General features: G+C 72.8%; 45 protein-coding genes, 1 tRNA gene and 2 pseudogenes (1 of these 48 running past the window's edge). 14 read left to right on the plus strand and 34 right to left on the minus strand.

Features of this window, described 5'->3' with window-relative positions:
• Positions 1–422: 422 nt before the first annotated feature.
• Both ACFXHB_RS23630 and ACFXHB_RS23635 read right to left on the minus strand, forming a co-directional pair.
• Positions 423–1,547 (minus strand): hypothetical protein, encoded by a 1,125-nt coding sequence (locus ACFXHB_RS23630; RefSeq protein ID WP_380576585.1) that lies wholly within the window; start codon positions 1,545–1,547, stop codon positions 423–425.
• The gene (locus ACFXHB_RS23635; protein ID WP_380576642.1) at positions 1,544–2,344 is read right to left on the minus strand and encodes an RNA polymerase sigma factor; all 801 of its coding nucleotides are present in this window, start codon (positions 2,342–2,344) and stop codon (positions 1,544–1,546) included. The genes ACFXHB_RS23630 and ACFXHB_RS23635 overlap by 4 nt, the downstream gene beginning before the upstream one ends.
• A 528-nt stretch (positions 2,345–2,872) precedes the next feature.
• Between ACFXHB_RS23635 and ACFXHB_RS23640 the strand changes: the two genes are divergently transcribed.
• The 3 genes from ACFXHB_RS23640 to ACFXHB_RS23650 all read left to right on the plus strand — a co-directional run bounded on the left by ACFXHB_RS23640 (position 2,873) and on the right by ACFXHB_RS23650 (position 5,498).
• A complete protein-coding gene (locus tag ACFXHB_RS23640) occupies positions 2,873–3,631 on the plus strand; it encodes a hypothetical protein (RefSeq protein ID WP_380576586.1) in 759 nt (252 codons plus the stop codon).
• A gap of 160 nt (positions 3,632–3,791) precedes the next feature.
• Positions 3,792–4,544, plus strand: a complete 753-nt coding sequence (locus ACFXHB_RS23645) for a VC0807 family protein (RefSeq protein WP_380576587.1) — start codon at positions 3,792–3,794, stop codon at positions 4,542–4,544.
• 192 nt (positions 4,545–4,736) lie between these two features.
• Positions 4,737–5,498 (plus strand): tyrosine-protein phosphatase, encoded by a 762-nt coding sequence (locus ACFXHB_RS23650; RefSeq protein WP_380576588.1) that lies wholly within the window; start codon positions 4,737–4,739, stop codon positions 5,496–5,498.
• A 125-nt stretch (positions 5,499–5,623) separates the two neighbouring features.
• On the opposite strand, the gene ACFXHB_RS23655 is transcribed toward ACFXHB_RS23650, so the two are convergent.
• Positions 5,624–6,196, minus strand: a complete 573-nt coding sequence (locus ACFXHB_RS23655) for a GNAT family N-acetyltransferase (RefSeq protein WP_380576589.1) — start codon at positions 6,194–6,196, stop codon at positions 5,624–5,626.
• A 44-nt stretch (positions 6,197–6,240) separates the two neighbouring features.
• Here ACFXHB_RS23655 and ACFXHB_RS23660 point away from each other — a divergent pair, with 44 nt between their 5' ends.
• The 3 genes from ACFXHB_RS23660 to ACFXHB_RS23670 all read left to right on the plus strand — a co-directional run bounded on the left by ACFXHB_RS23660 (position 6,241) and on the right by ACFXHB_RS23670 (position 8,328).
• The gene (locus tag ACFXHB_RS23660) at positions 6,241–6,687 is read left to right on the plus strand and encodes a GNAT family N-acetyltransferase (RefSeq protein ID WP_380576590.1); all 447 of its coding nucleotides are present in this window, start codon (positions 6,241–6,243) and stop codon (positions 6,685–6,687) included.
• A gap of 97 nt (positions 6,688–6,784) precedes the next feature.
• On the plus strand, positions 6,785–7,492 hold the full coding sequence (locus ACFXHB_RS23665) for a class I SAM-dependent DNA methyltransferase (protein ID WP_380576591.1): 708 nt from the start codon (positions 6,785–6,787) through the stop codon (positions 7,490–7,492).
• Positions 7,493–7,578: 86 nt separating this feature from the next.
• Positions 7,579–8,328 carry a Clp protease N-terminal domain-containing protein gene (locus ACFXHB_RS23670; protein ID WP_380576592.1) on the plus strand — a complete coding sequence of 250 codons (750 nt, stop codon included), beginning with the start codon at positions 7,579–7,581 and terminating at the stop codon, positions 8,326–8,328.
• Between the two features lie 130 nt (positions 8,329–8,458).
• Here ACFXHB_RS23670 and ACFXHB_RS23675 read toward each other — a convergent pair whose 3' ends face one another.
• A complete protein-coding gene (locus ACFXHB_RS23675; protein ID WP_380576593.1) occupies positions 8,459–8,950 on the minus strand; it encodes an NUDIX domain-containing protein in 492 nt (163 codons plus the stop codon).
• A 145-nt stretch (positions 8,951–9,095) separates the two neighbouring features.
• The gene (locus ACFXHB_RS23680) at positions 9,096–9,533 is read right to left on the minus strand and encodes an SRPBCC domain-containing protein (protein WP_380576594.1); all 438 of its coding nucleotides are present in this window, start codon (positions 9,531–9,533) and stop codon (positions 9,096–9,098) included.
• Between the two features lie 174 nt (positions 9,534–9,707).
• On the opposite strand from ACFXHB_RS23680, the gene ACFXHB_RS23685 reads away from it, so the two are divergent.
• Positions 9,708–10,085 carry an STAS domain-containing protein gene (locus ACFXHB_RS23685; RefSeq protein ID WP_380576595.1) on the plus strand — a complete coding sequence of 126 codons (378 nt, stop codon included), beginning with the start codon at positions 9,708–9,710 and terminating at the stop codon, positions 10,083–10,085.
• Here the strand turns inward: ACFXHB_RS23685 and ACFXHB_RS23690 are convergent.
• The 5 genes from ACFXHB_RS23690 to ACFXHB_RS23710 all read right to left on the minus strand — a co-directional run bounded on the left by ACFXHB_RS23690 (position 9,996) and on the right by ACFXHB_RS23710 (position 14,177).
• The gene (locus ACFXHB_RS23690) at positions 9,996–10,970 is read right to left on the minus strand and encodes a sigma-70 family RNA polymerase sigma factor (protein ID WP_380576596.1); all 975 of its coding nucleotides are present in this window, start codon (positions 10,968–10,970) and stop codon (positions 9,996–9,998) included. The genes ACFXHB_RS23685 and ACFXHB_RS23690 overlap by 90 nt on opposite strands.
• 67 nt (positions 10,971–11,037) lie before the next feature.
• Complete coding sequence (locus ACFXHB_RS23695) at positions 11,038–12,273, minus strand: serine hydrolase domain-containing protein (protein WP_380576597.1); 1,236 nt, start codon at positions 12,271–12,273, stop codon at positions 11,038–11,040.
• Between the two features lie 204 nt (positions 12,274–12,477).
• Entirely contained in the window at positions 12,478–12,750 is a 273-nt protein-coding gene (locus tag ACFXHB_RS23700; protein ID WP_380576598.1) for a hypothetical protein, read from the minus strand.
• Positions 12,751–12,919: 169 nt separating this feature from the next.
• Positions 12,920–13,186 (minus strand): UBP-type zinc finger domain-containing protein, encoded by a 267-nt coding sequence (locus ACFXHB_RS23705; protein WP_380576599.1) that lies wholly within the window; start codon positions 13,184–13,186, stop codon positions 12,920–12,922.
• A gap of 148 nt (positions 13,187–13,334) precedes the next feature.
• The gene (locus ACFXHB_RS23710; protein ID WP_380576600.1) at positions 13,335–14,177 is read right to left on the minus strand and encodes a helix-turn-helix transcriptional regulator; all 843 of its coding nucleotides are present in this window, start codon (positions 14,175–14,177) and stop codon (positions 13,335–13,337) included.
• Positions 14,178–14,361: 184 nt separating this feature from the next.
• Between ACFXHB_RS23710 and ACFXHB_RS23715 the strand changes: the two genes are divergently transcribed.
• Complete coding sequence (locus ACFXHB_RS23715; RefSeq protein ID WP_380576601.1) at positions 14,362–15,123, plus strand: SDR family oxidoreductase; 762 nt, start codon at positions 14,362–14,364, stop codon at positions 15,121–15,123.
• A gap of 55 nt (positions 15,124–15,178) precedes the next feature.
• Positions 15,179–17,869, plus strand: coding sequence for a lysylphosphatidylglycerol synthase domain-containing protein (locus ACFXHB_RS23720; RefSeq protein WP_380576602.1), 2,691 nt, complete (start codon positions 15,179–15,181; stop codon positions 17,867–17,869).
• Between the two features lie 79 nt (positions 17,870–17,948).
• Here the strand turns inward: ACFXHB_RS23720 and ACFXHB_RS23725 are convergent, their stop codons facing one another.
• Positions 17,949–18,152, minus strand: a complete 204-nt coding sequence (locus tag ACFXHB_RS23725) for a hypothetical protein (RefSeq protein ID WP_380576603.1) — start codon at positions 18,150–18,152, stop codon at positions 17,949–17,951.
• Positions 18,153–18,422: 270 nt separating this feature from the next.
• Here ACFXHB_RS23725 and ACFXHB_RS23730 point away from each other — a divergent pair, with 270 nt between their 5' ends.
• Positions 18,423–19,064 carry a class I SAM-dependent methyltransferase gene (locus ACFXHB_RS23730; RefSeq protein WP_380576604.1) on the plus strand — a complete coding sequence of 214 codons (642 nt, stop codon included), beginning with the start codon at positions 18,423–18,425 and terminating at the stop codon, positions 19,062–19,064.
• Entirely contained in the window at positions 19,061–19,636 is a 576-nt protein-coding gene (locus ACFXHB_RS23735) for a TrmH family RNA methyltransferase (protein ID WP_380576605.1), read from the plus strand. Before ACFXHB_RS23730 ends, ACFXHB_RS23735 begins: the two co-directional genes overlap by 4 nt.
• Before the next feature lie 42 nt (positions 19,637–19,678).
• On the opposite strand, the gene ACFXHB_RS23740 is transcribed toward ACFXHB_RS23735, so the two are convergent.
• The 6 genes from ACFXHB_RS23740 to ACFXHB_RS23765 form a co-directional block, all read right to left on the minus strand.
• Complete coding sequence (locus ACFXHB_RS23740) at positions 19,679–20,737, minus strand: MDR family NADP-dependent oxidoreductase (RefSeq protein WP_380576606.1); 1,059 nt, start codon at positions 20,735–20,737, stop codon at positions 19,679–19,681.
• Complete coding sequence (locus tag ACFXHB_RS23745) at positions 20,734–22,443, minus strand: phytoene desaturase family protein (protein ID WP_380576607.1); 1,710 nt, start codon at positions 22,441–22,443, stop codon at positions 20,734–20,736. Before ACFXHB_RS23745 ends, ACFXHB_RS23740 begins: the two co-directional genes overlap by 4 nt.
• A 119-nt stretch (positions 22,444–22,562) precedes the next feature.
• Positions 22,563–23,753, minus strand: a complete 1,191-nt coding sequence (locus ACFXHB_RS23750; RefSeq protein WP_380576608.1) for a cytochrome P450 — start codon at positions 23,751–23,753, stop codon at positions 22,563–22,565.
• Between the two features lie 100 nt (positions 23,754–23,853).
• Positions 23,854–33,456 carry an amino acid adenylation domain-containing protein gene (locus ACFXHB_RS23755; RefSeq protein WP_380576609.1) on the minus strand — a complete coding sequence of 3,201 codons (9,603 nt, stop codon included), beginning with the start codon at positions 33,454–33,456 and terminating at the stop codon, positions 23,854–23,856.
• A gap of 294 nt (positions 33,457–33,750) precedes the next feature.
• Positions 33,751–34,665, minus strand: coding sequence for a sterol desaturase family protein (locus ACFXHB_RS23760; protein WP_380576610.1), 915 nt, complete (start codon positions 34,663–34,665; stop codon positions 33,751–33,753).
• A gap of 239 nt (positions 34,666–34,904) precedes the next feature.
• On the minus strand, positions 34,905–35,696 hold the full coding sequence (locus ACFXHB_RS23765; protein ID WP_380576611.1) for a thioesterase II family protein: 792 nt from the start codon (positions 35,694–35,696) through the stop codon (positions 34,905–34,907).
• Positions 35,697–35,821: 125 nt separating this feature from the next.
• On the opposite strand from ACFXHB_RS23765, the pseudogene ACFXHB_RS23770 reads away from it, so the two are divergent.
• The 3 genes and pseudogenes from ACFXHB_RS23770 to ACFXHB_RS23780 all read left to right on the plus strand — a co-directional run.
• Positions 35,822–36,073 (plus strand): annotated as a pseudogene (locus tag ACFXHB_RS23770) (transcriptional regulator); the annotation flags it as partial.
• Positions 36,070–36,621 (plus strand): flavoprotein, encoded by a 552-nt coding sequence (locus tag ACFXHB_RS23775; RefSeq protein ID WP_380576612.1) that lies wholly within the window; start codon positions 36,070–36,072, stop codon positions 36,619–36,621. The pseudogene ACFXHB_RS23770 and the gene ACFXHB_RS23775, both read left to right, overlap by 4 nt.
• Before the next feature lie 3 nt (positions 36,622–36,624).
• A complete protein-coding gene (locus ACFXHB_RS23780) occupies positions 36,625–37,035 on the plus strand; it encodes an NUDIX hydrolase (RefSeq protein WP_380576613.1) in 411 nt (136 codons plus the stop codon).
• A 704-nt stretch (positions 37,036–37,739) separates the two neighbouring features.
• On the opposite strand, the gene ACFXHB_RS23785 is transcribed toward ACFXHB_RS23780, so the two are convergent.
• From ACFXHB_RS23785 to topA, 17 genes and pseudogenes are all read right to left on the minus strand, one after another.
• Positions 37,740–38,375: a hypothetical protein gene (locus tag ACFXHB_RS23785; protein ID WP_380576614.1), complete on the minus strand. Its 636-nt coding sequence runs from the start codon at positions 38,373–38,375 to the stop codon at positions 37,740–37,742.
• A complete protein-coding gene (locus ACFXHB_RS23790; protein ID WP_380576615.1) occupies positions 38,372–39,355 on the minus strand; it encodes a hypothetical protein in 984 nt (327 codons plus the stop codon). Before ACFXHB_RS23790 ends, ACFXHB_RS23785 begins: the two co-directional genes overlap by 4 nt.
• 20 nt (positions 39,356–39,375) lie before the next feature.
• Positions 39,376–40,479, minus strand: a complete 1,104-nt coding sequence (locus tag ACFXHB_RS23795; RefSeq protein ID WP_380576616.1) for a nucleoid-associated protein — start codon at positions 40,477–40,479, stop codon at positions 39,376–39,378.
• A 301-nt stretch (positions 40,480–40,780) separates the two neighbouring features.
• Positions 40,781–41,371 carry a Wadjet anti-phage system protein JetD domain-containing protein gene (locus tag ACFXHB_RS23800; RefSeq protein ID WP_380576643.1) on the minus strand — a complete coding sequence of 197 codons (591 nt, stop codon included), beginning with the start codon at positions 41,369–41,371 and terminating at the stop codon, positions 40,781–40,783.
• Positions 41,372–41,440: 69 nt separating this feature from the next.
• A pseudogene (locus ACFXHB_RS23805) lies at positions 41,441–41,845 on the minus strand (DUF3322 domain-containing protein); the annotation flags it as partial.
• Positions 41,803–42,204, minus strand: a complete 402-nt coding sequence (locus ACFXHB_RS23810) for an ATP-binding protein (RefSeq protein WP_380576644.1) — start codon at positions 42,202–42,204, stop codon at positions 41,803–41,805. The gene ACFXHB_RS23810 and the pseudogene ACFXHB_RS23805, both read right to left, overlap by 43 nt.
• Positions 42,205–42,284: 80 nt before the next feature.
• On the minus strand, positions 42,285–42,869 hold the full coding sequence (locus tag ACFXHB_RS23815; RefSeq protein ID WP_380576617.1) for a DUF4194 domain-containing protein: 585 nt from the start codon (positions 42,867–42,869) through the stop codon (positions 42,285–42,287).
• On the minus strand, positions 42,866–43,480 hold the full coding sequence (locus ACFXHB_RS23820; RefSeq protein WP_380576645.1) for a DUF3375 family protein: 615 nt from the start codon (positions 43,478–43,480) through the stop codon (positions 42,866–42,868). The genes ACFXHB_RS23815 and ACFXHB_RS23820 overlap by 4 nt, the downstream gene beginning before the upstream one ends.
• Positions 43,411–44,334, minus strand: coding sequence for a DUF3375 domain-containing protein (locus ACFXHB_RS23825; protein ID WP_380576618.1), 924 nt, complete (start codon positions 44,332–44,334; stop codon positions 43,411–43,413). Before ACFXHB_RS23825 ends, ACFXHB_RS23820 begins: the two co-directional genes overlap by 70 nt.
• 359 nt (positions 44,335–44,693) lie before the next feature.
• Entirely contained in the window at positions 44,694–45,626 is a 933-nt protein-coding gene (locus tag ACFXHB_RS23830) for a GIY-YIG nuclease family protein (RefSeq protein ID WP_380576619.1), read from the minus strand.
• A 479-nt stretch (positions 45,627–46,105) separates the two neighbouring features.
• A tRNA-Thr gene (locus tag ACFXHB_RS23835) sits at positions 46,106–46,179 on the minus strand.
• Positions 46,180–46,259: 80 nt separating this feature from the next.
• Entirely contained in the window at positions 46,260–46,916 is a 657-nt protein-coding gene (leuE, locus tag ACFXHB_RS23840; RefSeq protein ID WP_380576620.1) for a leucine efflux protein LeuE, read from the minus strand.
• 126 nt (positions 46,917–47,042) lie between these two features.
• Positions 47,043–48,731 carry an alpha/beta hydrolase gene (locus ACFXHB_RS23845; RefSeq protein ID WP_380576621.1) on the minus strand — a complete coding sequence of 563 codons (1,689 nt, stop codon included), beginning with the start codon at positions 48,729–48,731 and terminating at the stop codon, positions 47,043–47,045.
• Between the two features lie 77 nt (positions 48,732–48,808).
• The gene (locus ACFXHB_RS23850) at positions 48,809–49,948 is read right to left on the minus strand and encodes a hypothetical protein (protein WP_380576622.1); all 1,140 of its coding nucleotides are present in this window, start codon (positions 49,946–49,948) and stop codon (positions 48,809–48,811) included.
• Positions 49,949–50,156: 208 nt separating this feature from the next.
• On the minus strand, positions 50,157–51,368 hold the full coding sequence (locus ACFXHB_RS23855) for a DNA polymerase III subunit delta' (protein WP_380576646.1): 1,212 nt from the start codon (positions 51,366–51,368) through the stop codon (positions 50,157–50,159).
• 281 nt (positions 51,369–51,649) lie between these two features.
• On the minus strand, positions 51,650–55,117 hold the full coding sequence (gene tmk / locus ACFXHB_RS23860) for a dTMP kinase (RefSeq protein ID WP_380576623.1): 3,468 nt from the start codon (positions 55,115–55,117) through the stop codon (positions 51,650–51,652).
• 202 nt (positions 55,118–55,319) lie between these two features.
• Positions 55,320–57,671, minus strand: partial view of a type I DNA topoisomerase gene (gene topA / locus ACFXHB_RS23865; RefSeq protein WP_380576624.1) — the 3' portion only. 507 nt of this gene lie beyond the right edge of the window; the window shows 2,352 of its 2,859 coding nt (coding positions 508–2,859); the start codon falls outside the window, past its right edge; its stop codon occupies positions 55,320–55,322.

Here is a 57,671-nt window from a genome sequence, read left to right on the forward strand (position 1 = left end):
ACGCCAACTGACCACCAGGCACCCCGCCGCCCCCCGCCCCCCCCCGGGCGGGGCCGCGGGTCGGGGCGGCCCCCCCGTCGGGGTGGGGGGCGGGCGACCGGGCCGGGGGTCCCCCGCCCCCCGGCTCGTGGTCGTGCCGGGTGCCGGTCACGATCGGTCCAGGTGGTGCGGGGTGCGGCCCGCCCGATGCGGGGCGGGCGGGCCGACGGGTTCGGCCCTGGCCGGTCCGGCGGCGCGTCCGGGGTGCGCCGTACGGTCCGGCCGGGGCCGGCCGGGCGGGCGGGCGGCACGGGGGGCCGATCGTCCACCCGGGGTCTGCGGGGTGGTGCGGGTGGAGCTGTCCTGCGGTGGAGCGGGTGGTTCGGTCCGGATGAGCGGTGAGCCCGGGGGGTTTCGCTCACCGCTCATCCGGAGTTCCGGGGTTACCTCCTGGGAGAGGCGTCGGCGGGCTGTCCGGAGCGGTCGGGCTTCGGCACGACGCCGGGGAGCGTCGGCAGGGCGGTCGGCAGCGAGGGGGCCCCGGTCCGGCCGGTGCCGGTCCTCCCGTCGTCCTTCCTGCCGTCGTCCTTCTTCCCACCGTCGGTGCCGCCACCATCAGTGCCGCCGCCGTCGGTGCCACCGGCATCGGTGCCACCGGGGCGGGACGGCGGGGTGGCGCCCTGCGGTTCGTCCTTGTGCCGCAGGACGTCGCCGCAGTACGCCTCCACCTTCTCCGGGCCGCCCGCCGCCGTGACCAGCGCGCCGAACTGCGGGTCCGCGACCAGCAGGCGCGGGCGCTCGCCCTTGCCCTTCCGGTCGGTGTAGCCCTGGCAGAGGGCGATCAGGAGGGCTCTGGCCTGCAGCCCCCTGGTCTCCGCCGGGGCGAAGGGCGAGGGCCGGGCCCCCGGTGACGGCGGCACCGCCGCCGGGGTGGACGGCGCGGCGGAGGACGGCCCGCCGGAGGAGACGCCGGTGGACGGCCCGGCCGTGGCGGGCCCCGAGCCGGGCCGGCGCGCGGACGGGGTGCCGTCCGGCGTGCCCTCCGGCGCGGCGGAGGCGGCCGCCGGGGCGGAGGAGACGGTGGCGGGCGCCAGCAGCGGACGCCTCGGCTCCTCGGCACCACCGCCGAGCGGCGAGGGCAGATTGCCCGTGCCGGCGGCGACCGCCACCCCGCCGAGCGCGGTGGCGCCGAGCACGACGGCGACGGCCTTCGTACTGAAGGCCCTGGCCAGCGCGGCGGTTGCCATCGATCGTCTCCGGACGGGTGCGGGTACGGCGGGTACGGCGGGTTCAGCGGGGGCGGGCGCGAGACGGGCCTCCCGGAACGCGGCCAGGGCCGCCTCCTCCCCGGCCAGTTCGCCCGCCGTCGCCGGAGCGGCGGCAGCGGCCAGCACCCGGGCCACCTGCCCTTCCGGCCCGTTCTCGGGCAGGAGGGGCCGGACCGGCCCGGTGCGGGCGTCCGCTCCGGTGAGCGAGGCGTCCCGTCCGGCCGACGGTCCGCCCACGGCACCGCCGAGCAGGTGCTCGGCCGTGTCCTGGTCGATCCGGCGGGATCGGTTGGTGCTCATCTCATGTCCTTCAGCGTCGCGGCCCGGCGTTCTGTCACACCCTGCGGAGGAATTTCTTTTCCGGCCGGCCCGGCGGCTCTCGACCGGGTCGGCTGGGCCGGGATGCCCACCCCCGCCGGGAAGGACTGCTCCAGCAGCTTGGCGAGCCGGCGCAGCCCCCGGTGCGCGGCCATCCGGACGCTGCCCGACTTCTTGCCGAGCACCCGGGCGGCGCTCTCCGCGTCCAGCCCCATCACCACCCGCAGCAGGACGGCCTCGGCCTGGTCCGGCGGCAGCCGGGAGATCAGCGCCAGCGCGTCCGCCGTGCCGACGGCGGTCAGCGCCGAGCCCGCCGTGTCGTCCCCGGCGGCCAGCTCGGCCAGGTACTCGAACGGCAGGTCGGCGACCGGGCGGCGGCGCCGGGCCCGCAGGTGGTCCAGCGCGCGGTTGCGGGCGATGGTGGCGGCCCAGCCCCGGAAGCCGTCGCCGTCGCCGGAGAAGCCGCCCAGATCGCGGGCGATCTGCAGCCAGGCCTCGGAGGCGATGTCCTCGGCGTCCTGGACGTCCTCGGGCCGGCCGCCGACCAGCACCCGGAGGTAGCGGAGCAGACCCGGCTGGACGCTCCGGAACAGCAGCCGGAACGCCTCCTCGTCACCGCCCTGCGCCGCCCGCACGGCCTCCGACAGGTCGACGGGGGCGGGGGCCGCGACCCGGGACGGGGGTGGCGGCGAACCGGACGTCCGTGCCGCCGGACCGGATCGGCCGACGGGGTTGTCGGTGCCCGCTCCGGGGCGCTCTGCGTTCTGCACCCGCCACATCATGCGCCATGTGCGCCGCCCGCCCGACCCTCCGGGGTCCCCGGTGCGCGCTCCCGGGCTCCCGCACTCCCCCGCTCGCCGGCCACCGGCCGCGCCCTCCCGTTCCGCGGCGCGCCCCGGCGGGGGCGGCCGGGCAGCCGGGCCCGGTCGGGGCCCCGTAGGGCCGGTCCCGACCAAGGGCGCGGGGCGCCGGGCCCAAGGTCCCGCGGGCCGCTGCCCTTCGCCCGCGGCCCGGCCGGGCCCCGCCTGCGACCGTGGAAGAAGGGCACCGCGCTCCCGGACCGACCCCGCCGGTACCGCCCGCCCCCCATGGCCCGGCCGGGTCCGTGCCGGCCGGGCCCCACCCCGCCCACGGCTCCGTCCGGCACCGCCCGCGCCCACCCCGGCGCGCCGTGCCCCGCCGTGCCCGTCGGCGGACCGCCCCGCCGGAGGACCGTCGGCCGCCGCTGCCGCGCCCGGACCGGCCACCACGACCCGCGGGGCGCCACCCGCGCCCCGGTCACGACCCCGACGAGGGATGAGAACGCGATGACGACTGCCCACGAGCTCTACGCGAAGGGCCTGCGCGACCACCTCGCGCCCGCGCTGCGCGCCCTGGGCCTGCTCGGGTGGCGCCGGACGTTCAGCCTCCCCGACGGGACCCACTGGGCCCTGCTCGGCCTGGTCGAACAGGGCGGACCGGCCGGGCGCGGCGGCCGGCGCGGGGACGTCGTCCGGTCCGAGCCGGACGGGACCGCCACTGCCGGCCCGGTCCGCTACACCTTCGACCTCTCCCTCGTCCGCAAGGCGGACTGGGCGCTCGCCGCCTTCCCCGGCCCGCGCCCCGACCCGCGCGCCGTCTACGGCATCGAGATCTGGCGGGCCCGGATCGGCGAGGTGCTGCCCGTCGGCGAGGACGTCTGGTGGGAGGTGCTGCCCGGCCCGCGCTGGCGGGTCACCCTGGACGACTCGGTCGCCGCCGTCCGCCACTACGGCCTGCCCGAGCTGCTGCGCCGGGTCGACCGGGACCGCGCCGGCACCGGCGAGACCTATCTCGGCCCCGACGCGCTGGAACAGGTCAACGCCGTCCTGCTGGCCGCCTCGGTGGCCCGGATCCAGCGCGCCGAGCTGGTCGACAAGGAGCTCGTCCTGACCGGCGCCTGGACCAGGGCGGACGCCGTCGCGCGGACCGTCCTCCGGGGCGTCGCGCACGGGTTCCTCTCCGCCGGGGACGAGCGCTTCGGCGCGGTGCGCTGCCTGGACACCCTCGGCCGCGCGCTGTGGACCGTCGACCCGTCCACCGACTGAACCCGCGGGTCAGCGGCGCTGTCACGGTGCGCACCGTGACAGCTGTCATGCGGTTCCGGCAACGGACGACACTGCTCTGACGGAGGGTCGGCTCGGAACACTGGAGGCACGACGCGGGCACCGGCCCGAAGGTCGACCTCCACTCCGGGGAGCACCCGCCATGAGCCAGTCCCTCACCGCCGCCTCCACCACCACCACCGCTGCGGGGAACGCCAGCACGGTCGACGCCGCCGCCGAGGCCGCCGGCACCAAGGTCCCGAACCCGCTGGCCGCCACGCTCCGCCCGCTCGCCCTGGACGTCGCCGCCCCGCTGGCCGGCTACTACCTGCTGCACTCCGTCTTCGGGATGAGCGAGTTCGCCGCCCTCGCCTGGAGCGGCGTCATCCCGGCCGGCCGGACGGTCGTCGGGCTGGTCCGCGAACGGAAGCTCAACCTGTGGGCCTCGATGATGCTCGGCGTGAACCTGGTCGGCCTGGCGCTCACCACCGTGACCGGCGACGCCCGGCTGATGCTCGCCAAGGACGGCGCCCTCAGCGGCAGCATCGCGCTGGCGATCCTGGTCTCCGCGGTGCTCGGCCGGCCGATGATGTCCCCGATGCTGATGCCCTTCCTGACCAAGGGCGACCGGGCCCGCTCCGCCGCCTGGCAGCGGCTGGCGGACGGCCGGGCGGCCCGCTCGCGCTCCTTCCGCCGCTACGAGCGGCTGTTCTCGGGCATCTGGGGCACCGCCCTGCTGGCCGAGTGCGTCGCCCGGGTGGTCGGCGCCTTCACCCTGCCGGTGTCGACCATGGCCTGGCTGTCCACCGTGTTCCTGATCGGCGCGATCGGCGCCGGCTCGGTGCTCGGCCACTTCGCCGCCGACCCGATGGAGAAGCTGGTCCGCACCGAGGCCGCCGAGCCGACCGACCGCTGAAGCCGCCCCGCACCCTCACCGGCACCACCGGTACCACCGGCACCACCGGCACTACTGGCACCACTGGCCGGAACCGCACCACCCGACTCCCTGCTGACAACCGGTCGCACAGCCGGCGGAACCATCCGCCCGGCCCCGGAGTCCTCATATAACGAGGGGGTAACGGGCCCCCGGCGAGAAACGGGGAGCCTGATGAACCGGACGCACGCGCTGAGCACCACCGAGGACCGCACCCTGGTCTGGGACGGCTGCCTCAACGTCCGTGACCTCGGAGGCCTGCGCACCGGCGACGGCACCCGCACCGCCCACCGCGCCGTCGTCCGCGCCGACAACCTCGACCGCCTCACCGCCGAGGGCTGGGACACCCTCCTCGACCACGGCATACGCACCGTCGTCGACCTGCGCGACATCGACGAGTACCGCCCGCTCCTCCCGCTCCCCGAGGAGGTCGAGCTGATCCGCGTCCCGCTCGACGAACTCGCCGGACCCGCCTGGTGGGAGACGTACGGAGAGCTGGACGGCACCCCGCTCGCGCTCCGCCCCTACCTCGACCACTGCCCGCGCGCCGCCGCCGAACTGGTCGCCACCGTGGCGGGCGCCCGGCCCGGCGGACTGGTCGTGCACTGCGGCGCCGGCCGCGACCGCACCGGCCTCGCCGCCCTGCTGCTGCTCGCCCTCGCGGGCGTCGAGCCGTCCGAGATCGTCGCCGACTACCTGCTCAGCACGGCCAACGTCCGCCCGCTGTACGGCATGCTCGGCCTGCCGGACCAGTACCGCCGGATCGACGCGGTGCTCGCCGAGGCCGGCACCACCGCCGAGGCCGCCCTGTACGCCACCCTGGACGGCTTCGACCCGGCCGGGTACCTGCTCGCCGCCGGGGTCGACCCGGCGGACCTCGCCGCCGTCCGCGCCCGGCTGCTGGGGCCCCGACCGGCCGACGCCACCCGGGACTGACCGCCCGCCGGGTCCGCGCCGGCCGCGACCGGACCCGCCGACCACCCCGGCCCGCCGATCACCGGACCGGCCGACCACCCCGGCCCGCCGATCAGCAGGACCGGCGGATCAGCGGAGCCGGCCGACTACCAGAGCCGGTCGATCTCGCCGGGGTGCAGGGCGATCCGGCTGCCCGGGAAGTCCGCGCGGTACCGACGGCCGTGCTCGGTGAAGAACCCGGCCATCGTCACCTTGTCGAACCCGTCCTGGTCACTGGGGAACGGCAGTTCAGGCGTCCCGCCGACCAGCACCGCACCCGGCAGCAGCTCCCAGCCGGCACTCTCGTAGAAGTGCCGGAGCACGCGGTCGCAGGTGAAGAGGCCGAGGTCCGCGCCGCCCTCCGCGACGACGGCGCGGGCCGCCGTCACCAGCCGCCGCCCGTACCCGCGGCCGCGCTGCACCCGGTCGGTCACCACGGCGCTCAGCCCGCACGCCGCGTACGTCCGCCCCGCGTGGTCCAGCCGCTTGGAGAGCACGTCGAGCGCCGCGACCACCCGGCCGCCGTCCAGCAGCAGCATCGACACCGGGCGCAGCGCCGGGTCGTGCACCGGCGCGGTGGACGGCGCCGGTGGACCGGGCCAGGCCTGCTCCTGCAACTCGGCTACCTGGAGCTTGAGTTCGCCCGGCACCGCGGTCTCCGGCAACGTGACTATCCGCATGTCCCTCCCGGGGCCGCCTCCGCCGGGTCTGACAGACTCCGGGCGTGATCCTCCGAACCGCGACCCGCCAGGACCTGCCCGCCGTCATCGCGCTGCTCACCGACGAGGACGGGGTGACCGACCCCGCCACCGTCCAGGTCGACGAAGCCTACGCCCGCGCCTTCGCCGCCGTGGACACGGACGCACGCAACGAGTTGCTGGTGCTCGACGAGGGCGACGGCACCGTGCTCGGCTGCCTGCAGCTCACCTACATCCCCGGTCTCGGCCGGCACGGTGAGGAGCGCGCGCTGATCGAGGCGGTCCGGGTGCGCGCGGACCGCCGGGGGGCCGGTCTGGGGCGGGAGTTGCTCACCCTGGCCGTCGGGCGGGCCCGCGGGCGCGGCTGCGCCCTGGTCCAACTCACCAGCGACAAGCGCCGCACCGACGCGCACCGGTTCTACGCCTCGCTCGGCTTCGCACGCAGCCACGACGGGTTCAAGCTGCCGCTCTGAGACCGCCGGCCCCAGCCGCCACACCCCGACGGGGCGCGACCCCGCGCGGCACGGTAAATCGTTCGCGACCGCCCGACCCGGCGGAGATACTCGCGCCATGGTGCACTTCTCCGACTTCGACACGCGCAACTATCCGACCGTGGACGTGCGTACGGGCTACGCACAGTGGGTGGAGACCTACGAGACGACGGTCGAGGACGCCATGGACCTCGCCGTGCTGGACCGCCTGACGGCACCCGCCTGGGCGGAGGTGACCCGGGCGGCCGACCTCGGCTGCGGCACCGGCCGCACGGGCGCCTGGCTGCGCGGGAAGGCCGCCGACGGGCTGGTCCTGGACGGCGTGGACCTCACCCCCGAGATGCTGGCGGTGGCCGAGGGCAAGGCCGTCCACGACAGCCTCACCCAGGCCGACGTGGCCGCCACCGGACTGCCGGGCGGCGGCTACGACCTGGTGATCTCCTCGCTGATCGACGAGCACCTGGCGGACCTCGGCCCGCTCTACCGGGAGGCCTTCCGGCTGGCCCGGCCGGGCGGGCGCTGCGTCCTGGTCGGCCTGCACCCGTACTTCATCATGGCGGCCGGCATGCCGACCCACTTCACCAGTGCGGCCGGCGAGGACATCGCCATCACCACTCACATCCACCTGGTCTCCGACCACCTGAGCGCCGGGCTGGCGGCCGGCTGGCGACTGGTCGAGATGGCCGAGGCGGTCGTGGACGACGCCTGGATCGCCCTGAAGCCCAAGTGGGAGAAGTACCGCGGCCACCCGGTCTCGGCCGCGTACGTCTGGGAGAGGACCACCTGAGCGCCCGCGCGGGCTCCGGGATCACAACTCGCACCATCGTCAACCAATGATTGACGACCCGAGGGTCGACAACCTACGGTTGACGCATGGAGAATCCCGTCGTTCCCAAGACCACTCCCATGCGCCTCGACGACCTGATCGACGCGATCAAGAAGGTCCACACCGACGCGCTCGACCAGCTCTCCGACGCGGTCATCGCCGCCGACGCCCTCGGGGAGCTGGCCGACCACCTCATCGGCCACTTCGTCGACCAGGCCCGGCGGTCCGGCGCGTCCTGGACCGACATCGGCCGCAGCATGGGCGTCAGCAAGCAGGCCGCCCAGAAGCGCTTCGTCCCCAAGGACCCGGGCGCGCCCACGGACCTCGACCCGAGCCAGGGCTTCAGCCGCTTCACCGACCGGGCCCGGCACGTCGTGATGGCCTCCCAGGAGGAGGCCCGCACGGCCGGCAACGCCGAGATCGGCACCGTGCACCTGCTGCTCGGCCTGCTCGTCGAACCGGAGGGCCTGGGCGTCAAGGCGCTCGCCGCCCAGGGCATCGCCCCGCAGGCCGTCCGGGACGCCTCGGCCGCCGCCCTGCCGGCCGCCGTCGCGGAGGTGCCCGGCCTGATCCCCTACGACACCGAGGGCAAGAAGGTACTGGAGCTGACCTTCCGGGAGGCGCTCAAGCTGGGCCACAACTACGTCGGCACCGAGCACATCCTGCTGGCGCTGCTGGAACAGGCGAACGGCACCGGCCCGCTGGCCGACCTCGGCGTGGACAAGACCGAGGTCGAGACCTTCACCTCGGAGGCCGTGGCGGCCTTCATCGCCGCGAGTGCCGCCTCGCCGGAGTGAGCCCGCCCGGTCGTGGGGGGGGGGGGCGGGGGGGGGCGCCCCCCGCGCACAGCCCACCCGCCCGGCGAGGGAGCCCGCGCGCCCCCCCCCCCGCGCCCCCCCGCCCCGCCCCCCCCCCCCCCCCCACCGCTCAGAAACCCGACACGTGGGTGGAGACGAACCGCACCCGCCCGTCGGCGGCCGCCTCCAGCGCCGCCCGGAGCCGCAACGAACGGGCCGGGCCCAGGAGTTCGAGCGCCTCCTGGTCGGTCGCCCAACGGTGGTCGTCCAGCTCGCCGGCCGGGAGGACCACGGGGGTGTCGTCCGGGACGGTGCCGAAGTCGAACAGGAAGTGCTCGGCCGGGTGGTCGAGTTCACCGGAGGGGTGGGTCCAGGAGACGGCGAGCAGCTCGCCGGCCCGGCGCACCAGCCCGGTCTCCTCGGTCAGCTCCCGCTCGGCGCACTCGACCGGGCCCTCACCGAGATCGATCGTGCCGCCCGGGAACTGCCAGTGCTCCCGGTACCCGGCCTTCACGATCAGGATCCGGCCGGACGCGTCCCGCAGCACACAGCCGGCGGCGGCGTAGACCCGCGGCAGCGACGCCAGCCAGTCCTCTCGTGACTTCAACGGCTCAGCCGGCACAGCGGGCCTCCTACGGCTCGGGGATCTCCGCACCCACTCTGCCACCACCCCCGGTCCCGGGCACCGGACCCCGCCCGGTCCGGGCCCGCCCGACCGGTGGAGCGGGCGGGGTCCGGAGCGGGCGGGGTCCGGAGCGGGCGGGCGGTCAGGCCTGCGCCGACAGGTGCTCGACCAGGCGGTCGAAGCTGGAGTTGAGGCCCGCCTCCGCCTCCGGACCGCAGTACATCGCCGGCACGTCGGTCTGGTGCAGGACGGCCCTGGTCCGGCCGTCGCCGAGGTCCGTCAGGGTCAGGGTGGAGCGCAGCCCGACGCTGTCCTCCTTGAAGGCCAGCAGCTCGCCCGGCCGGATGTCGGTGATCTCGCCCGACACCGGGTAGCGGTCCCCGGTGGCCTCGATGACCATCGTGCTGTCGTAGCGCCCGCCGACCTTCGGCTCGATGGTCACGGTGTCCAGCGGGACGTGGGTGCCGACCGGGCCCCAGAAGCGGACGAACTGCTCGGGCTCGGTGTACGCCCGGAAGACCACCGCCGGGGCGGCGGGCAGCTCGCGGGTGATGGTCAGCTCGCCGAGGTTCTCGGTCATGGGGGTGTCCTCCGTGCTCGCGGTGCGGTGTGTTGCCTTTACAGAGGGGTAGACCGGGGCCGGCCGTGAAACTCATCGCTCCACCGGGAAGTTTTTCGAGAATCTTTTCGGGGCACCCGCGGCGAACTTCGCCGCAGGCCGATGAGCCGGGGCCGCCGAACCGGTCTGCCCTGTATGAACACCGACCTGAACCCCGACCCGCACACCGGGCTGAACACCGGGCTGAACACCCCGCCGGGCACCCCGCCGGACGCGCCTCGGGGGCCGGCCACCGGCCCGGCGCTGACCTGCGACCTCCGTGCCCTCACCAACCCCGACCTGGCCGTCGTCGACGCCCTCGCCCGGCTACGGCTCGCCGCCGGCCGCCACGGCGTACGGGTGGTACTGAAGAACGCGAGCAGCCCCCTGCGGGAGCTGCTCGCGTTCACCGGCCTGGCCGGCGTGCTGCCGGTCGAAGGGGCGCTACCCGTCCAGCCGGGGCGGGAGGCCGAACAGCGGGAAGAGGGTGTCGGTGTCCAGGAAGTTGGTGAGACCGGTGATCCGGCCCGCTGACACCTCCAGCACGATCAGCGCCCACGGCTCGTGCCCACCCGCCGGGCTCGGCCGGTACTGCCCGAACGCCGGGCTGCCGTTGGCCTCGACGGGGACGAGCCGCGAGCCCCGGCAGCCGTGGCCCGGGCCGAGCATCCATTCCCGGATGTCGGCGTGCCCGGTCAGCCACAGCGCGAACGGCGGCATGTTGAGCGTGACGTCCTCGTGCAGCAACGCGGCCAGCCCGTCCATGTCGTACGCCTCGAAGGCGGTGACGTAGCGGGCCAGCAGCGCGCGGTGGTCCTCGTCCAGCGCGGGCGCCGGGCGGGTGGCCGAGGCGTCCGCCGCGAGCACCGCCCGGGCCCGCTGGAGCGCGCTGTTGACGGAGGCGACGGTGACCCCGAGCAGCTCGGCGACCTCGGCCGCCTTCCAGCCCAGCACCTCCCGCAGGACGAGCACGGCCCGCTGCCGGGGCGCGAGCCGCTGCAGCATCGCCACGAAGGCCAGCCGCACGGAATCGCGCTGGGCGGCCACCTCGGCCGGGTCCCCCGTCTCGGGCAGGATCCGGCCGTCCGGCGCCGGCCCGATCCACGTCACCTCGGGCAACTGCGCGTCGGTGGCGGTGGCCACCGTGGACGGCCCGGCCAGGTCCATCGGGCGGGCCCGGCCGTTGCGGCCGTTCAGCGCGTCCAGGCAGACGTTGGTGGCGATCCGGTACAGCCAGGAGCGCAGCGCGGCCCGGCCCTCGAAGCCCTGGTGGCCGCGCCAGGCGCGGACCATCGTCTCCTGCACCGCGTCCTCGGCCTCGAAGACCGAGCCGAGCATCCGGTAGCAGTAGCCGGTCAGTTCCGTCCGGTGCCGCTCCAACTGCAGCTCGACCGGCTCGTCCGTCATCAGGTCGGCCATCGCGCGCCCCCGTGTCCTCGGATCACCAATGATCACCAGGAACGTACCGCAGGGCACTGACAACCGGTCACCCGCTCGTGGGGTACGCCTGGCCCGAACCGAAGGAGGTGGTCACGATCTGCCACACCTTCGGGAACTCGGCGCCGGAGATGCCGGTCGGGTTGAGCGAGTAGACCACCTTGCGGCCGAGATCCTTGGTGGCGAAGAAACCGTTGGTGAACCCGGGCCGGGAGCCGGTCTTGCCCCAGACCTGGGTGCCGTTGGGCAGGGTGGCGCTCATCAGGCCCTTGCTGAAGCAGGCGCGGCCGGCGGTCGGGCCGATCTCGCAGTTCTTGTTGCGGACGTTGGGGACGTCCGGCACGTCGAACAGCTCGGCCTGCTGGGCGGGCGGCAGCAGCCGGCCGCGCAGCAGCGCCGTCATGAAGCGGTCCAGGTCGGCGGCGGTGGAGATCATGCCGCCCTCCGCCCACGGCCAGGGGCTCTGCTCGGTCACGTCCACCCGCCGCCGGACGCCGTCCGGGCCGGTGACGTCCAGCGCGGCCGGCGCGTGCGGGCCGGGCAGGGCGAGGTCGTCGCGGTCCGGGACGACGGTGTCGCGCAGGCCGAGCGGGCGGGCGATCCTGGTCTGCACCTCGCGGGCGAAGGAGCGGCCGGTGACCTTCTCGACCAGCATCCCGGCGATGAAGGTGTTGATGCCGTTGTACTGCTGCGCGGTGCCCGGCGCGAAGCCCATCGGCTGCGCGACCGCGTCCGCGACCACCTGGGCGGGCGTCCAGGAGTCGGCCTTGTGCGCGGCGAACCAGCTCTCCGTGCCGTCCCCGGAGGTCAGGCCGCCGCCGCCCGGCAGACCGCTGGTGTGATCGAGCAACTGGCCCACGGTGACCGGCGGGTAGGACGCCGGCAGCAGCCCCGGCAGATAGTGCTGGACGGTGCCGTCCAGGTCGAGCCGCCGCTCGGCCGCCAGTTGGAGCACCACGGTCGCGGTGAACACCTTGGAGACGCTGCCGATCCGGAACCGGGCGTCCGCCGGCACCCCGGCCCCCGCCGTGCCGGACCAGCGCCCGCCCCGACTGTCGACCCGGACCAGCGCGCCGGTGATGCCCTCGCTCGGCAGGTCCGCGAGCGTCCGAGCCAGCGCCGCCCCGTCCGGTGCGCCGACCGGCCGGACGGCGGCCGAACCCGCGCCCGCGGTCGGCCGGTCGGCCGCCAGGGCCGGCGTCGTCGCGGCGGCGACACCGGCCACCAGCAGGGCGCCGGAAACGACGACGGTGCTCCAACGGCGTTCGCGTACAGGGGTGTTCATCGGATCGCTCTCCAACGGTGGCTCGTCCGGCAGGTGACGCTCTGTCCGGAATCGAGTCTGTGGGAGCCGGGCCCGGCGGCCATCCGGGACCGTCCCCCACCGGCCCCGGAGTCGACCCCGAGACACCCCCGGGGCCGCCACCGGGCACACCTCAGGGGGCGGGCGCCGATCACGGCGCCCGCCCCCTGACGAAGGGCGACCCCCTCAGTGCGCGGAGTGCTTCTCCGCGCCCCGGTGGCGGTGTCCCTTGAGTTCGGCGTGCATCGCGGGGGCGGCGTGCGCGGACGCCGTCGCGGCGCCCTGCCCGCCGTGCCGGAACGCCCCGCCGGAGCCGGGCCCGGCAGCGGCGGCGGGTGGGGCGTGGGTGCCGAGCTGCGGGGCGATGGGCCTGGGGCTCATGGCCATGCCCCGGCGCTCCAGCAGTTCCTGGGTGCCCCGGCGGAGCTTGTCGGTACTGCCCGGTGTGCGCGTGGTCATCGTCGACCTCCCTTCGGCGGTCACCGGCCGGCCACGGGGCGTCGGCCGGGAGGACCGCACGGGCGTTATGTCCGCAATTCGGCAGGATTACACCTGCCTGCGGCCGGAGACGCCGGGTCGCGACGGAGGCCGGCGATCAGGGTGCGCGCCGCCGGGACCCCGGCGAGGTTCAGCCCATCACCTCGTGGACGAAGCACCAGCGCCAGTCCTCCCCCGGCTCGTACGAGCGGATCACCGGGTGGGAACTGTTGTGGAAGTGCGCGGTGGCGTGCTTCCGCGGCGAGAAGTCGCAACAGCCGATATGGCCGCAGTCCAGGCAGAGCCGCAGGTGCACCCAGTCCCGACGGCCCTCGGCCAGGCAGTCGGCGCAGCCGTCGGTGGGCGGCAGGGGGGCGATCTCCTGGGGTGCCGCGGTGAGGTCTTCGCACGCGCTCATGCACGCAGAGTAGTGACGGCCGCCCCGGCCGGACGCCCAAGACACGCCCGGTCACCCCGGGCCGGAGCCCCGGCACCCCGGCCCGATCGCCACCGGCCCGATCGCCACCGCTCCGGAGCCCCGGCGCCCCGGACCGGTCCGCGCGGGCTCACTCCGCGGCGACCGGCACCCCCGGGGCCGTCCGGCTCGTGAGCGTCGCGAGCTTCCGCGCGGTCGGCGAGCCCGGCGCGGCGGTGTAGGTGACCAGCGTCTGCTCGGCGCAGCCGTTGACGCCCAGGGTCTCGTAGCCGAAGTCGAGTTCGCCGACCAGCGGATGGCGGATCAGCTTGACCCCGTGGGTCTTCTGCCGCACCTGGTGGTCCGCCCAGAGCCGGCCGAACTCCTCGCTGCGCACGGACAGTTCACCCACCAGCGCGGCCAGCTCGGGGTCCTCCGGGTGCCGGCCCGCGTCCAGCCGCAGATAGGCCACCGTCTCGGCCGCGACCGCCTCCCAGCGCGGGTAGAACGCGCGCGCCGCCGGATCGAGGAAGGTGTGCCGGGCGGCGTTGCGCAGCTCCGGCGGGGCGGCGGAGAAGCCCTGCACCGCGTCGCCGAGGGCGTTCCAGGCGAGCACGTCCATCCGGCGCCCGAGCACGAAGGCCGGCACCCCGGTCATCAGGTCCAGCAGCAGCCGGGTGCCCTCCCGGATCGGCCGGCCACCGCGCGCCGCGGCGGCCGGACCGGGCGGACGGGCCAGCGCGCGCAGGTGCGCGGCCTCCACCTCGTCCAGCCGCAGCACCCGGGCCACCGCGCCCAGCACCGCGTCGGAGGCGCTGCCGCCCCGGCCCTGCTCCAGCCTGATGTAGTAGTCGACGCTGACCCCGGCGAGCAGCGCGACCTCCTCGCGGCGCAGGCCCTGCACCCGGCGGCGGCCGTGCGAGGGCAGACCCACCTCCTCGGGCCGGATCCGGGCCCGGCGCGAGCGGAGGAAGTCCCCCACGGTGTTCTCCATCCCCGCAGCGTAGTCCCGGGTCCGCCGCCCGAGGGTGGTACCGGTGTTCCCAGGAACGGCCGTCCCGGGAAGTCCCTTCCCCGGCAGCCCTTTCCCAGGACATCCGCGGCCCTGGATGGCCCGCGCGGACCCGCGCAGAGTGGTCCCGTCAGCCCGACCGCACGGACCACGAAGGCAGAACCCCATGAGCTACGCAGCCCTCGCCACCCGCACCGCCGTCGTCACCGGAGCCGCCAGCGGCATCGGCGCGGCCACCGCCCGGCTGCTCGCCGCCGGCGGCGCCCGGGTCGCCCTGCTGGCCCGCCGGACGGAGCGGCTGGACGCGCTGACCGCCGAGATCGCGGCAGCCGGCGGCCAGGCACTCGCCGTCACCACCGACCTCACCGACCAGGCCTCGGTGGACGCCGCCGTCAAGACCGTCCACGTCGCCTACGGCGCGGTCGACCTGGTCGTCAACAACGCGGGCGTGATGCTGCCCAACCCCGTCGCCGACGGCCGGCTCGACGAGTGGACCCGCATGATCGACACCAACCTGACCGGTGTGCTGCGGATCGTCCGCGCCTTCACCCCCGACCTCACCGCCGCCGCCGGCGAGGGGCGCACCGCCGACCTCGTGAACATCTCCTCGATCGCCTCGCACGTGCTCTTCCCCGACTACGCCGTGTACGGGGCCACCAAGGCCGCCGTCACCCAGCTCTCCGGCGCGCTCCGCACCGAGCTCGGCCCGCGCGACGTCCGGGTCAGCGCCATCGAGCCCGGACTGACCGAGACCGAGCTGAGCGGACACGTCGAGAACCCGGTGCTGCGCGAGCAGCTGGACGGGATGTTCGCCGCGATCCCGGCGATGACCGCCGAGGACATCGCCGACCTGATCGCCTACACCGTCACCCGGCCCCGCCACGTCAACCTGCGCCACCTGGTCGCCCTGCCGACCCGCCAGGCCTGAGCCGCGGCGGCCCCGCCCCGGGTTCCCCCACGGGCCGGCGAGCCGCCATGGGAGCATGCCAACCGTGGCGATCGTGGCGGGGAGTACGGACAGCGACACCGGCGGTGCCCGGGCGGACGGCCCGCCCGGGCCCGCCGGCGCACCCGGACCGGGCGGGTCACCGGCGCCCGGCGGGACGACCGCGGCGACCGGGGTGACCGGGGTGACCGGCGCCCCCGGCCCGGCCACCGCACCCGGCTCGGCCGGATCCGCCCTCCCGCCGGACATACCGGCGCCCCGGCCCGGCCCACCCGGCCCGGCCCCCACCGGCCGGGTCCGCCAACCGGTGGCCCTGATCCGGCTGCTCGTCGGCCTCGCCGCGATCACGCTGACCCTGCTGCTCGCCGACTACGCCCGCGCCACCACCAGCGGCATCGCCGCCGACGTCGCCCAGCTCGCCCGGCTGGTGCCGCGCCCGCTGGCCGCGATCGCGGGCGGACTCTCCACCGCCGCCCTGCTGCTGGTACCGGTCTGGTCGGCGGTCCGCCGGCTGCTCTCCGCGGTGCCCGAGCGGCGGCGCGTCCTCCAACACCTCTCCGACGGCCTGCTGGCCGCCGTCCTCGCCTACGGGGCCTCCGTCGCCGTCGACCTCGGGGTCGACGAGCTCGCCCCCGCCTCACTGATCGCCGCCCTCACCCAGCCGCTGCCGGGCCACGACCTCGCCCACACCGAACCGGTCTACGGCTACCTCGCCCCCGTGCTCGCCTTCCTGACCGCCTCCGCCGCCCGCGAGCACAAGGTCCCCCGGATCGTCCTGTCCGTGTCCGCCCTCGCCGGGCTGGCCGCCGGCTACGCCACACCGACCGCCCTGCTGCTCGGCCTGCTGATCGGCTGGACGGCCGCCCACGGCACCCTCTACGCCGTCGGCACCCCCGACCCCCGGCCGCGGCCCGCCGAACTCCTGCAGAGCCTGCGCGAGGCGGGCCTGCGCCCCGTCGCCGCCCACCCCGCCGGGCCCGACCGCTACCTGGTCCGCCAGGAGGGCGGGCACCCCGACCTCGACGTCCAGCTGCTCGACCGGCAGGCCGTCACCGCCGCCCTGGTCCAGCGCGCCTGGCGCCGGCTGCGGCTGCGCACCGCCCCGCACCCCCGCGCCCTGCGCTCGCTGCGCACCGGGCTGGAACACGAGGCCCTGGTCTCCTACGCCGCCGTCGCCGCCGGCGTCCGCACCCGCCGGATCGCCGCCACCGCCGGGCTCGGCCGCGACAACGCCCTGGTCGCGTACGAGTACCTGCCCGGCCGCACCCTGGACCAGCTCGCCGACGACGAGCTGACCGACCGGCTGCTCACCGACGCCTGGTCCCAGCTCGCCCTGCTCCAGCGGCGGGAGATCTCGCACCGGGCCCTCGTCCCCTCCTCGATCCTGGTCGACCGGGCCGGCGCGGTGCACGTGGTGGACCTCGCGGACGGCGACATCGCGGCCAGCGAGCTGGTGCTGCGCTGCGACATCGCCCAGCTGCTCACCACCCTCGCCCTGCGGGTCGGCGCCGAGCGGTCGGTGCGCACCGCGGTCGCGGTCCTCGGCCCGGACGTCGTCGGCGCGGCCCTCCCGCTCCTGCAGCCGATCGCCCTCGCGCGCTCCACCCGGACCGCCCTCAAGCAGGCCGCCCGGGCCCACTGCGCCGCCCTCGCCCCGGCCGGCGGGACGGGCCCCGGCGGTTCCCACGCCCCCGCCCGGCCGGCCGCTCCGCCGCCCGGCGAGCTGCTGGACGCCATCCGGGCCGAGGTCCTGCGGACCCGGCCGCAGGCCCCCGTCCGGGCGGTCAAGGTGGAGCGCCTGCGGCCCCGGACCCTGCTGGCGGTGGGCGGCGGGGTGGTCGCCGGCTGGCTGCTGCTGCCGCAGCTCTTCGCGTCCGAGCAGAACCCGATCGCCGCCGTGGGCGACGCCGACCCGCTCTGGCTGGCCCTCGCCGTCCTGGCCGCGGCCACCAGCCACGTCACCGCCGCGATGGGCTTCGTCGGCTTCGTCCCCGAGCGGCTGAACTTCCGCCACGCCGTACTCGCCCAGCTGGCCGGCTCCTTCGTGAAGCTGGTCTCACCGGGCGGCGTGGGCGGGGTGGCCCTCAACACCCGGTTCCTCCAGCGGTCCGGCATCCCGACGGCCCAGGCGCTGTCCAGCGTCGGCGTGGGCCAGCTCTTCGGACTGGTGCTGCACCTGCTCCAGCTCGGCGCCTTCGTCTACCTGCTGGACACCGAACCCGGCGGCTCCGAGCTGGACGCGCTGCCCGCCGTGGTGAGCGGCCTGGCCGGGGCGGCGGTGCTGCTGGCCGGGGTCTCCGCCGTGCCGCCGGCCCGCCGCTGGCTGGCCGCCCGGCTGCGGCCGCTGACCTCCGAGGTGCTGCCCCGGCTGCTGGAGCTGCTGCGCAGCCCCGGACGGCTGGCCGTCGGCGTGGCCGGACAGCTGCTGGTCTCGCTCTGCCTGGTCGCCTGCCTGTACTGCTGCGTCCGGGCGGTCGGCCGGGAGCCGGCCTTCGCCTCGGTGGCGGTGGTCTTCCTGATCGGCAACGCGGTCGGCAACGCGGCGCCGACCCCGGGCGGGGCCGGCGCCGTGGACAGCGCCCTGGTGACGCTGCTGGAGCACACCGCGTCGATGGAGGAGGGCGGGGCGCTGGCGGCCGTCGCGCTCTTCCGGCTGCTCACCCTGGTACTGCCGGTGCTGCCGGGCTGGGGGGCCTTCGCCTGGCTGCAGCGGCGCGGGGCGCTGTGACCGCCCGGGCGCTCCGCTCCTCGCGGCGCCCCTCGCGGCCCTCCGCGCGGCCCTTCGCGCGGCCCTTCGCGCGCCCCGGCTACTCCCGGTACTCGTCCTCGTCCAGCTCGACGACCCGGCTCTGCTCGGCGACGTCCGCCACCTCGGTGGCCGGGTCCGCGCCGAGCGCCCGCCGCTCGGCCAGCTCGTCGTACTCGTCGTAGTCGTCGTCCTCGCCCGGCTCGGCGTCCGGCTCCACCGCCTCGGCGACCTCGGCCGGGTAGTCCTCGTGATTCTGCGGCATGGCGTCCGTCCTTGCTGCTCGGAGGCTCCCACGGGCCCCGTTGGGGGGTACTGGAAGTATCCGTCGGCGGCCGCTCCGACGCGATGCGCCGCCCGGCCTTCGGCGTGTTGTCCGGTCCCGGGCCGCGGCTCGCGGTCCGGCTCCCGCCTGCCCCGCCGTCGGCGGGCAAAACGGGGCCCCGGCCACCGGGGGTACGATCAGTGCCGTACCAGCAGGGCTTACCCACACCCACCCGGTGGCCCCGAAGCCCTAACGAACGACGGGGAAATCATGTCCGGCTCGCACTACTTCACCGGTGCACCCGAGGTCGCCAGCGAGCGCCGTCCGATCACGGTCTCCCTGCCGGACGTCACCCTGGAACTGACCACCGACGCCGGTGTGTTCTCCCGCGGCCGGCTCGACCCGGGCACCCGGATCCTGCTGGAGCACGCGCCGCCGCCCCGGGTGCGCGGCCCGATCCTGGACGTCGGCTGCGGCTACGGCCCGATCGCGCTGACCTGGGCGACCAGGCGCAAGCGGCTGCCGGTCTGGGCGGTGGACGTGAACACCCGCGCGCTGGAGCTGGTCCGGCTCAACGCGGAGGCGCTCGGCCTGGGCAACGTCCAGGCGGCGCTGCCGGAGGACGTCCCCGCGGACCAGCGGTTCGCGGCGATCTACTCCAACCCGCCGATCCGGGTCGGCAAGGCCGAACTGCGCCGGCTGCTGCACCAGTGGCTCGGCCGGCTCACCCCGGACGGCTCGGCGTTCCTGGTGGTCCAGAAGCACCTGGGGTCGGACTCGCTGCAGAAGTGGCTGAACGACCAGGGCTACCCGACCACCCGCGTCACGTCGGTCAACGGGTTCCGAATTCTGGAAGCGCGGCCCCGCCCGGAGGGCGCGGGCCCCGACAGTGGACGAGGTACGACGTCGTGAAGCAGCTCCGCGGGACCGAACTGAAGCGGCTGCACCGCCAGTGGCGGCGCAGCAACGAGTTCCGGCTCGCGCTGATCCTGGAGAACCTCCAGTCGCCGTTCAACGTCGGTTCGGTCGTCCGGACCGGCGCCGCGATGGGCGCCGAGAAGCTGTACCTCACCGGCGACACCCCGTCGGTGCGTTCGTCCGGCGCCCAGAAGGCCGCGATGGGCACCGACAAGTACCTGAAGGTGGAGCACTTCCCCACCGTCGCCGAGGCGGTCGCCGCCGCCAAGGCGGACGGCTACAAGGTGGTCGGGCTGGAGCTCGCGGACGACGCGGTGCCGATGTTCGCCGCCGAGCTGACCCCGGCGGTGGCCTTCGTGCTGGGCCACGAGGACCGCGGCATCACCCCCGACGCGCTCGCGCTCTGCGACCAGGTCGTGTTCGTCCCGCAGCTGGGCCGGGTCGGCTCGCTGAACGTCTCCGCCGCCGCCACGGTGGCCTGTTACGAGGCGCGCCGCCAGGGCTACGCGATCAGCGGCACCCCCGACGGCAGCGACCCGGGCGGCCTGGACCTCGACGACGAGTGAGCACCGGGGGGAGCGGGCGGGCCGCCCGCTCCCCCACCGGCGTCACACCTCGACCAGCACCTTGCCCCGGTTCGCCTCCCGGTCCACGTAGAGGCTCCGGTAGGCCTTCGGGATCTCGTCGAAGCCCTTGTGGACGGTCTGGTGGTAGCGGATCTCCCCGCTGCGGACCAGCCCGCCCAGGTCCTCGTGCATCGCCGCCAACCGCGGCTCGTCGAACCACTCCTGGGCGAAGATCCCGCGGATGGTGGTGCGCGGGAACATGATGTACGGCAACAGCCGGGGCCCGGTCAGCTCGCCGTTCACCGTGGTCGCCCACTGCCAGCAGACCGCGACCCGGCTGTTCACGTTGAGCATGGTGAACACCGCGTCGGTCACGGTGCCGCCGAGGTTGTCGAAGTAGCGGTCGACACCGTCCGGGGCCGCGAGCAGCAGCGCCTCACGGACCTTCTCGGCGTCGTCCGCCTGGTCGTAGAGCACCACCTCGTCGAAGCCGAGCTCCTTCAGGTACGCGGCCTTGCCCTCCGAGGCGGTGGTGCCGACCACCCGGGCGGCGCCCGCGCGCTTGGCCAACTGGGCCACCAGGGTGCCGATCGATCCGGAGGCGCCGCTGATCACCACGGTGTCGCCCGGCCGGACCTCCAGGAACGTCGTCATGGTGCCCCAGCCGGTCATCCCCGGCGCGCCCATGATGCCGAGCGCCGTGCTGAGCGGCAGCCGCTCGCCGTAGTGGGCCGGGTCGAGCCGGCGGTAGGCCGGGAAGACCATCGGGAAGATGCCGGTCTTCCACAGCTCCTCGGCCCCGTTGTGGACGACGTGGCTGCGCCAGCCACCGAAGCCCTGGACGAGGTCACCGACCCGGAAGGCCGCCTCCGGCCCGGCCTCCAGCACCTCCATGATCGAGTCGGCGCCCATGTGGTGGCCGATCGGCGTCTCCAGCGCCAGACCGTTCTGGTACGGGTCGACCGAGACGTACCTGGTGCGCAAGAGCATCTCGTCCGGCCGGAGCCTGATCTCGACCTCCTCGACCACCTTCTGGTAGATCCGGTTGACGTCCGGCACCCCGTCGAGGTGCTCGCGGACCACCCACTTCTCGATCTTCATACCAGGGCCCCTGTCGCGACGGTGCTGGTGGACGGAATCTCCTCGACCGGCCCGCTCTGCTGCTTCGGCGGCCGGCCGACGGGGAGGATCAGATGGGTCGGCGGCGGCGCGCTCAGGTCGATCTCGGCGTGGAAGTCCCGCCCGTCGTCCCGGCAGATGAACTGCACCACGTGCCGGCCGGCGGCGGCCGCCCGGATCAGGCCGCCGATGGTGGCCCAGACCCCGGAGAGGTAGAAGTCGGAGAGCCCGGGGAGCACCGGACCGTTCTTCTTGATCTCCTGCTCGACGGTCTCGCTGCCCTCGACGAACGGGTTCCAGCCCGGGAAGGTGCCGTCGTAGACGCCGGTGTAGCGGACCTGGGTGAGCGGGGTGGAGACGTCCGCCACCGAGACGGCGCCCTTGAAACCGGGGAAGCGCTCGTCCAGGAAGGAGACGATGCCGTTGCGGACCTTGCGCTTGGCCGCCATGTACTCCCGGCCGTGCTTGACCGGCAGGGTGTGCAGCTCCTCGCCGCGCCGCACCCGGGAGGACTGCTCGGGGCCGTCGTGCAGCTCCCGCCAGGGGTCGATGTCGGAGAAGTAGGTGGCGAACACCACCGTGGACTCCCGGGGTGCCAGCTCCGGGTAGTGCCGGGTGCGGAACTGCACGTTCATGCTCGGGCAGCGGATGCCGGTGAGTTCGGCGGCCTGCCGCTCGTCCAGGAGGTAGGTGGTGCACGGGTCGCCCTCCGGGAAGGGCCGGCGCAGGCCCAGGAAGAGCGCGACGTAGCCGGGCGACAGCTGGCCCGGTTCGTCGATCAGCGAGGTGTAGAGCCGGCGGTAGGTGTCGTTCAGGTAGCGGCCCTTGAGCAGCTTCATCACCGTCGTGTGGCCGTCGGCGGCGGAGACCACGATGTCGGCGCGGAACTCCCGCCCGTCGCTCAGCCGGACGCCCACCGCCCGGTCGTCCTCGACCAGGATCTCCTCGACCTTGGCGTTGTACGTCACCTCGCCGCCGAGCTTGCGGTAGCGCTGCTCGATCGACCGGGCCAGCGCGAGCGAGCCCCCCTCCGGCACCCCGGCCGCCTGGTTGGCGTGCGAGGCGAGCTGGAAGTAGAAGGGCAGCACCGGGAAGGCCGGGTGCTTCTCGTAGAGGATGAAGTTGAACGCCTCGCGCAGCAGCGGGTCGCGGAACCGCTGCGCGTAGTCGGTCATCAGGACGGTGATCGACTTCCGGATGGTGGTGAAGTACGGCAGGAACGAGGCCAGCATCCGCCAGCGCTCGACCCGGCCCATCAGCCCGACCGGCTTGAGGAACGGGTAGACCGCCAGGGCCTTGCGGAACGTCCGGATGCCGTCGCAGAACTCCCGGATCGGGGCCGCGTCGGCCGGCGAGATGCCCAGCAGGTGGGCCTCCAGCCGGTCGGGGTCGGAGTAGAAGTGCACCGCCCGGCCGTCCCGGCCGCGGACGATGTTGAACACGTCGAAGTGCCGCATCTCCTTGCCCTGGAGGGCGCCGAGCTCCAGCCAGATCTGGTACATCTCGTTGCCCGGGCCGTTGCCGAGCAGCCAGCTGATGCACCAGTCGAAGGTGAAGTCGCTGCGGTCCCAGCCGGTGCAGGAGCCACCGGGGATCTCGTGCATCTCGAAGACCTGGGTGCGGTACCCGTTCATCTGGGCATAGCAGCCGGTGGAGAGGCCGCCGAGGCCGCCACCCACGATGATCATCGTTTCTCGTCGGCGCCCCGCCGGCGGAGTTTGCCGTGCCAATTCCCTGGCCTTCCTCGTGGTCGTGCCGTTGCTGTCGCGCGTGTCGCTTGCCGTTGGCCGCTGTCGGGCGGAGTCGCTCACCAGGCGATCGGGAGCGCCTGCAGCCCGTTCACCATCGCGTCCGCCTTCCACCGCAGTTCGTCCTCGGGGACGGCCGGCCGCAGGCCGGGCAGCCGGTCCAGCACCGTCTCGATGGCCACCTGGAGCTCCAGCCGGGCCAGATGGGCGCCGATGCAGTAGTGCACGCCGTGCCCGAAGCCGATGTGCGGATTGGCCTGGCGGTCCAGGACGAGGCGCTCCGGCTCCTCGAAGACCTCCGGGTCGCGGTTGGCCGCGGCGGTGGCGATCATCACCGCGTCACCGGCCCGGATCGTCACCCCGCCCAGCTCGACGTCGGCCGTGGCGTAGCGGGGCAGGCTGAAGCCGGTGAGCAGCGGCACGTACCGCATCAGCTCCTCGACGGCCTTCGGGATCAGCTCGGGCTTCTCCCGCAGGCGCCGCAACTCCTCCGGGCTGTAGAGGAGTTGGTGGAAGAAGTTGCCGATCTGGTTGGTGGTGGAGACGAACCCGGCGATCAGCAGGTCGCAGGCGATCGAGAGCAGCTCGTCCTCGCTGATCAACTCCTGCTCACGGCAGGCCCGGACCAGGACGGTCAGCAGGTCCTCGCCGGGCTCGCGGCCGCGCAGGTCGAGCACGCCGGCCATGTACTCGATGAACGCCTGGCCGTCCACGGCGAGCACCTCGCCCGGGGTCACGGCGGAGAGCACCGTCTCCGCCCACGTCCAGAGCATCCGGTGGTCCTCGGCGGGGATGCCGAGCACCTCGCAGATGATCGTCGTCGGCATCGGGATCGCGAAGTCCTCGACCAGATCGGCCGGTTGACCGGCCGCCAGCATGCCGTCGACCAGCTCGTCGGCCAGCTCCCGGGCCCGGACCCGCAGCCGTTCGACCCGGCGCGCACTGAACTCCTTGGCCACCAGCGAGCGCAGCCGGGTGTGCTCCGGCGGCTCGGTGGAGAACAGACCGGCGCCGCTGCGGGCCACCGGACGCATCCGGGGCTGGTCGTGCCCCATGGCCTCGGCGAGGCTGAAGCGCGGGTCCGCCAGCACCGCCCGAACGTCCTCGTAACGGGTGACCAGCCACGCCCCGTCGCCGTAGGGCAACCGGATCCGGGGCAGCGGCTGCTCCCGCAACTCGGCGTAGCGGGGGTGGAGATCGAGGCCGCGCGCCTCGAACGGGTAGGACAGCGGCTGATGCTGCCTGAGCATGACGTGGTCCACCTCTCGTGTGGGACTGCCGGAACCACTGCTGGTACGAACGCCGCCGGTACCGCCCGGGCCACCGGGCCCGGGCACGACGACACGGGCCTCAGGACACATCGGCGGCCACCCCGGCGAGGATCTCCCTGGCCAGCCCGGCGTTGCGCGCGATGTACTCGTGGTCGAGCATCTCGGCGTGGGTGCCGAAGCCGCGGAACACCGCCGTGCCGGTGGCCGAACTGCCGTGCCAGGCACCGTTCTCGCCGGCCGCGTAGCGGTCCACCTTCACGTCGTCGGAGATCACGCTGACCGGCGCGGCGATCACCCCCAGGTTGGGCGTGCGGCTGCAGAACTGCAGGTAGTCCCTGGCCTGTTCGCGGGTCTCCTGGGCGACGATCTCCGAACCGGTGTGCCGCTGCAGGTGCTCGGCCAGCTCGTGCTCGAAGGCCTGGACGTGCTCGTCGCCGAGCGTGAAGGACTCCTGGATCCGGTGCGAGTCCATGATCACCACATTGGGCACCGCCCGGCCGCGCCGCTCCAGCTCCTTGGCCACCTCGAAGGCGAGGTTCCCGCCCAGCGAGTAGCCGAGCAGGGCGCACGGCCCGTCCGGCTGGATGGCGTCGATCAGATCGGCGTAGCAGACGATCTTGTCGTCCCCCGCGACGTAGTTGAACGCGACCATCCGGTACTCCGGCAGGTGCGCCGCGAACTGCCGGTAGACCAGACCGTGGCCACCGGCCGGCGGGAAGCAGAAGATCGTCTGCTGCTGCTCCTGGTTGAACCAGAGGTACGGCTGGGCGCCGTCGAGCCGACCGGTGATGATGTGCTCCAGCGTCCTGGCCATCCCGTGCAGGGTCGTGACCTTGAACAGCTGGCTGACCGGGATCCGGATGTTGAACTCGGCCTGCAAGCCGTGGATCAGCTCGATCAGCTTGATCGAGCTGCCCCCCGACTCGAAGAAGTCGTGCTCCAGGCCGAGCTCCTCGACGCCGAGCAGGGCCCGCCAGTGGTCGGCCATCCGGATCTCGTAGAGGGTGACCGGGGGTTCGACGACCCGGCCCTCGGCCTCTGCCCGGGGCTCGGGCAGCGCGGCGAGGTCCACCTTGCCGTTGGCGGTGAGCGGCAGCGCGGGCAGCTCCGCGAAGTACGTCGGGATCATGAAGGTCGGCAGATAGCCGGCCAGGTGGCGGCGGAGCTCCCGGCGGTCGAGCGTCCGGCCCGGGGCGGGGACGCAGTAGGCGCAGAGCACGTTCTCACCGCCGCGGTCGGGCCGGACGGTGACCACCGCCTGACCGAGCTCGGGCCACTCGGCGAGCTGGGTCTCGATCTCGCCGAGCTCGATCCGGTGGCCGCGCACCTTGATCTGGGAGTCGGCCCGGCCGAGCAGGTGCACCCCGCCCTCGGCGTCCCAGCGGGCCAGGTCGCCGGTGCGGTAGAGCCGGACCGGCTCGCTGCCGTCGGCCCCGCCGAGCGGCAGGGTGGCGAAGCGGCGCGCGGTCTGCTCCTCGTCACCGAGGTAGCCGAGGGCCACCCCGGAGCCCCCGATCCACAGCTCCCCCGGCACGCCGGGCGGGACGGGCCGACCGTGCCCGTTCAGCAGGTAGAAGGCGCTGTTCGGGAAGGGCCGGCCGATCGGGACCATCCGACTGGGCTCCAGGCCGTCGGCCGGACCCTCGAAGTAGGCGCTGTCGATGGTGGCCTCGGTGAGGCCGTAGGAGTTGATCAGGCGGGTCCGCGGCCCGCAGAGCGCGCGCAGCCGCTCGTACTCCTCCACCTTCCAGATGTCCGAGCCGACCACCAGCAGCCGCATGAAGTCCAGCCGGAGGCCGGACCGTTCGCAGTGGCCGACCACGGTACGGACCACCGCCGGCACGAACTCGCCGGCGTCCACCCGCTCGGTCCGCATCACCTCGTAGAGCCGTGCGGTGTTGAACAGCAGCTCCCGGCCGACCAGCACCAGGGTGGCGCCCGAGCAGAGCGCGCGGACGTAGTCCCCGGTGAAGACGTCGAAGGAGAGGCTGGCCATCTGGAGGTGGACCCGGGCGTCGGTGTCCAGCCGGTACTCGGCGCGCCAGGCCTGGTAGGCCGAGGAGAGGTTGCGGTGCGAGACCTGGACGGCCTTGGGCCGGCCGGTGGAACCGGAGGTGTAGACGACGTAGGCGGGGCTGTCGGGGTCGACCGGTTCGTCGATGGAACCGGCGGGCCCGCCCGGCTCGGCCTGTCCCGCGAGTTGGGCCTGTCCCGCGAGTTCGGCCGGCTCCGTGAGTTCGGCCGGCTCCGTGAGTTCGGCCGGTCCGACGATCCTGGCCGGCAGCCCGCCGAGCCGGTCCGGATCGCCGACCAGCAGACCGGCACCGGCCCGCTCGATCATGTCCGCCAGCCGGTCCGCCGGGTGGCTCGGGTCCAGCGGGAGGTAGGCCGCGCCGGTGCGCAGCACCGCCAACAGGGCGACCACCAGCTCCGGCGACTTGTCCAGGCAGAGCGCCACCACCGAGCCCGGCCCGGCGCCGAGTGCCCGCAGCCGGACCGCCGCGGCCCGGGAGCGCCGCTCCAGCTCGCCGTAGCTCAGCCGGGCGGTCGGGCCGGACTCCGCCGGAACCACCGCCGCCGGGGCGTCCGGGTCGGCGGCGGCGGCCCGCAGGATCAGCTCGTGCACCGGCTCCTCGTGGGGCACCCGCCGGTCGGCACCGCTCCACCGCTGGAGCACCCGGGCCCGCTCCGCGGCACCGAGCAGCTCCAACCCGGTGGCCGGCCGGTCGGCGCCCGCCGCCGTCAGCCCCTCCAGCAGGTGGCGGTAGTGCCCGGCCAGCCGGGCCATCGTCTCGGGCAGGAAGAGGTCGGTGTTGTACTTGAAGACGCAGTGGAAGCGACGCTCCGCCTCGTCCTCGTAGGCGGACAGCGTGAGGTCGAACTGCCCCTCTTCCTCCGGGAGTTCGATGTACTCCAGGTGGTAGCCGTACTTCTCGGTGGCCACCTTGTGGTGCAGCAGGATGAACATCGCCTGGAAGACCGCCGAGCGGCTCGGATCGTGCTGCAGCCCGAGCTTCTCCACCAGCAGCACGAACGGGTACTCCTGGTTGTCCAGCCCGCCCAGCACGGTGGTGCGCACCTGGGCCAGCAGCTCCGCGACCGTCGGCGCCCCGGCCAGCGAGACGTGCAGCGGCAGCGGGTTGACGAAGTAGCCGTAGACGGAGGCGAACTCCTCGTCGGTGCGACCGGTCACCGGGCTGCCGACGATGATGTCGTCCTGCCCCGCATAGGCGTGCAGCAGCAGGTAGTAGGCGCTGAGCAGCACCATGAAGACGGTGACGTTGTGCTCCCGGGCGAGCGTGTGCACCCGGGCACTGAGCTCCTCGTCCAGCACGAAGAACTCGGAGGCGCCGTTGTGGGTCTGCACCGCCGGGCGTGGCTTGTCGGTGGGCAGGCTGAGGATCGGCACCTCGGCGGGCAGGTGCGCGCGCCAGTAGTCGAGCATCCGCGGCGCCTCGCGGCCGGCCAGGAACTCGTTCTGCCGGTTGAGGAAGTCCAGGTAGCGGGCGGTGATCGGCGGCAGTTCGGGCGCCCGGCCCTGCCGCAGCCCCTCGTAGACGGCGAGCAGCTCCTCGATGAAGGTGAAGGTGGAGATCGCGTCCGAGATGATGTGGTGGACGGCCTTCATGATCACCCAGCGCTCCGGCCCGCGCTTGAACAGCCGGAACCGCACCAGCGGGTCGCGCTCCAGGTCGTACGGCTTGCGGTACTCACGGACGATCAGGTCGTGGACCTCGGACCACTCCAGGCCCTGGACGTCGAAGACCCCGAAGTCCGGCTCGACCTCGGCGCGGACCCGCTGGACGGCGTGCCCGCCGTCCAGCACGAAGTTGGCCCGCAGGCTGGGGTGGCGTCCGACCAGGGTCCGGAAGGCGGCGGCCATCAGCTCCGGCTCCAGCTCGACCCGGACCTCGACCGCGCCGCCGATGTTGTAGGCGAACCCGTCCGGATTGAGCTGCTTGAGGAACCAGAGCGCCTTCTGGTTCTGCGTCAGCGGGTGGTACGACTCGTCCTCGTACCGCTCGACCTCGGCCGCCGCGGCGCCGCCGCCCTCGTCCTCGATCAGCTCGGCCAGGCCGGTGTACAGCTGGGCGACCAGCTCGGCCACCGGCGCGTTGGAGAGCAGCGCCACCACCGGAAGGGCGGTACCGAGCTCGGTGTTGAGCCGGGCCCGCAGCTCCATCGCGAGCAGCGAGTCCAGGCCGAGCGCGCTCAGGCCGGTGCCGGGCTCGATCTGCGCCGCGGGCACCCGCAGCACCGTCGCGGCCGACGCGACGAAGCGCTCGGTGAGCAGCGCCCGGCGCTCCTCCTCGTCGGCCGCCCGCAGCGCCTCCAGCAGGCTGCTCTGCCGCGGCGCCGGGGCGTTCTCCCGGGCGGCCGCCGCCAGTGCGGCGACCAGCGGCGGCGGGGCCGGGTACCAGGAGAGGAAGACCGGCCAGTCGACCACGGTGGCGACCAGCAACTGGGCGCGGTCCTGCCCCAGGACCCGCTCCAGCACGGCCATCCCGCTCTCGGGCGCGAGCGAGCTCATCCCGCGGCTGTTGCGGTAGTGCTCGATCAGGCCGAGCTCCTCGATCATGCCGGTGGCCCAGGGCCCCCAGTCCAGACTGAGCGCGGGCAGGCCGAGTGCCCGGCGGTGGTGCGCCAGCGCGTCCAGGAAGGCGTTGCCGGCCGCGTAGTTGGTCTGGCCGGCGGTGGTCAGCAGCGAGGCGATCGAGGCGAACAGCACGAAGTGGTCGAGTGGCTCACCCGCCAGCTGCCGGTGCAGGGCGAAGGCTCCCAGCACCTTGGGGCCGTGCACCGCGTCGAACACCTCCCGGTCCAGCTCCGGCACCAGCGTGTCGCGGACCTGGCCGGCCAGGTGGAACACACCCCGGACGGGCGGCGAATCCAGCGCCCGGTACGCGGCGAGCCAGTCCGCGAGCGCGCGTTCGTCGGTGATGTCCAGCGGCACCGGGAGGGGCTGGGCACCGAGCGCCTCCAGCTCGCGCAGAAAGGCGGTGTTGCGGCCGGCGGGGCTCTCCGGGTCGAGCCCGCGCCACTGCTCGCGCGGGGGCACCGGGCTGCGGCCGACCAGGATCAGCCGGCGGGCCCCCCGGCGGACCAGGGTGCGGCAGAGCAGCCGGCCGAGCGCGCCGAACGCACCGGTCACCAGATAGCTGCCGTCCGCCCGCAGGCTGGGCGGCAGCGGCCCGGTCAGGCCCTCGGCCGGGCGCAGCCGGTTGGTCAGCCGGCGCCCGGCCCGCAACGCGATCTCGTCCTCGTCGGCCAGCGCGAACTCGCGCAGCAGCGCGGCCGCCTCCTCGGCCGCCGGGCCGGCCGGGCCGAGGTCGATCAGCTTGCCGGGGTGGCCGGGCAGCTCCTGGTGGCGCAGCACCCGGCCGATCCCCCAGGCGGGCGCGCCGAGCGGCTCGACCGGCTCGCCGGGGGCGGTGGCCTGGGCGGCCCGGGTGACGATGTGCAGCCTGCTGTCGGGCAGTTCGGCGCCGAGCAGGGCGGCCAAGGCGATCAGGCTGTACGCGCCGGTGCCGGTGTGGCCGGCCACGGTGGCGTGATCGGCGCCCGCCAGCGCGGGCCGGTCGAGGTTCCAGAGGTGGACCACCGCGGCCGGGTCGGGCACCCCGGCGGCCCGCCGGTCGGCCAGCAGCCGGCCGAGGTCCGCGGCGGAGCCGGGCTCGACGGTGGACTCGCCCCCGTCGGCGGCGAGCCGGTAGCCGCTGCCCGGACGCACCAGGTGGCAGCTGCCGCCCCGCCCGGCGATCCGCGCGGCCAGCTCCTCGGCGACACCCTGGCCGTCGGCGAACAGCAGCCAGTGGTCGGGGTGTTCGGCCAGCAGGTCGGGGGTGTCCGCCGCGTGCGGCAAGGCCGACCAGGAGGGCTCGACGAGCCAGCCGTCGATGGTGGCGAGGCCGACGGCGGTGGAGGCCTTCTCCACGTCGGCGGCCCGGAAGCCGGTGATCCCGCCGAGCGGGGCGCCGTTCCGGTCGTAGACGGCGATGTCCCCGACGATCTCGTTCCCGTCCTCGCGGGTCACGGTGGCGTGCACCCAGAGCGGCTGCTCACCGACCGCCTCCAGGCGGACCTCCTCGATGGCGAGCGGCAGCTTGATGCCGGTGCCCGCCGGGCCCTCGTCCAGGAGCTGCGGCGTCAGCAGGGTCTGGAAGAAGGCGTCCATCAGCACCGGGTGCACCTGGTGCCCGGCGCCCTGCCCGGCGATGGCCGCGGTCGGCCGGACCGCGGCCAGCGCCTCGCCCGGGGCGATCCAGACCTCGTCGATGCCCTGGAACGCCGGGCCGTAGTGGTAGCCGAGGCCGGCCAGCGCGGTGTAGCAGTCGGGGCCGGCCAGGTGGCGGGCGGCGCGGCCGCGGATCCGCTCGGCGTCCAGCCGGTGGCCGGGCCGCCGGCGCTGGCCGGGGCGGACGGTACCGACGGCGTGCACGGTGCGCTCGGGACCGCCGGCGCCGTCGGCGGGGCCGGCCGTGCCGGTGCTGATGGTGAACGAGCCGTTCTCGGCGGAGAGCGTGAGCCGGACGGCCCGGCTCTCCTCGTCGGGCAGGAAGAGCGCCTTGCGCAGCTCGACGTCGGCCAGCGCGGCGTCGGCGCCGCCGGTCAGCGCACGGACCGCCTGGACGGCCATCTCCAGGTACCCGGCGGCGGGGAACAGCACCTGCCCCTGGATCCGGTGGTCCTCCAGGTAGGGCAGCGCCTCGGCGTCCAACCGGGCCTCCCAGGCGGGCTCGGCACCGGCGAGACGGCGGCCGAGCAGCGGGTGGTCCAGCCGGCCCCGGCGGACCTGCTCCACCGGCCGGGGCTCGACCCAGTGCCGGTCCCGCTTGAACGGGTAGCGCGGCAGCGGCACCGGGCGACCGGCGGGCTGCAGCACCGACCAGTCGACCTCGACGCCGAGGTTGTGCAGGGCGGCCAGCGAGGCGGTGAAGGTGGTCCGCTCGTCCTCCTGACGGCGGATCGACGGCAGGGTGCGGACCTCGGGGCGGTCGGCCCCGCCGGGGCGGGCCTCCAGCGTCTCCTGGATCGAGCGGCCCAGCACCGGATGCGGCCCGACCTCCAGGAAGAGGCTGTACCCGTCGTCCCCGAGCCGCCGCACGGCCTGCTGGAAGCGGACGCTGTCCCGGACGTTGTGCCACCAGTAGGAGGCGTCCAGCTCGGTGCCGTGCGCGGTGCCCTCCCGGCCGGTGAGGTAGAGCGGCACCTGGGCGGGGCGGGCCTTGAGGTCGGCGAGCGACTCCAGCAGCTCGTCCTTGATCAACTCCATCCGGGCGCTGTGGTACGGCACCTCGACGGTCAGCGACCGGGCGAAGACCTGCTCGGCGGTGAGCACGGCGGCCAGCTCGGCGAGCACCGTCTCGTCCCCGGCGAGGGTGAGCGAGGTCGGACTGTTGATCGCGGCCACCGACACCGCGTCGCCGTACGGGCGGATCCGGCGGACCGCCTCGGCCTCGGTGAGGGCGACGGCGAGCATGCCGCCGGTGCCGGCCAGCTTCTGCTGGAGCCGGCTCCGGTGCACCACCACCTTGACCGCGTCGGCCAGGTCGTAGACGCCGGCCTCGTGGAAGGCGGCGACCTCGCCGGTGCTGTGGCCGACCACGGCGTCCGGACGCACCCCGCGACTGCGCCAGAGGGCGGCGAGGCCGACCTGCACGGCGAAGTTGGCCGGCTGGGCGAGCCAGGTCTCGGCCATCCGGGAGTGCGCCTCGTCGGCGGCCAGTTCGTCGGTCAGCGACCAGCCGGTGAGTGCGGCCAGGTGCTCGGAGCAGCGCTCCACGGCCTCGCGGTAGACCGGCTCGGTCGCGAAGAGCCGGCGGCCCATCCCCCACCACTGCGGCCCCATGCCGGTGAAGACCCAGGCCAGCCGGCGGTGCCGGGCCTCGCGTCGTTGACCGGTCAGCACCCGGGGGTGCGGTTCGCCGCGCAGATAGGCGGTGAGTGCCTCGTCCAGCGACTCGCGCGAGTCGTAGACCACCGAGAGCCTGGCGTCGAGGTGCTGACGGCGGTGGGCCAGGGTGTGGCCGAGGTCGGCCGTCCCGGCGGGGGTGCCACCGCGCGCCCCGGTCAGCTCGCCCTGGATCCCGGCGGCCAGCTCGGGCAGCGCGGCGGCGTCCCGGGCGGTCAGCGGGAGGACGGTGGGCCCGCTCGCCGAGACGGACGGCTCCCCGGCGGGCGCCGGCTCGGGCACCGGCTCGGGCGCTGCCTCCAGCAGCACGTGGGCGTTGGTGCCCCCGAACCCGAAGGAGTTCACCCCGGCCCGGGCCGGCCCCTGGTGGGCGGGCCAGGGGGTCAGCTCGGTCGGGATCTCGAACGGCAGGGTGGCCGGGTCGATCGCCGGGTTGAGCCGCTCCAGGTTGATGTGCGGCGGGATGAGCCGGTGCTTCAACGCCAGCGCGGACTTGATCAGCCCGGCCAGGCCGGAGGCGGATTCGGTGTGCCCGATGTTGGTCTTGACCGAGCCGACGTAGCACTTGTCGCCGGGGCGGCGGCCGACCGCCAGCGCCCGTGCCAGGGCGTTCGCCTCGATCGGGTCCCCCACCGGGGTGGAGGTGCCGTGCGCCTCGACGTACTGGAGGGTGCCGGGTGTGATGCCCGCCTCGGCGCAGACCCGCTCGATCAGGGCGACCTGGGCGTCCGCGTTGGGCACCGTGATCCCGTTGGTGCGGCCGTCCTGGTTGACCCCGCTGCCGATGATGACGGCGTGGATCGGGTCCCCGTCGCGCCGGGCGTCGGAGAGCCGCTTGAGCGCGACGACCGCGACGCCCTCGGCGCGGACGTACCCGTCGGCCGAGGCGTCGAAGGTGCGCGAGCGCCCCTCCGGGGAGAGGAAGCCGCCCTTGGTCTCGGCGATGGTGTACTGCGGCGCGATGTGCAACAGGGTGCCGCCGGCCAGCGCCAGGTCGGTCTCGCCCCGCAGCAGGCTCTGGGCGGCGAGGTGGACGGCGACCAACGAGGAGCTGCAGGCGGTGTCGAGGGAGACACTGGGCCCCCGGAAGTCGAAGCAGTGCGAGATCCGGTTCGACACCATCGTCATCATGGTGCCGGTGGCGGTGTGCGCGGCCAGGGTCTCGAAGGAGAGGTCCGAGAACTGGACGATCTTGTAGTCCAGGGTGAACGCGCCCACGTAGACGCCGACGTCACGCCCCGCCAGCTCGCCCGGCTTCTGCCCGCCGTCCTCCAGGGCCTCCCAGGCCACCTCCAGCAGCTTCCGCTGCTGCGGGTCCATGTGGTCGGCCTCCCGGCCGCTGATCCCGAAGAACGCCGGGTCGAACTCGTCGAAGCCGTCGATGTAGCCGCCCCGGCCGCCGACCAGCCGGCCGGGCTTGGCCTTGTCCCGGCTGCCCAGGGTGGCCACGTCGTACCGGCTGCGCGGAGTCGGCGTGATGCAGTCCTTGCCGTCGACCAGGTTTTGCCAGAACGACCGGTGGTCGCCGGCGCCGCCCGGGAACCGACAGCCGATCCCGATGATCGCGATCTTCTCCGGACCACCGGCGGGCTCGGCAGCGAGCGGACCGGCACCGGTCGGGGCGGAGAGGGCGGCGGCGGTAGCGGCGGGGGCGGCGGGGGCGGTAGCGGTCGCAGCGGGAGCGGGGGCGTAGAGGGTGTCGGAGGCGGTCGACGCATCAGTCGATACGGCAGAGGGATCGGGGAGCGCGGCGGAGCATGAATCCGTCATGGTCGAGTCCTTGTGTCGCTGCGTTCGCGCGCGCGGCACGGGCGTGGGAGCACCGCACGGGCATGGGGACGGCGGCTGCGGACCGGATCCGGGCAGGCCGGAGACCGGACCGGCCGAAGGGGGACAGGCCGAGGGCCGGAGAGTGAGCGGACAGATGGGCGGCGGCAGCGCGGGACGGCGCCGCCGGAACGCTTTCGGAATCGCGGAGGAGGGCAGACGTCGGAAGCCACGAACGGAAGGTCGGATCGAAGCTCGGGGGGGGAAGCTCGGGGGATCCCGGGGCAATCCCGGACGTCAGACCGGGGAGTCGTCGGCGGGCACCGGCCTTCGCCAAGGCTGGAGATGACTGGCGATCACCTCGCGCGTCCGGGGGAAGTCGGACGGGTGCCGCAGCCCCACCGCGGCCGGCCGGCGGCCCGGCTGCCAGGTGAAGCTCCCGAAGGCGTGGTCCCAGATCGAGAGGTCGGACCCGTAGTGCCCGGCCTCCGCCAGATCGACGCTGTGGTGCAGCCGGTGCTGCTCCGGGCCCGCGAAGACATGGTTGAGCGCACCGATCCGGACATCGACATTGGCGTGCACGAAGTAGCCCTGGGCGACCACGAACAGGCCCACGACAAACACCGAATCGACCGAGAACCCCGCCAGCGCGAGCGAGAGCTGGACCGCCCCCTGGGTGAGCACCACATCGACGATGTGATTGACCCCGTTATTGGCGACGTTGACCTTGTCCGGCACGTGGTGCACTCCGTGCAGCCGCCAGAGCCATCGATTGACGTGGCTCCACCGGTGCATCAGGTAGTTCGCCAACGAGCCGAGCAGCAGCGCCGCCGGGATCTCCACCTGGAGCGGCAACGCCGGATGCAACGGCGCCGCCCACCCGACCACGGCCGACACCGGCATCTGCGACAGTGCTCCACCGATCATCGTCAGCACGAAGTAGGTCCCGTACCAGCCCCACTCGCCGCCGCTCGGCCGCCATGTGGATTCGTACGGAATCAACCATTCCAGAACCGTCAGATAGCCGATCGTTCCGATCAGGAAGAACTGGCTCACGCGACCGAGATCCCAGCGCCAGCGCAAGGCCGCCGTCGCTATCGACACCAGCGCGACCAAGAGGAACGGGTAGGCGACGTGACGCAGCACGGAGCGCAGCTGCTCGCCCATGGCCACCCCCTTCGCGATCCACCATCGAACGATCACCGAAAGCATTCGTTCCAATACTAACGGTGGCCGGAAGGGGATGCGAGGCATTTTTGAAAAGAATCACAAGCCACGCTATTTGTCAGATAATAAGTGGTCAAACAATCTCTCTAAGGCTGCCCCCATTTCGCGAGGAATTCTCATCATCACATCACGCGACCTGCAGCTGTCCTTCCCGTGCCCACCGCCCCTCGGACCAGCCCGAGGCCCGGCGCGCCCCGGCGGGCGTCGCCGGGCCGGGCCCGCCCCTACCCGAGCCGCGCCGGCAGGTTCCGACCGGCGATGAACGCGCTGATCGCCGAATGCACCGACAGTGAGTGGTCGTTGAGGAAGAAGTGCCCACCCGCGAAGGTCCGCACCGAGCAGCCCTCGGTGGTGTGCCCGGCCCAGGCCGCCGCCTCCGCAGCGGTGACCTGCGGATCCGCGTCCCCGGTCAGCACCAGGAGGGGCAGACCGACCCGATCCCGGCCGGGACGGCTGCGATACGTCTCGGCGGCCTTGTAGTCACTGCGGATCGACGGCAGCACCATCTCCAGGAGTTCCGGGTCCCGCAGCATCAGCGGATCCGTCCCGCTCAACCGCTCCACGTCCCGGATCAGCGTCCGGTCGTCCGCCCGGTGGACGTCCTGCGCCGGGTCCCGCGGCCGCGACGGCGCCCGCCGCCCGGAGACCACCACCCCCCGCAGCGCGATCCCGGCCCGCTCCATCCGGACCGCCACCTCGAACGCCACCGACGCCCCGAGACTGTGCCCGAACAACGTGAACGGCCGGTCCGCCCACGGCAACAGCTCCCGCACCACCTGGTCCGCGAGCTCGTGCACGTCCTCGACGCAGGCCTCCCCCGCCCGGTCCTGCCGCCCGGGGTACTGCACCGCGAGCACGTCCACCGACGTGGGCATCGCCCGCGCCACCGGCAGGAAGTACCCCGCCGAACCCCCGGCATGGGGAAAACAGACCAACTGCGCCGGCGCGGCGGGCGCCGGCTGGAACCGCCGGATCCAGAGACTGCTCCGCTCCGGCGCCGCTGCGTACCGTGGCATTCCCATCCCCTCCCCCTCCCCGGGGCCACCCACGACGGCCCACCCGGCTGCCATTCAAGCCCCGCCACGCCCCCGCGACCAGATGCCAGCCCCCCTTCAAGCCCCCCACCCCACCCCTACCCACCCTGATGCGTCGGCACATCACGACCCCTGAGTACCAGTCAGCACTGTGGGCGGAGGCTGCACGGACCTACAGCCAGCAGGGCAGACTGGCCGAGGGATACAAAGCGCTCAGGATCGCGGAGAGCTGTGCCTCGGAGGACATCCGCCGACGGCCCAGCGTGCTTGAGCTGGCCGGTGACATGGCCGCTCGCGACCGGCGCGGCGCCGTCCCGGAGCTTCGCCGTTTCTGCCAGGAGTTGGGAGTCCAGGTTTGACCGAGCACCGCGAGCCGTTCCTCTACGTCGTCGTCTGCGCGTCGGGCATCGCCGACGGAGTGGGCGAACTGATCACCGCTGCCCATTCCGAGGGCTGGGGAGTCGGCGTGATCGCGACCCCGAACGGACTCGGGTTCATAGACCAGGAAGCCATCGAAGCCCAGACCGGCTACCCGATCCGCTCCGCCTGGCGCACACCGAGCATCCCCCCGCCACTGCCCCCGGCCGACGCCATCGCCGTCGCCCCGGCCACGTTCAACACCATCAACAAGTGGGCCGCCGGTATCTCCGACACCCTCGCGCTCGGCATCCTTTGCGAGGCCTACGGACTCGGCATCCCCGTGGCCGTCCAGCCCTACGTCAACTCCGCCCAGGCTGCCCACCCGGCGTACGGGGAGAGCCTGGCCCGGCTTCGGTCGATGGGCGTCCTGATCGGCGACTACGTCCCCCACAAGCCCAAGGCTGGCGGGGGCCGCGACAAGTACAACTGGACCCACGTCCTCGACCTGCTCCGCCCCGTGGCGGCCTCAGCGGCGGAGAGGGATTAGCCGATGCACCCGGCTTCAGACGGACGGCCAGGTATCGCTGCCGCGATCGTGATCCGAGAGGGTCGGGTGCTGATGGTCCGGCGCCGAGTCAGCGAGGGCCAGCTCTCGTGGCAGTTCCCGGCAGGCAAGATCGAGCCCGGCGAGTCTCCCGACGAAGCGGCCGTCCGCGAGACCGCGGAGGAGACGGGGCTGAACGTGGCCGCCGTCAAGGTACTCGGCGAACGCGTCCACCCGGAGACCGGCCGGTGGATGTCGTACACGGCCTGCGAAATCGTCACCGGAACCGCCGCCGTCGGTGACCCACGAGAACTGGACGCACTGGCGTGGGTGGCGCTTGCGGAGATCCCCGAATACGCGCCGTACGGGGTCTTCGAGCCAGTGCAGGCATACCTGGACACCGCACTCAAGGCCTGAGAGAACACGCTGCGGGCGAGGATCGCGGCCGAAGCCGAGAAGGCTGCGAAGGAGACGAAGCTCAAGGCCGCCAAGGCCAAGGGCCGACCCGGGATCAACGCCGGCGCCCGCGCAAGCGATCTCGTGACGCATCGCCGAAACCTGCCCGAGCGCCAGGGAACGACAAAAGGCCCAGGTCATGGACTACATGACCTGGGCCTTCTCGGAGCCGCCTTCGGGATTCGAACCCGAGACCTACGCATTACGAGGCCGTCACGGATCGTGCCCAGCAGTGACAGTTAGTGTCCGCGAGTCCCATAATTTTCCTGGTCAGAGCGTTATCGGTTGCCGGCCGGTCCCAACGAGCGGCCATCTGTCCCAGGAGTACCGGAACGTCCCGGGCACTTTTGGGCACCCCCAGCCCGATGGGATTCATCCGCTCCAGCTTCGACGACCCCGGACTACCATCGTTACCCTCAGCAACTATCTCCGACGTCGCGATGCCGGACCGGCCCCAAGGGTCACCTGCAGAAGCCCCCACGGACCGCTGCGCCTCCAGGCCCAGACCGACTGCCCCGCCGGTTGAAGTGGCCTGCCGTTGGCCGAGGTCGTGACCATCGTGAAGGGCTCGATATCCCACACTTGCCGCTGCCGGAACCGCCGAACCGGCAACCGTCACCAACTGCACCGCAGATCCGTAGTCTGGCCATTCTGCTGCGGCCAGACTACGGCGTTGCAGTCGTGTGAGAAATTTGGTTCCCCTGAAGGGCCTGTGCAGGTAGCGGAGCCGGTCTGACTGACTGTTCGGCAAGTTTGCGGTAGGCGGTCTTTGTGATCGCGCGCCATGTGAAGTAGAAACCTGTAGTAGCCAGCGCTCCGGTGACCGTCGCAAGAATGACGAGCAGTGGACGACTCTCGAGGCGGTAACGTAGCAGCGCAGCGTCGGTTGCAAGAGTCAGCAGGATGCTGTTGACGACCCATCCCCGGCAGATCCGCATGCGAGAGCGTGCGTAGTCGGCCCGAGCCGCTAGTGCAGGTTCTTTCGCCAGCATAAGCCTGGCCTGAGCGTAGGCACGGTCTGTTGTGAACGAAACCACGCGCAGGCGCCGCCTGACGGGGGCAAGGGCGCTGTCCGCGGCGCGGTCGACGACGATGCCGAGTGCGTAGGCAGCGGCGAGCGCTGCCCCGGCGGCCAGACTATTACTGGCAACGGGTACAACCTTGGCCGTGTTGTGAGGGCCGGCTGCGGCTGCGGCAAGGACGGCGATCCCACTGAGGAATCCGATGCCGACAACGAGGACCTCGATAAACATTGAGGTTGCAGCGACCAGGGATGGTGGTTCGGGTTGTGCTGCAGTCACAGGGCTGTCCCCCAGATCTTTGCCATGTCTTTGAGCATGCTATCGGGCAGAGCATCCTCCCAGGTGCCCTGGAGTAGGAAGCTGGCGTTGGCGAGCCTCTCGAATATGATCAAGCTTTCGGGTTGGCTCGCCAGCATGTATCGCCCCTCGCCGAGGAAGTGTTCGCTGGTCGGGCCATAGTCCTGATAGGCGCGTTGAAGGCGGTCTCGCCATTCCTCGGCGAACTGCACCAGCTGGTCGCAGTAACCGACGTCGTCCTCGATCGCCTCCAGCAGGACATCAACTACCTCTTCGGAGAGGCCTCTGTTGTAGGGGTGGTCGGTGAAGGTGCGGTAGATGCGCTCAGCTTCGGCCAAGAGTCGGTTACTGCGGGTGAAGTCAGGGTGCTCAGTCAACAGCTTGACCCCCCGTTCGACCTCCGAGTCGTACAGCTCTACCAGGGCGATCAGACGATACAGCGAGCGTCTGACATCGCCGGGGATGTCGGAGGCCCCGGACTTGTACATCAGCGAGTGGGACATCCGCGCCCAGAGGTCTTCCGCCTCGGTACGGATCTGCACCTCGCACTCGTACGGGTTGCCGTCCGGATCCTCCTCTTCCCCGAAGGAGCGCACTTGAACGTGGAGTCGGGCGTACTCCAGTCGCTCTTCGCGACCGGGGGTAGCGCGGCCGTCTTTGACTCGTTCGACGACAAGGGACTGCCGGACCAGGTCCAGGGCTTGATCGAGCAGTCCAGAGTGCTGAACCACGATGCGAATGCCTGCTTTGTCGTGAATCTGAACCCAGGGATCCTCGTATCCCTTGTGGTATGCCTTCTTGACGAAGCTACTGACGTCCTTGGCACGGTGGGAGATCTGACAGCTGAGATGACGGCGGGCGGCACGGCGACGGAGGTGCTCCGCCGTGAGGCGGGCAACCTGGTCTATTCGGGGCAATTCGCTCTTGTAACGATGAAAAGCTTCATTCGTCGTCAATGGCACAGTCGTCGGCGCTATCCCCGTCAGGCACCGGCTTGGGGCTCACCCTTGGTGTCGCCCTTCTTTGAAGGGCGACCACCAGAGGCGAAACTGCTCGTTGAGGTCACGGTTCCGGTCACGGTGACACTGGTGTGGCCGCCACCCAGGTCCTCGATGGCGATCGTCTCGCCTACGGCATCGAGCGGAGCGACGAGAAAGACTCCGTTAGCGAACTCCACACGCACCTTGCTCAGGCGAGTGTCAATGAGCTCTGTGTCCTTGTCAAACGTGGCCCGGGCAGGCAGGCCCTGCTCCCTGAGGAAGCATGCGAAGTCCTCACGGTGGGGGAGCTTGAGGTGCGTGTTGATGAACACGGCAGGATTCAGCGTCATGGCAGTGCTCTGCAATTCGACGAGCACTGCCATGAGGTACTGGACACGAGTGTCGGGGTCAGTGATGCGACTGTTGATCCAGCCGACCGCAGCATCGTGGAAACGGCGGGTGATCTCGCGGGGTTCGTCCTTGTGCCGGCACCCCAGGAACTTCTTCAGGAAGAACGCCGCCAGGGCCTTCCCAGTCATCTGCTTGTCGGCAGCCCAGCCTTCCAGTCCGTCTTCACCGATGCCTTCCTCGGAGAACAGAGCCACCTTGTAGACACGAGATGCCTCGGTGAACAGGAGGTTAGCGAAATACTCGACGCTAAAGGTCCGTCGACCATCGCCGGTGACGATCTGGTTGGCCTGCATTCCGGTTTCCTGCTCAAGCTTGACCATGAGCAGAGCCTTGTGGCCGTCGAGCCGCGCGGAGGCGACGAGCAGCAACCCTGCAGGGCTAACTCCAGACTGGCTATTGCGGAGCAAATAGGCGACCTCGCCGGAGACCTCGACAAGGTCCATCCGGTCTTCGAGGAAGTCCTGTACATATTCAGGAAGCTTCGACTTGGCTTCGGGGTCCTCAACCACTTCGCGGCCCAGGCGGGCCATGACGTCGCGAAGCTTCCCCTGTAGCTCCGTGCGGACCGTTCCGGTCAGCTCGCACACGGTGTCACTGAGCTGTATCCCAGCCTCCACCGGGTCCGTCTTGCGGCTGCGCGGCACCAAGTGCACGATCGCCTCATCGATCACAAGGTCACCGAAGTCGTTGCGCATTCCCACCCCACACGTACTCGGACTGAGTCCCAGTCATGAATGCCTTGCAGCGCCTGGCAGTCCGCGAGGGCCACTGGGGCACCCCGATCAGCGGCCGATGCGCACGGCGGGCAGTGGCGCTGGCCCTGCTCGCGTCACTCCCATGGTCATCGTAGCGGAACGTACAGGGAAGTCTCTGTGAGTAGCGACGATAGCCAGGCAACGGTACCTGCCGTGAAGTAGTGACGGCTCGCCCGCGGAACGGCGCGGCGGCGGCCAGGCTCCCGATCACACTCAGCAGCGCACCCCCGAGCCTTGGCTTTCACGGTTCGGCGATGACCCGGGCGACTGTCCTCATGGGAATACGCTCTTGCTCCAGCCGTAGATGCAGCCCGTATGCGCCAGACCGCAGATCTCCCTCGAGCTCCTCCTCGTCTGGCGTGAGGTGCATCGGCTGCTCTGCCGTCTGAGCCTTCTCTTCGCCCCAGTGCGCCTTATGGGTAAGCAATGTGCTGCGATCCATCAGGAGCGAACGGGTGTGAGGGAAGTGGCGCCGGACCTGGCTGAGGATGGCGAAGCCGTGGGTGTCGATGTCGCCCCAGTAGCGCAGATCGATGCTGACGAGCCAGGGCAGATACCGCAGCAGCGCGGCGGCGTAGCCGGCTCCGAGGATGGCCATGGCGCCGGGAACGTCGGGGAGTGACAGGTAGGTGATCTCGTTCTCGAGGACGAAGACCGTGCGGATGCCCGGAGGCGGGACAGTGAACTCGTTTGCACGGACAGTGACTTCGCTGAACGGCCCCAGCTGGTTGCCGAGGTAGCGCAGGCGTACGTAGGGCGGCTTGGCGAGAAGGCTGTAGCGTGCGGCGAAGTCCGTCTTGGTGGTACCGGTGTGGATGCGGTCGGCGGGCAAGGCGTGTTCGAGGACCTCGCCGAGGATGCCTTTGTTGGTCTCGATGAACTTGGTGTCGACGCCGGGTACATCGACCTGTCGCAGGTAGATCGGGCCGGTGTCGTGGTCCCTGATCCAGCGCACGGTGTCGACGAGTTGCTGCCACTGGGCGTGGGCGTGGAGCACCTTCATCGGATGAGAGACCATTCACTGGGCGAGGTCGGGATCCTGCTCGGTAGTGCGGGAGTAGAGGGTGTCGAACAGGTCGACCTGGGTAGCGAGGCCGAGGATGGCCCACAGGTCTTCGCGGGTCTCGACCCAGGCGCGGTCGGGAACGGTGTTCGAAGGGGTGTTGTTGCGGCCTCCGATGGTCTTGGTCTGGATCCGCAGGTGGGGGTGTTGGTCGGCTGTCCAGGACTGGGCCCATACCCGGGCCTGGTCGTAGTGCCGGCTTACGTCGGCCGCGGCTGGGCCTTTGAGCAGAATGCTGATGGGCTCGAAGGGGAGGCCCTGGGCGGCGGCTGCGAGGTGCTGCTCAGTGGTCCACTTACGGCGGGGATGACACTGTGGGACGCGGATGTGCGAAGGGGGACTGGGCGAGTACTCGACTCGACTCGCTCTGTCCTGTGGTGGCCGAGCACGTGCGAGCGCAGGTCGCGTTCCTTCGCCTCGGCGCCAGCGGCCTTGTTGTAGGCGATCTTGTTGGCCGAGAGGAGCAGGGTGGTCATCGCGTCCACCAGTGTGGACTTGCCGGACCCGACGCCACCGGTCAGCAGGGCACTGCGGCCGTCGACGCCGAAAGCCCAGATGGTGCGGTGGAACGTACTCCAGTTCAGCACCTCGATGCGGGCCAGCCTGAAACCCGGTCCGACACCGAGTGGGCCGTCGACCGGGCCTGTCTACTGCGGGATGAGGGACGCGTCCTGGATGATGCTCATTCGTCGTCCTTTGGCGTCTTGGCGTCGCGGTAGGTGGACAGCAGGTCGTTGAAGTCGTTGAGGGCCTGGGCGTCGACGAGGGCCTTGATGTGCCGTCGAACTTCGTACAGGCCGGCCTGCTTGGTCTGACGAAGCATCTTCAGCTCGCACAGCCTCTTGATGTGGGTGTCGATCTGGTCGACCAGCCGTGCTTCGTTAGTGCGCGTGGGCTGGAAACCCCGGACCATGTCGACGAGTTCGTCGTGGGAGAGCAGCAGCCGGGTGTCACCCGAGGTTGCGTCGCTCTCCGCGAGGCGCGCGCGCAAGAGGACCAGCATCAGACTGACGGGGAAGGACAGGCTGCGGCGCGTCACCAGCCGCGGCACCGTCACGCCGTCGTCCCGAGCCTCCGGATCGAGCTGGCGGGCGTAGGCGTAGCCCTCGGCCAAGTCGACCACGACATCCAGGCCCATCACGCGAAGGTAGTCGCCGATCGCTGTCTGATGGGCAATGATCTGCTCCCAGACCGCCGGAATGTCGCTCTGGTAGAGCACACCCGCCTTCAGCAGCTGCACGACGGGAACAGAGAGCGCCTCGCTCACGCTTGCTCCACCTCTCCGACGGCCGTGCCGCCCTCGTTGAACACGAACGTCACCTGCGGAACCGTGGCCACGGTGTGCCCCGATTCGTCGACGCGCTCGTACACGAGCTCGTTGTTGTGGTCGTGGTCGATCACGACGTCCAGGCCGGGCCGTCGCAGTTGGAAGTACGTCAGCAGTTCGGCGAGTCCGAGCATCAGCGGATGACGGTCAAGGACCGTCGCCAGGCTCGCCTGTCCACTCGGGCTCTCTTCGAGCAGCGCCAGTACCTGCCCGGCCAAAGTCCCTTCGTCCACGTTCATCCCGGAGAACAGCTCCGAGACGTCCGCATCCGCCTCGCCGGCCGAGTCGTCCGCCGTGCTGTCCAGCTTCACTCGCTGGATCGGCATGTACAGGGGCCGCTCCATCGGCAGGACCAGGTCCACCTTCGGGACTTCCTGTTCGATGCCCGGAAGGTCATGCCACGCGTCCAGCGCCGCGATGTGACGTTGAATAGAACGTGCGAGGACGACAACCCGGCGATCCTCCGCCCGTCCGCGGTCAATCAGGAACCGCGGCAGCTGCTCGGTGAGCTGACGGACCGTGTCCTGGGTACTTCCGGCAGCTGCAGCCAGGCGAGCGGAACTTTCAGAAGGTTATTGTTGGTGTTGCCGTCCAGCTGCGGCAGCTGGTTCACCTGCGTAAGAAGCTTCATCGGCTCCTCCTGCCGGCGCGGCGGCAGGAGGTAGTCGAAGAATGCCTGAAAGCTCTGGCCCTGGTCGGACTCGGCGATCATCTCGCAGTCCATGAGGAAGGAGGCCAGCAGCTCGCCGTTACCTCCCTCGGCGGTCGCGACATCCTGGCGGAAGCGCCGGTCCAGTTCCCGAAGGTTCGCCTCGACCTCGCGGAAGTCCCGGAGCAGGTCGAGTGCCATCCCTTCGACCTGCTGGTACCGGTCCAGCAGGGCCACCGGCGACAACACCTCAAGCTCGCCTGCCCGAAGCCGCGCGATCTGGGCGTCAATCTCATCCCGTTCGCGACTGAGCTCGTCGATCCGCGCCTGCGGATCCGTCTCGGTACCGAAGGCCATCTGCCGCAGCAGATCGACGATCGTGCCAAGCCGCGACTCAGTGCTGATGAAGGACCGTGCCGGCGGGGCTCGGACCCATGCAACCGCCTTCTCCAGCGCGCTCGTCGCGTCGAAGTGCGGCTCGCCTTCGCCGGGCGGGTAGTACTTCCGTAGCCAGCCGTTATTGGTCCACTCCGTCAGGTACTCCGAAGCTGGCCGGGGGAAAGGACCCAGATCCCGCTCATTCAGGTCATACAGCTGATCGTCGAGACGGGAAACCAGGACTGCCTCTGCCACTCCGCGCTCGTTCTCGTCGACGAACACCGCCCCACAGAAGGTCAGAACCAACGGCGCGTTGTCCGCGCGCAGCAGCCGCCATGCCGGATGACCGAACAGACCGGTGACCTCTTCGAACTCCACGCAACCCTCCCCTGCCAGACCGCTCCACCGCCAGCCCGACGCAGTCCCGGACTGGCGGTACTGAGCCTAAGCCGGGCCACTGACAAAGCGGTATAATCAGACAAATTTCCGATTCCTGGAACACCGAGAGGTCACCGCAAGAAATCCGGTGATCCGCGCAGCCCGGCCCATGCTGATGGCGTGGCCGAATGCGACGGCGTTCAGCCAGCTGAGCTGGCTATCTCCGGGAACCGGCGATTGGACCAGGGCAAGGCGGCGCGGCAACGCACCGACGGCGGGTCCCCTCGCCGCAGGGGAGGTGCTCACTGAACTCGACGGTGGGCCGGGCCAGCTGTCGGCGGACACCAAGCCGCTCAGCGTCACACGGCCCGCCCCGCCTCGAACAATGTCGGCTGGTCGCTCGATGGTGCCGAAGGCGGGACCAGGGTGCTGCCGATTTGGTGATCCTTGAGCGTCTGCCCGCTCTCGTCGACCCAGACCACGCGACCGTTCAAGTTCACCCCCGCCATCACACTGGCCGCTTGGGACGGGCTGCCGAAGACGTGATCTCGCACCAGACGCAGGTGCTTCTTGTCCGGCGTCTCCACCAGGACCTGGTCATCGAGAAGCTGCTGCCGGCGCTGGCGGTAACCGGGCGACAGCTTCTCCGCCTTGCCGATCCTTCCCAGTGCCCCTTCGCGGACCAGGAATCCCTCGGAGCACTCGAAGCCCCAGCACGACGTGCCCTTGGGCCTCAGTTGGTACTGCACTCCCCCGGCGTCGGCGGGAGCCACCGTGGTGGCGGGCTCCTCCAAACACACCACGCCCAGGACGCCCATGAGCAGCAACACGTCCTCGAACAGCCGGTCGTGGGCGGACTGCTCCTCGACACGAGGCGCCGTCGGGTTCGGCGTCACGTCGTTGTCCACGATCGCGACGCCGGCTGCGCGCGCTTGACGGATCAGCCGCGCCTCCAGCTGAACCACATGAGCTTCGGTCAGACCGTTGTCCTTCGTCGTGAACGCGAAGCCCTGGGTCCAGAAGTCCTTCTTCCGCTGGTGCTCGTCGAGCCGCGTCGTCAGAACCTGTCCGCGCCCCATGTAGACCCGCTGCTTGCCAGGGTGGTCGGGGTCCGGCCCCTGCACCAGGTAGACGCCAGTTCGAGACAGTTCCTCGCGCATGCGGGCTTTCGGGTAGTCCGCCCGCCCGAAGGCCACGCAGATGCACGAGCGCTCTACGCTGTATGCCTTCCGGATGCCGTTCGGCCGACCGTCCGCCAGGGCGATATGGACAAGAGTCTCTTTGCTGGTCACGGCCGAAACGATCGCACACCACCCGCAGGCGGCTCGGTCGCCCCCTACTCGGCGGTGCCACATTGGGCATGACTGCCGCCAACCCCGCTCAAGAATGTCACTCAGCGCAATCATCGTGTGGTCGCGGTCAAGACGAAGAGGCTCACCGGCCGCCAAAGATGTGACTCCCTGCAACCGTCTTGCAGGCAGATTCGTGAAGGAACGGCGCCTTCCCGATCCTGCTCGGGACGCGCGGGCACTCTTCGGGCACTTTTTGGGGCGCTGCGCCATCAGAACCCAGTGAGGCCGCAGCTGCAAGCAGCGACAAGCCACAGGTCAGCGACTCACCAGAGGGCATCTCAGAGAAGAGCAATCGACGCAGTGTGGCCACCGAGCCACGCATCCGGCATGCGTTGGTTTCGCGCCCGACAGCCCCAGCATTCAAAGGTCACGGAACGGCAAGAACCCCAGGTCAGAGGCTATGACCTGGGGTTTCCTTGAGCCGCCTTCGGGATTCGAACCCGAGACCTACGCATTACGAGTGCGTTGCTCTGGCCAACTGAGCTAAGGCGGCACCGTTGCCGCACGTGGTGGCAACGCGCGCCAGTCTACACAGGTTCTCGGGTGATCCGTAACGGGCTTCCGGAGCGGGGGTCAGGCCGAGGAGACGGCCAGTTTGGCGGCGAAGCCGGCGAAGAGGACGGCGACGCCGCTGGTCAGACCGGCGGAGAGCCGCTTGCGGCGGCGGAAGGCGGTCGCGAGGGTGGTGCCCGCGAAGATCAGCATGGAGAGGTAGAGCAGGCTGAAGGTCTGCAGGATGCCGCCGAGCAGGGCGAAGGAGAGGGCCGGCTGTCCGTAGGAGGGGTCCACGAACTGGGTGAAGAAGGAGAGCAGGAAGAGGATCGCCTTCGGGTTCAGCAGGCTGATCACCAGGGCCCGGCGGAACGGGCGCTCGGTGGACTCCGGGGTTGCCTCGACGGTATCGGGGGAGGCCGCGGCGGCGCGGTGCTCGCGCCAGAGCCCGCGGGCGGCGCGGAGCATGCCGACGCCGATCCAGAGCAGGTAGGCGGCGCCGCCGAACTTCACCACGGCGAAGACCGCCGGGTTGGCCTTCAGCAGCGAGGCGGCGCCCAGCGAGGTGAGGCTGATCAGGGTGAAGTCGCCGACGAAGACGCCGGCGGCGGCGGTGTAGCCGGTCCGGACGCCCTTGCGGGCGGCGACGGACAGCACGTACAGGGAGTTGGGGCCGGGGAGGAGGATGATCACGAGGGCGCCGAGGATGTACGTCGCCAGGTCGTTGACTCCGAGCACGGTGGGCTCCGGTGGGGTGGTGACAGGGGGGCGGGGCGCTCATCGTAACGTCGCACCGGTCGGCAGTTGAAGCCGAAATTACCCCCGCCCCGCCAGCCCCCGCCCGCCCCCGCCACCGATCCCGCCCTACCCGCCGCAGCGCTTCCCCTGCTCCGGTGCCGCACCGCCCAGCAGGTAGCCGTTGACCGCCCCGTCGACGCAGGCGTCGTGCCGGCCGTACGCGGTGTGGCCGTCACCGTCGAAGGTCAGCAACCGGCCGGACTCCAGCTGCCCGGCCAGGGACTGCGCCCACGCGTACGGGGTGGCCGGGTCGCGGGTGGTGCCGACGACCACGATCGGCGCGGCGCCGGCGGCCCGGACGGTGTGCGCGGCGCCGGTGGCCGGGACCGGCCAGTAGGTGCAGGTCAGCGCCATCCAGGCCATGTCGCGCCCGAAGCGCGGCGAGGTCCGCTCGAAGTCCGGCACCGCGCGCCGGACGTCGGCCGGGCCGGCGAACGGTGCGGGCAGGTCCAGGCAGTTCACCGCCATGTTGGCGAACATGAGGTTGGGGTACGAGCCGTCCGAGCCGCGTTCGTAGTACGAGTCCGACAGCTTGAGCAGGCCGGTGCCGTCGCCGGCCTTGGCGTCGGCGAGCGCGGTGCGCAGCCGGGGCCAGAGGAAGTCGGCGTACATGGCCTGGATGACGCCGGTGGTCGCCTGGGACTCGGTGAGCCGGCGGGCGCCGTCGGCGGTGGTCAGCGGCTTGGCGTCGATGGCCGCGAACAGGGCGGTGAGCTGGTCGCCGATCTGCGGCGCGGTGCGGCCGAGCGGGCAGTCCTCGCGCTTGGCGCAGTCCTCGGCGAACGCCGTCCAGGCGGTTTCGAAGCCGCCGGCCTGGGTGCGGTTGCCGCTGAGCGCGTCGAGCGACGGGTCCATCGCGCCGTCCAGCACGATCCGGCCGGTCCGGCCGGGGAAGAGCCCGGCGTAGGTGGCGCCGAGGAAGGTGCCGTAGGACTTGCCCACGTAGTTGAGCCGCTCGTCACCCAGCAGCGCCCGCAGGATGTCCATGTCGCGGGCCGCCTCGACGGTGCTGAGGTGGGCCAGCCGGTCACCGGCCCGCTGCCGGCAGCCTTCGGCGAACTCCCGGTCGGCGGCCACCAGGGCGTCCACCTCGGCCTGGTCGTCGGGGGTGATGTCGGCGGCGGTGTACGCGTCCATCCGCTCGCCGCTCAGGCAGGTCACCGGGCTGCTGCGGCCGACCCCGCGCGGGTCCAGCCCGACCAGGTCGTACCGGTCGCGCACCGCGCTGTCGTACGTCTTGGCGACGGCCTCCACGTACTCGATCGCCGAGCCGCCCGGTCCGCCCGGGTTGAGCAGCAGCGAACCGAGCCGGGCGCCCCCCGCCCCCGCCGAACCGCCCGCCCCGCCCGAACCGCCCGAACCCGCCGGGACGGCGGCCGCGCGAACCGCCGCGAGCGTGAGGTCGCCACCGCCCGGGTGGTCGTAGTCCAGCGGCGCCGTGAAGGTGGTGCACTCGAAGCCCTCGTCGCACGGCTGCCAGGCGAGCCGCTGCCCGTAGTAGGGCGCCAGCGCGGCGGGGACGGTGGCCGGGAGCGGCTCCAGCGGCGTGACCCCGGGCCGGGAGGCAGCCGCCGACGCGGGCCCTCCCGATGCGAAGGCCCCGGACGAGGCCCCGAACGAGGCCCCGGACCCGCCGGCGTCCGAGGAAGCCGCCCCGGGGGTGGACGAGGAGGAACTGCACCCGCCGACCAGCAACCCGGCGACGGCCAGCACGGCGGCCGCCGCCCGCCCGCGCACACCCCGCGCCGCCCTCATCCGGTCCCCTTCGGGTGCGGGGGCGCCACCGCCGATGCCCCGGGTACCGCGAAGCGTAGCCCCCGCCGACACCCTGATCAGGACGCCTTGGCCAGCGTCTCGGCCAGGTACTGGGCCGCCTGCCGGACCAACCGCAGCCGCTCCCGGTCAGCCGTGTAGTCCTGCACGTTCTCGGAGATCCGGACGTCGGCGCGGGCCGCCGCGCCGGTGCCGCCGCGCAGCGCGGCCTGCAGCTTCCGGGCCGCGTCAAGCCCTGCGGCGTCGGCCTTGGCGGCGGCCAGCAGCAGCTTCGGGGCGGCGTCGGCGGGGGCCTCGGCCCCCGTCCGGGTCAGTGCGACGGTGTCGTACCGGCCGGAGACCGCCGCGGCCGCGCCGTACAGGTCGGGACGGGCCAGACCGGCGGCCGCCGCGCACGGTGCGCCGCCCTCGACGCCGAGCGCGCCCCAGGAGGCCGGGCCGGGCGGCAGGGTGCGGAAGGTGGCCGCGATGGTGGTGCGCAGCGCGGCGTCGTCGGCGACGGCCAGCGGGGCGGCGGCGACCAGGTCGCACGGGTGCGCCGTGCCGTTCGGCGCCTCGGGGGCGACCAGGATGAACGGGCGGGCCTTGCCGGTCTGGACGGCGGAGCCGAGGCCCTCGAAGATGTCCGGGACTTCGGTGTCGGCGGTCTTGCGCGGGGTGGCCGCGTGCATCACGACCACCGGGAAGCGGGCGTTCGGCTCCTTCGCGTACTGGGCCGGCAGCCAGACCCGGACGTTGCGCGGGTGCCCGTCCGGGCCGGTGACGGCGGACTGCAGCAGCTCGCCGCCGCCCGGGTGACCGACGCTGTCGAACCGGCTGGGCGCGGCGACCGGAGCCGGCTCCGGAGCGGGCGCGACGGCCGGAGCGGCCGGGGCGGGCGCCTCGACGGCGGGCGGCGCGGCCTGCCGCACCCCGCCCTCGCTCGCGGTGTCGGCGGCGAGTTCCGCCGGGCCGGACCGCGACGCCGACCCGCCGAAGCCGCCGAACGTGCCCAGGGCGGTCAGCAGGGTCAGCGCCGTCACACAGACGCCGCAGACCATCGCGCCGGCCGCCCGCAGCAGCATCGGCCGCTGGTCGCCGGTCAGTTCGTAGGTCTCGGCGGCGCGCAGGTCGCGCCAGCGCAGCAGAGCGCCGCGGGCGAGCCAGATGCCGCCTGCGGCGGCGGCCAGCAGGGGAACGACCAGGAGCGAATGGACCATGGGACGCACCGCCTCGGGAGGAGGGCCGGACGACCGGTGGGGGCCGGTACCGGACGGGACGCGACGGCCCCGGCGTCGGGGCGCAGTCGGCCCCAGCGTGCAAGACGACCCGGCGGTCACACGCTGGTGTGCCCGGCGCGTACCGCCCGTTCACTCGAAGGTGTGACACCCGCGTAGCGCGGGAAGCCCTACCGGCGACGGACCCCGCTCAGCCGGCCCGCAGCGCGACGGTCATCGCCTCGACGGCGAGCAGCGGGTCGACGTTGCGGTCCAGCGCCTGCCGGCAGGCGAGCACCGCCTCGATCCGCCGCAGCGTCCCCTCCGGCGGACCGGCCTGGGCGACCCGGTTCAGCGCCTGCCGCTGGTCCTCGTTGGCGAGCGCGCCACCGGAGCCCAGCTGGAGGGCGAGGACGTCCCGGTAGAAGCCGAGCAGGTCGAGCAGGGCGACGCCGAGCGTCTCCCGGCGGGTCCGCGTGGCGCGGCTCTTCTGCCGCTTCTCCAGCTCCTTGACCGCCCCGGCCATTCCGCGCGGGGCCTTGCTGCCCTCGGCCGCGCCGTACGCGGCCTTGAGGTCGTCGGTCTCCTTGGCGTCCTGGGTCTCGGCGAGCGCCTCGGCATCGGCCTTCGCCGTGTCGACCAGTCGCTGGGCGGCGGCCAGGCAGCCGCCGATGTCGGCGACCTCCAGCGGGATCCGCAGCACCTCCGTCCGCCTGGTCCGGGCCTGGTCGTCGACGGCCAGTCGGCGGGAGCGCTCGATGTCCCCCTGTCCGGCGAGCGCGGCCAGCCGGGCCGTCCCGGGGTCGACCCCGTCGCGGTTCACCAGCATGTCCGCGACGGCCTCGGCGGCGGGCTGGCGCAGCACCAGCAGGCGGCAGCGCGAGCGGATGGTGGGCAGCACGTCCTGCACGGAGGGGGCGCAGAGCAGCCAGACGGTGCGCGGGGAGGGCTCTTCCACGCCCTTCAGCAGGGCGTTGGCGGCGGCCTCGGTGAGCCGGTGGGCGGCGTCGACCAGGATCACCGACCAGCGGCCGCCGGTCGGGTAGCTGGACGCCCGCAGCACGAGGTCGCGCATGTCGCCGACGCCGATCGACAGACCGTCGGTGCGCACGTACTTCACGTCCGCGTGGCTGCCCGCCAGCACGGTGTGGCAGCCGTCGCAGAAGCCGCAGCCGGGCGTGCCGCCGAGCGCGAGGTCGGGGCTGGTGCACTGGAGGGCCGCGGCGAAGGAGCGGGCGGCGGTGATCTGACCGGCCCCGGGCGGGCCGGTGAAGAGCCAGGCGTGCGTCATCAGCGAGGCGTTGCCGCCCGGTACCGTCGCGGCCCCGCGGCCGGCGGCGGCCGTCGCCCCGGCCGCCCGGGCCGCGGCGGTCAGCTGCTCGACCACCCGCTCCTGGCCCACCAGGTCGTCCCAGACGGCCACTGCTGCTCCCAAGCTCGGTACGGACGGCGCCGGCGCCCGTCACCCGCGCGGCGTACGGCGCGCCGGGCACGGTCACCCGCCGTCGAGCATACGTGGCCGGTACGACGGCGGGCGGTGCCGCCGGAGCACTGCCCCGGCCGCACCGCCCGTCGTCCGCCATCCGTCGGTCCGTGTCGCCGCGCCGACCGTGCGCCTCGTGGACCGCCGACCTGCGGGCCAGGCCCGCAGGTCATCAGGCCGTCCGGTCATCAGGTCGTCCGGTCGGCTCCGGTCACGCCCGGTCAGCTCCGGCGCCCCCAGCGCCGGCCCTTGTCCTTGCCACCGCCCTGCTCGCCACCCTGACCGTCGGCGCCAGCCGGCGGAGCCGCCGCGCCGCGCGGGTCCTGCGGCGCGCGGTCGGCGGAGCCGTCCTGCCGCCAGCGGGCCCACTCGTCGCGCGAGCCCAGCAGGGTGTCGGTGAGGCTCGGCAGGTCGTCCATCGGGGTCTCCTCGGCCCAGGCCGGCCGGGGGCGCGGGTCGGCGGCCGGCTCCTCCTCGACCACCGGGAGCTCCCGGGTGCCGTCGACCTGCGCCTCCCGACCGGACTGACCGGACTGACCGGTCGGTCCGGACTGACCCGACTGACCGCACTGGCCACCAGGGCCGGTCGAGCCGGACTGACCGCTCCGGTCCTCGCGCCACAAGCCCGGCGGCACCTGGTCGGCCGGGCGGCCCGGCTCGACCCGGGGCAGTACCGCCGTCTGGTCCGCCGAAGGCACCTTGGGCAGCACCGCCGTCTCGTCCGCCGGCACCTTGGGCAGCACCGCCGTCCGGTCCGCCGGCGCGGCGGGGACGACCGGCAGCTTCGCCGTCGCATCGACCTCCGGAGCCCGGTTCGCCGAAGCACCACCGGCACCACCGGCACCGGCCGCCTCGGCCGCCCGGACGGCCGCCCGGCGGTCCCGCTCGGAGATCTCCTGGGTCGCGTCGTCGGCGTCCCGGACGATCCTCAGCTCCGTGGTCACATCGTCGACGGCGGGAGCGGCCCGGTCCGCCCGGTCCGCCGCGCTCTCGGCGGCGGCAGCGGCCGCGGCGAGCGCGGCGGCCTGCGCCAGCCTGGCCTCCTCGGCCCGCTGCAGTGCCTCCTCCGCCCGTCGGCGCTGCTCCTCGCGCTGCAGCTCCCGCTGCCGCTGGAGCTCCACCTGGGCGGCCGCCTCCTCGGCGATCCGCCGACGCTCGGCGGCCTCGGCGGCCAGCCGGGCCTCCTCCGCCGCACGCTGCCTGGCCTCCTCCTCGGCCCGTCGGCGGGCTTCCTCCTCCGCCTTGCGCCGGGCCTCCTCGGCCGCCTTGCGCGCCGCCTCGGCGGCGGTCCGGTCGGCCGCCTCCTTGGCCAGCCGCTCCTTCTCCGCCTGCTCGGCCCGGAGCTCCTCCAGCAGTTCGAGCCGCTTGCGCTCGGCGGCCTCCTCCTCGGCCCTCCGTCGCGCCTCCTCGGCGGCGCGGCGCTCGGCCTCCTCCCGGGCGAGCCGCTCCTGCTCGGCCCGGGCGGCCTTCTCCTGCTCGGAGAGCGGCAGCTCACGGTCGAGCCGGTGGCGGATCGCGGTGGTGACGAAGCCGGGCTGCTGGCTGCCGTCCACGACCAGGTACCGGGCCGGGTCGGCCGCCGCCAGAGCGAGGAACCCGGAGCGGACCCGCTGGTGGAACTCGGTCGGCTCGGACTCCAGCCGGTCCAGCGCCTCGGTGAACCGCTCCCGCGCCCTGGTCGGGTCGACGTCCAGGACGACGGTCAGGTCGGGTACCAGCCCACCGGTCGCCCAGCGCGAGATCCGCGCGACCTCGGTGGCGGCCAGGTCGCGCCCGGCACCCTGGTAGGCGATCGAGGAGTCCATGTAGCGGTCGGTGATGACCACCGCGCCCCGGGCCAGCGCCGGGCGGATGACGTTCTCCACGTGCTCGGCACGGTCGGCGGCGTAGATCAGCGCCTCGGCGCGGTGCGACAGACCGGTGTTGCCGACGTCCAGGACGAGACCGCGCAGCCGCTGCCCGACGGGGCTGCCGCCGGGTTCGCGGGTGAGCACCACCTCGTGGCCCTTGCCCCGGATCCACTCGGCGAGCGCCTGGGCCTGGGTGGACTTGCCGGCGCCGTCGCCGCCCTCCAGGGCGATGAAGAAGCCGGTGCCGGTGGTGCGGTGCGGGGCCGGCCCGGTCACGCCGCGCACGGCGTCCACGAGGTCCCGGCCGAACGGGGCGGTGCCCCGCCGGTCGTCGGTCTTGACCAGCACGACGGCGGCGAGCACCAGGGTCAGCAGTCCGACGGTGGCCACCGCGAGGGCCGCGCCGCCGTGGATGAAGGTGAACGAGCCGGGCTCGACCGTGCCGTACTCGACCTCGCCGTAGGCCGCGGCGATCAGCGGGACGACGACCAGCGCGCCGCCCACCACGGCCCGCAGCACCGCGTACAGGTGCTCGGTGACCGTCGGCAGCCGGGCCTCCTCCACCTCCTGGGCAAGCAGGGTGCGCCCGGCCGAGACGACGATCCCGGCGGCCAGGCCGGCCAGCACGGTCAGCATCAGCACCAGCACGAAGTCCAGCACCAGGCCGGCCAGGATCAGCGCGACGCCCGCGGTCAGCAGCGCCAGCGCGAGCAGCCGGCGACGGGAGAGCGTGGGCAGGGTGGCCCGGGTGAGCCGGGCGCCGAGCGCGGGCGCGCCGACGGCGGCGAGGACCAGCAGGCCGTAGCCGATCGGCCCGGCGCGGTGCTCGGCGGCGGTCAGCAGCGCGAGCGAGGCGACGCCCGCCATCGAGGCGCAGGCGGCGGCGACCGCGAAGGTGAAGTAGGGGGCGCCACCGGTGCGGCCCTTGCTCAGCGCGGGGCCGGGCGTGGCGTCGGTCGGGGCGCGCAGGCCGCGCAGCGGGGAGTGCGGAACGGCCGTCGTCGGGCCGCCGGGCAGCTCCTGCAGGTACACCCGGACGGCCGAGACCGCGAACAGGGCGGCCGCGCCGAGCGCCGCGAAGGTGGTCTGGTGGATCCGCAGCCAGTCCGAGCCGAGCGCCGCGAAGACGTTGTTGACCAGGGTGAGCGCGACCAGCACGGCGGCCGCGAGCGGCACGGTGGCCCAGCCGGTACGGCGGTCCAGCGTCCGGACGCTCTCCAGGTTGGCCGCGGACGGGCGCCGCTCCCCGGGGGGTGCGAAGGGATTCGCCGGCGGCAGCAGGCCGGGCACGGCGGCCGCCTTGGCGATCGACCAGACCCGCTCGGCGGCACCGGTCACGAAGACGGTGGCGAGCAGTACGTAGGGCGCGGCGCCGGAGGAGCCGGAGGGCCCGGAGCCCAGCCAGACGATCCACCAGGGCGCGAGGCCGATCAGCACGGCGCGCAGCACGTCCGCGCCGAACAGCGTCCAGCGCCGGTCGAGCCTGCCGTTGAGCAGCCCGTGCACCGGGCCGAGCAGGGCGGCGCCGACCAGCACGGTGGCGGCCAGCCGGGCCGCGAAGACCGCGGCGACGGCGAAGGCCAGGCTGCGCGGCAGGTCACCGAACTGCCCGCCGAGGGCGACCGCGATCACGGTCAGCGCGAGCAGCACCAGCAACCCCAGCCGGTCGGCGGTGCCGCCGATCAGCTGGGTGGTCCAGAGGCGGCGGTACGGGCGCAGCCGCAGCAGTGCCCGGGCCCGCTCACCGGGGGTCCCGGCGGGCGTGACCTCGGGCAGATCGGGCGTGCCGGCTCTGGCGGCACCGCCGGTGCCGGGGGTGGGCTGCTCCTCGCTCGTCATACGGTCAGCGTAGCGGTCGGCACCGCCCGGAAAAGAGGGGTGCGGGCTTCCGGATGCCGGTCATTGCAGGGTTGTGACGCACCGCGCACCTGCCCGGCACCGTCCACCGGGGGCCTCCTGCGACGGGCCGCGCACCGGTCGGCCACAGACCTCGGGCCCGCGCCTCCGGAGAGGACGCGGGCCCGGTGCCACTGGTGGAGGGTCAGCCCTCGTCGGTGGTGGTGGTCTTGCTCGCGGCGGCCTTCTTGGTCGTCGTCTTCTTCGCGGCGGCCTTGGTGGTCGTCGTCTTGGCCGCCGTCTTGGCCGCCGCCGTCTTGGTGGCAGCGGTCTTGGTGGCGGTCTTCTTCACCGCCGCCTTCTTCGCCGGGGCCTTCTTCGCGGTCTTCTTCACCGGACCGCGGGCCCTCTTCTCCGCGAGCAGCTCGTAGCCGCGCTCGGGAGTGATGGTCTCGACCTCGTCGTCCTTGCGCAGCGTGGCGTTGGTCTCGCCGTCGGTGACGTAGGGGCCGAAGCGGCCGTCCTTGACCACCACCGGACGCTCGCTGACCGGGTCGTTGCCCAGCTCCTTAAGCGGCGGCGCGGCGGCGGCCCGGCCGCGCTGCTTGGGCTGGGCGTAGATGGCCAGGGCCTCCTCCAGGGTGACCGTGAACATCTGCTCCTCGCTGGTGAGCGAGCGCGAATCGGTACCGCGCTTGAGGTACGGCCCGTAGCGGCCGTTCTGCGCGGTGATCTCCACGCCCTCCGGGTCCGTCCCGACCACGCGCGGCAGCGACAGCAGCTTCAGCGCGTCGTCGAGCGTGACGGTGTCCAGCGCCATCGACTTCAGCAGCGAAGCGGTACGCGGCTTGACCGCGTTCTTGCCGGTCTTGGGCGTGCCCTCGGGCAGGATCTCGGTCACGTACGGGCCGTACCGGCCGTCCTTGGCGACCAGCTGGTTGCCGCTGACCGGGTCCTGACCGAGCTCGAAGTCACCGCTGGGCTTGGCCAGAAGCTCCTCGGCCAGCTCGACGGTCAGCTCGTCCGGCGGCAGCTCGTCCGGGATGTCGGCGCGCTGACCGGGCTCGCCCTCCACGGTGGAGGCGCGCTCGACGTAGGGGCCGTAACGGCCGACCCGCAGGGTGAGGTCGTCGCTGATCCGGAACGAGCTGATCTCCCGGGCGTCGATCGCGCCCAGGTCGGTGACCAGTTCCTTCAGACCGCCCAGGTGGTCGCCGTCGCCGTTGCCGGCCTCGGCGGCACCGCCGGTGGCGTGGCCCTCGCCCTCACCGAAGTAGAAGCGCTTCAGCCACGGCACGGACTGCGCCTCGCCCGCCGCGATGCGGTCGAGGTCGTCCTCCATCCGCGCGGTGAAGTCGTAGTCGACCAGCCGGCCGAAGTGCTTCTCCAGCAGGTTGACCACGGCGAAGGAGAGGAACGACGGCACCAGCGCCGTCCCCTTCTTGAAGACGTAGCGGCGGTTGATGATGGTGTCGATGATCGAGGCGTAGGTGGACGGGCGGCCGATCTCCCGGTCCTCCAGCTCCTTGACCAGCGAGGCCTCGGTGTAGCGGGCCGGCGGCTTGGTGGCGTGGCCCTCCGGGGTGAGCTGCTCGGCGGCCAGCGGGTCGCCCTCGGCCACCTGCGGCAGCCGGCGCTCGCGGTCGTCCAGCTCGGCGTTCGGGTCGTCGGCACCCTCGACGTAGGCCTTGAGGAAGCCGTGGAAGGTGATGATCTTGCCGGAGGCCGAGAACTCGGCGTCCCGGCCGTCCGAGGAACGGCCGCCGACCTTCACGGTGACCGACTGGCCGACCGCGTCCTTCATCTGGGAGGCGACGGTGCGCATCCAGATCAGCTCGTACAGCCGGAAGTCGTCGCCGCTCAGGCCGGTCTCGGCGGGGGTGCGGAAGCGGTCGCCGGACGGGCGGACGGCCTCGTGCGCCTCCTGGGCGTTCTTGACCTTGCTGGCGTAGGTCCGCGGCGCGTCCGGCAGGTAGTCGGCCCCGTAGAGCTGGGTGACCTGGGCCCGGGCGGCCGCGACGGCGGTCTCCGAGAGCGTGGTGGAGTCGGTACGCATATAGGTGATGAAGCCGTTCTCGTACAGCTTCTGGGCCACCTGCATGGTCCGCTTGGCGCCGAAGCCGAGCTTGCGGCTGGCCTCCTGCTGGAGCGTGGTGGTGCGGAACGGCGCGTACGGCGAGCGGCGGTAGGGCTTGGACTCGACGCTGCGGACGCTGAACGCGGTCTGCTCCAGGGCGGCGACCAGCGCGCGGGCCGCCTGCTCGTCCAGGTGGAGGGTGTTGACGCTGCCGGCCTTCAGCCGGCCGTCCGAACCGAAGTCACGACCGCTGGCGATCCGCTTGCCGTCGACGGCGGAGAGCCGGGCACCGAAGGTCTCCGGGTTGGCGGCGTCGGCCGGGGTGCGTCCGGTACCGAAGGTGCCGACCAGGTCCCAGTAGGACGCGCTGCGGAAGGCCATCCGCTCGCGCTCCCGCTCGACCACCAGCCGGGTCGCGACGGACTGCACACGGCCCGCCGACAGCTTCGGCATGACCTTCTTCCAGAGCACCGGCGAGAC

The organism is Kitasatospora sp. NPDC059327, from assembly GCF_042752535.1.
Lineage (GTDB): Bacteria > Actinomycetota > Actinomycetes > Streptomycetales > Streptomycetaceae > Kitasatospora.

Bases quoted from the DNA above. Each gene is read 5' to 3' on its own strand.
- ACFXHB_RS23710 (WP_380576600.1), bottom strand. From the start codon at position 14,177: ATGGAGAACACCGTGGGGGACTTCCTCCGCTCGCGCCGGGCCCGGATC.
- ACFXHB_RS23765 (WP_380576611.1), bottom strand. From the start codon at position 35,696: ATGCCACGGTACGCAGCGGCGCCGGAGCGGAGCAGTCTCTGGATCCGG.
- ACFXHB_RS23745 (WP_380576607.1), bottom strand. From the start codon at position 22,443: ATGATCATCGTGGGTGGCGGCCTCGGCGGCCTCTCCACCGGCTGCTAT.
- ACFXHB_RS23665 (WP_380576591.1), top strand. From the start codon at position 6,785: ATGGTGCACTTCTCCGACTTCGACACGCGCAACTATCCGACCGTGGAC.
- ACFXHB_RS23670 (WP_380576592.1), top strand. From the start codon at position 7,579: ATGGAGAATCCCGTCGTTCCCAAGACCACTCCCATGCGCCTCGACGAC.
- ACFXHB_RS23720 (WP_380576602.1), top strand. From the start codon at position 15,179: ATGCCAACCGTGGCGATCGTGGCGGGGAGTACGGACAGCGACACCGGC.
- tmk (WP_380576623.1), bottom strand. From the start codon at position 55,117: ATGACGAGCGAGGAGCAGCCCACCCCCGGCACCGGCGGTGCCGCCAGA.
- ACFXHB_RS23655 (WP_380576589.1), bottom strand. From the start codon at position 6,196: ATGCGGATAGTCACGTTGCCGGAGACCGCGGTGCCGGGCGAACTCAAG.
- ACFXHB_RS23780 (WP_380576613.1), top strand. From the start codon at position 36,625: ATGCACCCGGCTTCAGACGGACGGCCAGGTATCGCTGCCGCGATCGTG.
- ACFXHB_RS23700 (WP_380576598.1), bottom strand. From the start codon at position 12,750: ATGACCACGCGCACACCGGGCAGTACCGACAAGCTCCGCCGGGGCACC.
- ACFXHB_RS23640 (WP_380576586.1), top strand. From the start codon at position 2,873: ATGACGACTGCCCACGAGCTCTACGCGAAGGGCCTGCGCGACCACCTC.
- ACFXHB_RS23845 (WP_380576621.1), bottom strand. From the start codon at position 48,731: ATGAGGGCGGCGCGGGGTGTGCGCGGGCGGGCGGCGGCCGCCGTGCTG.
- ACFXHB_RS23690 (WP_380576596.1), bottom strand. From the start codon at position 10,970: ATGGCCGACCTGATGACGGACGAGCCGGTCGAGCTGCAGTTGGAGCGG.
- ACFXHB_RS23715 (WP_380576601.1), top strand. From the start codon at position 14,362: ATGAGCTACGCAGCCCTCGCCACCCGCACCGCCGTCGTCACCGGAGCC.
- ACFXHB_RS23740 (WP_380576606.1), bottom strand. From the start codon at position 20,737: ATGAAGATCGAGAAGTGGGTGGTCCGCGAGCACCTCGACGGGGTGCCG.
- ACFXHB_RS23755 (WP_380576609.1), bottom strand. From the start codon at position 33,456: ATGACGGATTCATGCTCCGCCGCGCTCCCCGATCCCTCTGCCGTATCG.
- ACFXHB_RS23695 (WP_380576597.1), bottom strand. From the start codon at position 12,273: ATGAACACCCCTGTACGCGAACGCCGTTGGAGCACCGTCGTCGTTTCC.
- ACFXHB_RS23705 (WP_380576599.1), bottom strand. From the start codon at position 13,186: ATGAGCGCGTGCGAAGACCTCACCGCGGCACCCCAGGAGATCGCCCCC.
- ACFXHB_RS23725 (WP_380576603.1), bottom strand. From the start codon at position 18,152: ATGCCGCAGAATCACGAGGACTACCCGGCCGAGGTCGCCGAGGCGGTG.
- ACFXHB_RS23750 (WP_380576608.1), bottom strand. From the start codon at position 23,753: ATGCTCAGGCAGCATCAGCCGCTGTCCTACCCGTTCGAGGCGCGCGGC.
- ACFXHB_RS23850 (WP_380576622.1), bottom strand. From the start codon at position 49,948: ATGGTCCATTCGCTCCTGGTCGTTCCCCTGCTGGCCGCCGCCGCAGGC.
- ACFXHB_RS23635 (WP_380576642.1), bottom strand. From the start codon at position 2,344: ATGTGGCGGGTGCAGAACGCAGAGCGCCCCGGAGCGGGCACCGACAAC.
- ACFXHB_RS23645 (WP_380576587.1), top strand. From the start codon at position 3,792: ATGAGCCAGTCCCTCACCGCCGCCTCCACCACCACCACCGCTGCGGGG.
- ACFXHB_RS23730 (WP_380576604.1), top strand. From the start codon at position 18,423: ATGTCCGGCTCGCACTACTTCACCGGTGCACCCGAGGTCGCCAGCGAG.
- ACFXHB_RS23650 (WP_380576588.1), top strand. From the start codon at position 4,737: ATGAACCGGACGCACGCGCTGAGCACCACCGAGGACCGCACCCTGGTC.
- ACFXHB_RS23685 (WP_380576595.1), top strand. From the start codon at position 9,708: ATGAACACCGACCTGAACCCCGACCCGCACACCGGGCTGAACACCGGG.
- ACFXHB_RS23760 (WP_380576610.1), bottom strand. From the start codon at position 34,665: ATGCTTTCGGTGATCGTTCGATGGTGGATCGCGAAGGGGGTGGCCATG.
- ACFXHB_RS23630 (WP_380576585.1), bottom strand. From the start codon at position 1,547: ATGAGCACCAACCGATCCCGCCGGATCGACCAGGACACGGCCGAGCAC.
- ACFXHB_RS23795 (WP_380576616.1), bottom strand. From the start codon at position 40,479: ATGCGCAACGACTTCGGTGACCTTGTGATCGATGAGGCGATCGTGCAC.
- ACFXHB_RS23680 (WP_380576594.1), bottom strand. From the start codon at position 9,533: ATGACCGAGAACCTCGGCGAGCTGACCATCACCCGCGAGCTGCCCGCC.